This is a genomic window from Blautia sp. AM29-29 (assembly GCF_003480555.1).
Taxonomy (GTDB): Bacteria; Bacillota; Clostridia; order Lachnospirales; family Lachnospiraceae; genus Fusicatenibacter; species Fusicatenibacter saccharivorans.
On sequence record NZ_QUJD01000019.1, the window covers coordinates 1 to 57,671 of the forward strand.

General features: G+C 48.2%; 44 protein-coding genes (1 of these 44 running past the window's edge). 36 read left to right on the plus strand and 8 right to left on the minus strand.

Annotated features, from left to right (window positions below):
- Nucleotides 1–124 precede the first annotated feature (124 nt).
- Nucleotides 125–1,486 (minus strand): MATE family efflux transporter, encoded by a 1,362-nt coding sequence (locus DW769_RS13200; protein ID WP_118750472.1) that lies wholly within the window; start codon nucleotides 1,484–1,486, stop codon nucleotides 125–127.
- A 295-nt stretch (nucleotides 1,487–1,781) separates the two neighbouring features.
- Between DW769_RS13200 and DW769_RS13205 the strand changes: the two genes are divergently transcribed.
- From DW769_RS13205 to pulA, 9 genes are all read left to right on the plus strand, one after another.
- Nucleotides 1,782–3,356: a carboxylesterase/lipase family protein gene (locus tag DW769_RS13205; protein ID WP_118750473.1), complete on the plus strand. Its 1,575-nt coding sequence runs from the start codon at nucleotides 1,782–1,784 to the stop codon at nucleotides 3,354–3,356.
- 148 nt (nucleotides 3,357–3,504) lie between these two features.
- Complete coding sequence (locus DW769_RS13210; RefSeq protein ID WP_117801639.1) at nucleotides 3,505–5,076, plus strand: AAA family ATPase; 1,572 nt, start codon at nucleotides 3,505–3,507, stop codon at nucleotides 5,074–5,076.
- A 220-nt stretch (nucleotides 5,077–5,296) separates the two neighbouring features.
- On the plus strand, nucleotides 5,297–6,820 hold the full coding sequence (locus DW769_RS17080; RefSeq protein ID WP_118750474.1) for a response regulator: 1,524 nt from the start codon (nucleotides 5,297–5,299) through the stop codon (nucleotides 6,818–6,820).
- Nucleotide 6,821: 1 nt separating this feature from the next.
- Nucleotides 6,822–8,552, plus strand: coding sequence for a sensor histidine kinase (locus DW769_RS13220; RefSeq protein ID WP_158579825.1), 1,731 nt, complete (start codon nucleotides 6,822–6,824; stop codon nucleotides 8,550–8,552).
- A complete protein-coding gene (locus tag DW769_RS13225) occupies nucleotides 8,549–10,294 on the plus strand; it encodes an extracellular solute-binding protein (RefSeq protein WP_118750476.1) in 1,746 nt (581 codons plus the stop codon). Before DW769_RS13220 ends, DW769_RS13225 begins: the two co-directional genes overlap by 4 nt.
- 277 nt (nucleotides 10,295–10,571) lie before the next feature.
- Nucleotides 10,572–11,885, plus strand: coding sequence for an extracellular solute-binding protein (locus DW769_RS13230; protein ID WP_117510163.1), 1,314 nt, complete (start codon nucleotides 10,572–10,574; stop codon nucleotides 11,883–11,885).
- A 101-nt stretch (nucleotides 11,886–11,986) separates the two neighbouring features.
- Nucleotides 11,987–13,360 carry a carbohydrate ABC transporter permease gene (locus DW769_RS13235; RefSeq protein WP_117761299.1) on the plus strand — a complete coding sequence of 458 codons (1,374 nt, stop codon included), beginning with the start codon at nucleotides 11,987–11,989 and terminating at the stop codon, nucleotides 13,358–13,360.
- Nucleotides 13,360–14,238 carry a sugar ABC transporter permease gene (locus DW769_RS13240; RefSeq protein WP_227094136.1) on the plus strand — a complete coding sequence of 293 codons (879 nt, stop codon included), beginning with the start codon at nucleotides 13,360–13,362 and terminating at the stop codon, nucleotides 14,236–14,238. Before DW769_RS13235 ends, DW769_RS13240 begins: the two co-directional genes overlap by 1 nt.
- A gap of 301 nt (nucleotides 14,239–14,539) precedes the next feature.
- Entirely contained in the window at nucleotides 14,540–18,505 is a 3,966-nt protein-coding gene (gene pulA / locus DW769_RS16465; RefSeq protein WP_158579826.1) for a type I pullulanase, read from the plus strand.
- 221 nt (nucleotides 18,506–18,726) lie between these two features.
- Here pulA and DW769_RS13255 read toward each other — a convergent pair whose 3' ends face one another.
- Entirely contained in the window at nucleotides 18,727–19,107 is a 381-nt protein-coding gene (locus tag DW769_RS13255; RefSeq protein ID WP_022463049.1) for a 4Fe-4S binding protein, read from the minus strand.
- 314 nt (nucleotides 19,108–19,421) lie between these two features.
- On the opposite strand from DW769_RS13255, the gene DW769_RS13260 reads away from it, so the two are divergent.
- The 6 genes from DW769_RS13260 to DW769_RS13285 all read left to right on the plus strand — a co-directional run bounded on the left by DW769_RS13260 (nucleotide 19,422) and on the right by DW769_RS13285 (nucleotide 24,658).
- Nucleotides 19,422–20,261 carry a C39 family peptidase gene (locus DW769_RS13260; protein WP_055225735.1) on the plus strand — a complete coding sequence of 280 codons (840 nt, stop codon included), beginning with the start codon at nucleotides 19,422–19,424 and terminating at the stop codon, nucleotides 20,259–20,261.
- Between the two features lie 68 nt (nucleotides 20,262–20,329).
- The gene (gene spoIIID / locus DW769_RS13265; RefSeq protein ID WP_055220903.1) at nucleotides 20,330–20,587 is read left to right on the plus strand and encodes a sporulation transcriptional regulator SpoIIID; all 258 of its coding nucleotides are present in this window, start codon (nucleotides 20,330–20,332) and stop codon (nucleotides 20,585–20,587) included.
- Nucleotides 20,588–20,673: 86 nt separating this feature from the next.
- Complete coding sequence (locus DW769_RS13270) at nucleotides 20,674–21,420, plus strand: copper homeostasis protein CutC (RefSeq protein ID WP_118750497.1); 747 nt, start codon at nucleotides 20,674–20,676, stop codon at nucleotides 21,418–21,420.
- A gap of 209 nt (nucleotides 21,421–21,629) precedes the next feature.
- Complete coding sequence (locus DW769_RS13275) at nucleotides 21,630–22,889, plus strand: M20/M25/M40 family metallo-hydrolase (RefSeq protein WP_118750478.1); 1,260 nt, start codon at nucleotides 21,630–21,632, stop codon at nucleotides 22,887–22,889.
- A 15-nt stretch (nucleotides 22,890–22,904) separates the two neighbouring features.
- Nucleotides 22,905–23,834 (plus strand): nucleotidyltransferase family protein, encoded by a 930-nt coding sequence (locus tag DW769_RS13280; protein WP_055220899.1) that lies wholly within the window; start codon nucleotides 22,905–22,907, stop codon nucleotides 23,832–23,834.
- A gap of 98 nt (nucleotides 23,835–23,932) precedes the next feature.
- On the plus strand, nucleotides 23,933–24,658 hold the full coding sequence (locus DW769_RS13285; protein WP_117801630.1) for a glycosyltransferase family 2 protein: 726 nt from the start codon (nucleotides 23,933–23,935) through the stop codon (nucleotides 24,656–24,658).
- Between the two features lie 89 nt (nucleotides 24,659–24,747).
- On the opposite strand, the gene DW769_RS13290 is transcribed toward DW769_RS13285, so the two are convergent.
- Entirely contained in the window at nucleotides 24,748–25,875 is a 1,128-nt protein-coding gene (locus tag DW769_RS13290; protein WP_118750479.1) for a hypothetical protein, read from the minus strand.
- Nucleotides 25,876–26,437: 562 nt separating this feature from the next.
- On the opposite strand from DW769_RS13290, the gene DW769_RS13295 reads away from it, so the two are divergent.
- Nucleotides 26,438–27,412 (plus strand): cell wall hydrolase, encoded by a 975-nt coding sequence (locus tag DW769_RS13295; RefSeq protein WP_117805260.1) that lies wholly within the window; start codon nucleotides 26,438–26,440, stop codon nucleotides 27,410–27,412.
- 236 nt (nucleotides 27,413–27,648) lie between these two features.
- Here DW769_RS13295 and DW769_RS13300 read toward each other — a convergent pair whose 3' ends face one another.
- Nucleotides 27,649–28,845 carry a nucleotidyltransferase domain-containing protein gene (locus tag DW769_RS13300; protein ID WP_118750480.1) on the minus strand — a complete coding sequence of 399 codons (1,197 nt, stop codon included), beginning with the start codon at nucleotides 28,843–28,845 and terminating at the stop codon, nucleotides 27,649–27,651.
- Between the two features lie 288 nt (nucleotides 28,846–29,133).
- Here DW769_RS13300 and DW769_RS13305 point away from each other — a divergent pair, with 288 nt between their 5' ends.
- The 11 genes from DW769_RS13305 (at nucleotide 29,134) to DW769_RS13355 (ending at nucleotide 43,599) form a co-directional block, all read left to right on the plus strand.
- Nucleotides 29,134–29,403: a PqqD family protein gene (locus DW769_RS13305; protein WP_158555018.1), complete on the plus strand. Its 270-nt coding sequence runs from the start codon at nucleotides 29,134–29,136 to the stop codon at nucleotides 29,401–29,403.
- Nucleotides 29,404–29,451: 48 nt separating this feature from the next.
- Nucleotides 29,452–31,629 carry an NAD-dependent epimerase/dehydratase family protein gene (locus DW769_RS13310; protein ID WP_117801627.1) on the plus strand — a complete coding sequence of 726 codons (2,178 nt, stop codon included), beginning with the start codon at nucleotides 29,452–29,454 and terminating at the stop codon, nucleotides 31,627–31,629.
- Nucleotides 31,629–32,582 carry a hypothetical protein gene (locus DW769_RS13315; protein ID WP_117801626.1) on the plus strand — a complete coding sequence of 318 codons (954 nt, stop codon included), beginning with the start codon at nucleotides 31,629–31,631 and terminating at the stop codon, nucleotides 32,580–32,582. Before DW769_RS13310 ends, DW769_RS13315 begins: the two co-directional genes overlap by 1 nt.
- A 43-nt stretch (nucleotides 32,583–32,625) precedes the next feature.
- Entirely contained in the window at nucleotides 32,626–34,932 is a 2,307-nt protein-coding gene (locus DW769_RS13320) for a hypothetical protein (RefSeq protein ID WP_117801625.1), read from the plus strand.
- Between the two features lie 89 nt (nucleotides 34,933–35,021).
- On the plus strand, nucleotides 35,022–36,890 hold the full coding sequence (locus DW769_RS13325) for a DUF2194 domain-containing protein (RefSeq protein WP_118750481.1): 1,869 nt from the start codon (nucleotides 35,022–35,024) through the stop codon (nucleotides 36,888–36,890).
- A complete protein-coding gene (pelF, locus tag DW769_RS13330) occupies nucleotides 36,887–38,350 on the plus strand; it encodes a GT4 family glycosyltransferase PelF (RefSeq protein WP_117801623.1) in 1,464 nt (487 codons plus the stop codon). The genes DW769_RS13325 and pelF overlap by 4 nt, the downstream gene beginning before the upstream one ends.
- Nucleotides 38,351–38,385: 35 nt before the next feature.
- Nucleotides 38,386–39,858 (plus strand): exopolysaccharide Pel transporter PelG, encoded by a 1,473-nt coding sequence (gene pelG, locus DW769_RS13335; RefSeq protein WP_118595564.1) that lies wholly within the window; start codon nucleotides 38,386–38,388, stop codon nucleotides 39,856–39,858.
- A complete protein-coding gene (locus DW769_RS13340; RefSeq protein WP_117510144.1) occupies nucleotides 39,855–40,238 on the plus strand; it encodes a DUF2304 domain-containing protein in 384 nt (127 codons plus the stop codon). The genes pelG and DW769_RS13340 overlap by 4 nt, the downstream gene beginning before the upstream one ends.
- Nucleotides 40,235–41,437 (plus strand): glycosyltransferase, encoded by a 1,203-nt coding sequence (locus DW769_RS13345; protein WP_118750482.1) that lies wholly within the window; start codon nucleotides 40,235–40,237, stop codon nucleotides 41,435–41,437. The genes DW769_RS13340 and DW769_RS13345 overlap by 4 nt, the downstream gene beginning before the upstream one ends.
- 10 nt (nucleotides 41,438–41,447) lie before the next feature.
- On the plus strand, nucleotides 41,448–42,278 hold the full coding sequence (locus DW769_RS13350; RefSeq protein WP_118660393.1) for a glycosyltransferase family 2 protein: 831 nt from the start codon (nucleotides 41,448–41,450) through the stop codon (nucleotides 42,276–42,278).
- Entirely contained in the window at nucleotides 42,211–43,599 is a 1,389-nt protein-coding gene (locus tag DW769_RS13355; protein WP_158579827.1) for a DUF4832 domain-containing protein, read from the plus strand. Before DW769_RS13350 ends, DW769_RS13355 begins: the two co-directional genes overlap by 68 nt.
- Here the strand turns inward: DW769_RS13355 and DW769_RS13360 are convergent.
- Nucleotides 43,554–44,957 (minus strand): DUF4832 domain-containing protein, encoded by a 1,404-nt coding sequence (locus DW769_RS13360; protein ID WP_118750484.1) that lies wholly within the window; start codon nucleotides 44,955–44,957, stop codon nucleotides 43,554–43,556. The genes DW769_RS13355 and DW769_RS13360 overlap by 46 nt on opposite strands.
- 229 nt (nucleotides 44,958–45,186) lie before the next feature.
- Here DW769_RS13360 and DW769_RS13365 point away from each other — a divergent pair, with 229 nt between their 5' ends.
- The gene (locus DW769_RS13365) at nucleotides 45,187–46,719 is read left to right on the plus strand and encodes a lipopolysaccharide biosynthesis protein (RefSeq protein ID WP_199688484.1); all 1,533 of its coding nucleotides are present in this window, start codon (nucleotides 45,187–45,189) and stop codon (nucleotides 46,717–46,719) included.
- Nucleotides 46,720–46,748: 29 nt separating this feature from the next.
- On the opposite strand, the gene DW769_RS13370 is transcribed toward DW769_RS13365, so the two are convergent.
- Nucleotides 46,749–47,186: a S24/S26 family peptidase gene (locus tag DW769_RS13370; RefSeq protein ID WP_118601158.1), complete on the minus strand. Its 438-nt coding sequence runs from the start codon at nucleotides 47,184–47,186 to the stop codon at nucleotides 46,749–46,751.
- 80 nt (nucleotides 47,187–47,266) lie between these two features.
- Between DW769_RS13370 and DW769_RS13375 the strand changes: the two genes are divergently transcribed.
- A complete protein-coding gene (locus tag DW769_RS13375; RefSeq protein WP_118750486.1) occupies nucleotides 47,267–48,514 on the plus strand; it encodes a PqqD family protein in 1,248 nt (415 codons plus the stop codon).
- Nucleotides 48,511–50,280, plus strand: a complete 1,770-nt coding sequence (locus DW769_RS13380; protein ID WP_117801616.1) for a peptidase domain-containing ABC transporter — start codon at nucleotides 48,511–48,513, stop codon at nucleotides 50,278–50,280. The genes DW769_RS13375 and DW769_RS13380 overlap by 4 nt, the downstream gene beginning before the upstream one ends.
- Before the next feature lie 145 nt (nucleotides 50,281–50,425).
- Here the strand turns inward: DW769_RS13380 and DW769_RS13385 are convergent, their stop codons facing one another.
- Nucleotides 50,426–50,806, minus strand: a complete 381-nt coding sequence (locus DW769_RS13385) for a hypothetical protein (RefSeq protein ID WP_118595567.1) — start codon at nucleotides 50,804–50,806, stop codon at nucleotides 50,426–50,428.
- Nucleotides 50,807–50,968: 162 nt separating this feature from the next.
- Nucleotides 50,969–51,991 carry a stealth family protein gene (locus DW769_RS13390; RefSeq protein ID WP_118750487.1) on the minus strand — a complete coding sequence of 341 codons (1,023 nt, stop codon included), beginning with the start codon at nucleotides 51,989–51,991 and terminating at the stop codon, nucleotides 50,969–50,971.
- Nucleotides 51,992–52,543: 552 nt separating this feature from the next.
- On the opposite strand from DW769_RS13390, the gene DW769_RS13400 reads away from it, so the two are divergent.
- From DW769_RS13400 to dusB, 6 genes are all read left to right on the plus strand, one after another.
- On the plus strand, nucleotides 52,544–53,011 hold the full coding sequence (locus tag DW769_RS13400; protein ID WP_117805259.1) for an NfeD family protein: 468 nt from the start codon (nucleotides 52,544–52,546) through the stop codon (nucleotides 53,009–53,011).
- Nucleotides 53,008–53,976: an SPFH domain-containing protein gene (locus DW769_RS13405; protein WP_117761275.1), complete on the plus strand. Its 969-nt coding sequence runs from the start codon at nucleotides 53,008–53,010 to the stop codon at nucleotides 53,974–53,976. Before DW769_RS13400 ends, DW769_RS13405 begins: the two co-directional genes overlap by 4 nt.
- A gap of 355 nt (nucleotides 53,977–54,331) precedes the next feature.
- Complete coding sequence (argF, locus tag DW769_RS13410) at nucleotides 54,332–55,321, plus strand: ornithine carbamoyltransferase (protein ID WP_117761273.1); 990 nt, start codon at nucleotides 54,332–54,334, stop codon at nucleotides 55,319–55,321.
- Nucleotides 55,322–55,487: 166 nt separating this feature from the next.
- Nucleotides 55,488–56,480 (plus strand): biotin--[acetyl-CoA-carboxylase] ligase, encoded by a 993-nt coding sequence (locus DW769_RS13415; RefSeq protein WP_118750488.1) that lies wholly within the window; start codon nucleotides 55,488–55,490, stop codon nucleotides 56,478–56,480.
- Nucleotides 56,481–56,513: 33 nt separating this feature from the next.
- Nucleotides 56,514–56,897: a DUF6145 family protein gene (locus tag DW769_RS13420; RefSeq protein ID WP_117510128.1), complete on the plus strand. Its 384-nt coding sequence runs from the start codon at nucleotides 56,514–56,516 to the stop codon at nucleotides 56,895–56,897.
- A protein-coding gene (dusB, locus tag DW769_RS13425; RefSeq protein ID WP_242991169.1) for a tRNA dihydrouridine synthase DusB crosses the window boundary here: on the plus strand, nucleotides 56,887–57,671 show its 5' portion. It continues 214 nt past the right edge of the window; 785 of the gene's 999 nt are visible here — the first part of the coding sequence; its start codon is at nucleotides 56,887–56,889; the stop codon falls past the right edge of the window. The genes DW769_RS13420 and dusB overlap by 11 nt, the downstream gene beginning before the upstream one ends.

The window sequence follows — 57,671 nt, forward strand, 5'->3', positions numbered from 1 at the left end:
TTGGACATAAAATATGCTCCCTCCTAAGTGACAAGTTTTTATTATTTCACTTGCCTACCTAGAAGGGAGCATATCATTTTCTTAGTGCAACAGCCCCTTTTGCTTATGTCAGGAAAGGAATCCTTCAGTTTTTCCGCATTCCTTTATCCCACCGGAATTTCCGATAGCAGGCATAGATCAGAACACTGCATACCAGCCATCCCGCCGGATAACCAAGTGCAATCGGAATGATGGAATCAAATATATGAGACATCACAAACAGATAAATCTGGCGGAACACGACGAAGCTTCCGAGCATCACGATCATCGGTGTTCTGGTGTCTCCTGCGCCGCGCAGGACGTTGGAGTAAACCTGGTTGACGCAGCAGAGAATGTAGAACGGGGAGAGCAGATACAGGAACAGAGTTCCATAACGAATCACAGCTGTCTCCTGGTTAAACAGATAGACCATTTGCGGGGCGAAAATCAGCAGAGGAATCATCATCACAATGGTTACAAGCTCAGCAAGCAGGAATGCGGTTGTAGCACCCTTCTTTGCACGGTCAATGTAGCTGGCACCGACGTTCTGTCCGGTGAAGGTGGTCGAAGCAAGACCAACACTCATCATCGGCAGCATCATAAACTGGTCGATTTTCATGCAGGCACTCCAGCCTGCCATAACATCCGAGCCGAATACATTGATATAGGACTGCACGAAAACGTTGGAAACGGAAGTCACCATCTGCTGGATCGCTGCCGGCAGTCCGACGCAGACGATGCGGTACAGCAAAGACCAGTCCATGCAGAGCTTTTTCCAACAGATGCGGTATGGGCCGTCTGTTGTGGTCAGCACATACAGCGTCAGAACCGCCGAAAGGCACTGTGCAATAACGGTTGCAAGCGCCACACCCTCGATTCCCATGCCGAAGGAAACGACAAACAAAAGATCGAGCACGGTATTGACAACAGCGGAAAAAATCAGGAAATACAGCGGATGGCGGGAATCGCCGACAGCGCGGAGAACGCCGGAGCCCATGTTGTAGAACATCAGACCGGCAACACCGCCAAAGTAAATTTTAAGATACGTTGCTGACTCGCGGATGACGTCGTTCGGCGTACTCATCATGCGGAGCATGTACGGTGTAATGAAGATGCCGAGAATAGTAAAGACAATAGAGAGAAAAAATGTCATCACCAGTGTCGTGCTGACGGTGCGGCTGACCTTTTCATCCGCCTTTGCGCCATAATACTGAGAGATAATGACACCGGCACCGGTGGAAAGTCCCATGAAAAAGCCGATCAGAGAATTGATGATCGGACCGACGGAGCCGACGGCGGCGAGTGCTTCCTTGCCGACAAAGTTGCCGACAACGATGCTGTCAACGGTGTTGTAAAGCTGCTGGAAGAGATTTCCGGCCATCAGCGGAAGCGAGAAGAGAAGAAGCTGTTTCCAGATAGAGCCCTGGGTCATATCGCGGGCTTTGCTCTTTTGTACTGTTTTCGTCATAGTAGTCCCCTTTTTTACGTTGATTTTACCTTCTTTTTTATTGTAGCACTTTGAAGTTGTGATGGAAATATCCATTTTTGACGTGATTTTCGGACTTTGTTGATATAAACAGCCGAAAACGGAAGTGAAAAGAATTGTTTCCGAATAAATTGTCTGGTATAATAAGAAACAGATGCGTAAATGCAAAAACGACAGTTGTTTCGAAGCCTGATGAAACGGAAGGATCGTGAAGATTTTGCAGCAGTTTTTGGAAACTGCGCGTCACAGAACAGGATAGAAAGAAGGTAGCTGAAATATGGGAGATTATTTTGTATGCAGTAAAACAGATCCGGTAGTAGAGACAAAGGCGGGAAAGGTACGCGGCTTCCGCCTGAATACGACATACGCGTTTCATGGAATCCATTACGCTGAGGCGGACCGTTTCCAGATGCCGCAGCCGGTGAAACCATGGAAAGGAATCAAAAATGCGCTGGCGTACGGCTATGTATGTCCGCTTTTAAAGCAGGATGAGCCGAACATGGAGGTGCTGGTACCGCATCGTTACTGGCCGCAGGACGAGCATTGCCAGAACCTGAATGTCTGGACACAGAGTCTTGATCCGGGTGCGAAAAAGCCGGTCATGGTATGGCTCCACGGCGGCGGCTTCAGCGCCGGCTCTGCGATTGAGCATGTGGCATATGAGGGGGATCACTTAAGCGAGTTCGGTGATGTCGTTGTTGTTTCCGTGAACCATCGGCTGAATATCCTCGGTTATCTCGATCTCTCGCCGTTTGGCGAAAAATACAAAAATTCTGCGAATGCAGGAAACGCAGATATGGTAGCTGCATTGCAGTGGGTACATGACAATATCGCGGCATTCGGCGGAGACCCGGAGAATGTTACGATTTTCGGTCAGTCCGGCGGCGGTATGAAGGTGGCAACGCTGATGAATACGCCGGCAGCAGACGGCCTGTTCCAGAAGGGTATCATCGAGAGCGGTGTTTATGAGGCAAAGGTTTATCAGAAAGAGGATGGAGACGGCACCGCGATTGTGAAGGCTCTGTTAAAAGAACTGAATCTGGACGAGTCCGAGGTGGAGAAGCTTGAGACGATCCCGTATTATGAGCTGTCAAATGCGTACAATAAAGTTGAGGCAGAGGTTGCTGCGAAAGGCTGCTATATCGGACAGGGACCGATGGAGAACGGCTGGTTCCGCGGAAATCCGATCAAGTGCGGATTTACGGATCACGCTAAAACGATTCCTGTGCTGGCAGGAACCAACATCGGTGAGTTTGATTTTGGACCGGTTGTGCCGGGAAAACATGAGATGAACCGTGAGGAACAGATTGCGTTCCTGACGAGAAAATATGGCGATGCAACGCCGGAGCTGATTTCTCTTTTTGAAAAAGCATATCCGGACAAAACAATTGCCGATTTGTGGTCTGTGGATACGTTCTTCCGTCCGGACACGATCGAATTCATTCGTCAGAAATCGGAGTTTACAGAAGCGCCGACTTATTCCTATCAGTTTACCTATGAATTCCCGATCGATGGCGGAAAAGCCGCATGGCATTGTGCCGAGATTCCGTTCGTATTCCATAACATCGACCGCATCGCCGTATGCAATGTCCCGGGCGAAACAGACCGTCTGCAGGAGCGTATGGCCACCGCCTGGATCAACTTTGCCCGCTACGGAAGTCCGGAAACCCCATCCCTCCCGAACTGGCCGGCATGCACCCCAGGGGATGAAGCAACCATGATTTTCGACAGAACCTGTGAAATCCGCCGCAACTTCGATCACGAGCTGGTGAAAAAATTGGTGGAAACCGAGTATAACCCGATGACACCGGTTGTGGAAGACGAGGAAGAGGACGCGTTCTTTATTCATTAATTAATTGACTCATAGCAATCCCAGAAAAAACAGCCAGAATGTTTTGCCTCAGTTAAAAACATTCTGGCATTTTTCAACTTATGCTAAATTGAACTTAAGGCAAGAATATCGTATGATAGAGGTAGAAAGAGAAAGGCGCAGGTGGAATATGGGAGTTTATCTGAATCCGGGAAATGAAAAATTTGCAAAAGCGGTTCAGTCCGAAATTTATGTGGATAAAACAGGGCTGATCGAGTATACCAATCAGGTGATTAATACTGTGCAGAGATATGTCTGTGTCAGCCGTCCGCGGCGCTTTGGAAAATCTATGACGGCGGATATGCTGACGGCTTATTATGGGAAGGAATGCGATTCCAGAGAACTTTTTTCTGGATTGAAAATTTCTCAAAATGCTGTATTTGCACAGCACTTAAATCAATATCCTACGATTTTTTTGAATATGCAGGAATTTCTGAGCCGGAGCAAGGAAATTGGCCAGGTGATTGACCGTGTTCGAAGAATGCTGCTGCGGGAACTGAAAAACAGTTATCCGGACGTGGACTACTTTGACGATACGGATCTGGTAGAATCGCTGCAGGATATTTATGCGGCAACAAAACAGTCGTTTATCATTATCATTGATGAATGGGACTGTGTTTTCCGGGAATATCAGCAGGATAAAAAAGCACAGGAAGAGTATCTTGATTTCCTGCGGGATTTTCTGAAAGATAAGGTTTACGTAGCACTTGCCTATCTGACGGGTATTCTGCCGATCAAAAAATATGGAACCCATTCTGCACTGAATATGTTTGATGAATTTACAATGCTTGATCCAGGGCCGCTCGCAGAATATGTAGGATTTACGGAGCAGGAAGTAGAAGAACTCTGCGGCCGGTATCAGATGGATCTGGCAGAAATTAAAAACTGGTATGACGGCTATTCGTTCCCGGGAGAAAGTTCGGTTTACAGCCCGCGTTCGGTTGTCAATGCCATGCGATTCCGGAAAATCGGCAATTACTGGAATCAGACAGAAACATTTGAAGCACTACAGTGGTATATTGATCTGAATTTTGACGGCCTGCGGGATGACGTACTGCAGATGATGGCAGGGAAAAAGATTCCGGTGAACACGGGCAGTTTTACGAATGATATGACAACTTTCCGGACAGAGGATGATGTGCTGACACTGCTGATTCATCTTGGATATCTTGGTTATGAGGAACAGAATAAATATGTTTTTATTCCGAATGCCGAGGTACAGTCAGAATATGCCAGTGCGGTAACCGTTTCCCAATGGGGAGATATTTCAAAGGCACTGAAAAATTCCGCAGATCTTCTGCAGGCTGTGTGGGAAAAACAGGAAACACAGGTAGCAGAGGGAATTCGGCTGGCACATTTTGAAACGTCACAGCTTCAGTACAATGATGAAAATGCGTTGAGCTATACGATTTCACTGGCACTGTATGCAGCACGGAATTTTTACACGGTTTACCGTGAACTGCCTGGGGGAAAAGGGTTTGCGGATCTTGTTTTCGTACCAAGAAAAAGATACCAGGACAAACCGGCGCTGGTTGTAGAACTGAAATGGGACAAAACAGCAGAGGGTGCGCTTGCGCAGATTAAGGACAAAGAATATTGCAGAAGTCTGGAAGAATATCAGGGAAACTTGCTTCTGGTAGGAATTAATTATAATAAAAAGACAAAAGAACATGTTTGCAGAATTGAGGAATATCAGAAGTAAAAGGGAGAGGACGAAGGCCTGATTCGGGACAGGATGAGTGGCGTCCTGAAATCATGTAATAGAAAAACCAGAGTCGGATGAGAATGTTTTCACCGGCTCTGTTTTTGCGTTTCCGGTAACGGTTTTGAGCGGTAAATGCTATGCAATTCTGCCGCGGGAATGGTATAATAAAACCAGTATGCGCCGCTTTAGGCAGGCTGCTTAGAAAGAGGATCGATGCATGTACACATATCTGATTGTAGATGATGAAATGATAGAGCGAAAGGGCATTCGAATGCTGCTTTCGCGGATGAATATCCGGGAGAATATTCTGGAGGCCTCCAATGGAGAGGAAGCGCTGGAGGTGTTCGAAAAAGAGAAAATTGACGTGCTTCTGACCGACATCAATATGCCGTTCATGGATGGAATTGAGCTTCTTTCCCGGATTCATGAGGAGTATCCGGGGACGGAAACGGTGATTTTCAGTGGGTATGATGAGTTTTCCTACGCGAAAAAGGCGATTTCTTACGGTGTTTTCGCCTATATTTTAAAACCGGTCAACCCGGAAGAATTTGAAAAGGTGGTTGGTGAAATCAACGAAAAGCTTGCAAAGAGTGAGCGTGAGGAAAAACGGAAGGACGAAAGTATGGAGTTTCTGCGGGAACATTTGCTGTATCTGATGGTCAATGGGCAGAGCCGCAGCGCAATGCAGGAGAAAACACAGACGCTTCTCGATATGAGCTTTGTCCGGGATTTTTGCCGTATGGTACTGCTGGAGTGTGCCAACAACTATTTTGAACAGGTAAACAGCGAACAGATTGAAAAGATGCAGAGCGATTTGCAGATGCCCTTTCACTATCTGAACCTGAACCCACAGCAGTCCATCCTGTTTTTTAGCGAGGAGCCGGATGGCGGCTGGGAAGCGTTCGGACGGAAGCTGTACCATTATATTCGTGAAATGTGGGACCAGGAATGCTTTCTGGCCGTGTCGGGTGAGATCACGCCGGACGTTGAGCTTTACGATGCATTTGCACAGACGGAGCAGCTCATGGAGCGTCGCTTTTATCACACGGGAAACCATGTTTTTCTTCCCTTTCAGGAGGAGCAGTCCGAGGTGCTGGTGCAGATTGATGCTGAAATCCTGATCCGCCAGATCCAGCAGGACATTCGCATGAAGGATCTGGAGAGCCTGCGTGAACACTTTGACCAGTTCTGCGAGAAGTATGAGCATCAGACGATTTTTTCTCAGATTTATATCAAATTTATGTTTTCCAACTTATTGAAAGAGATTTACGACAATCTCGAGAGAAAAGATGAGCGGGAGCTGGACCGTGAGATTGACGCCCTGTATCACAGCAGCAACATGGTCGGTGTGATTCAGGCAGTCCGTATGGGTATTGAACGGCTTGAAACGGTCTTCCGCGCAGACGGTGGTGTTGCGAAACGCAGAGAAGTCGAGCAGATCAAACAGTATATCCGTGAGAACTATTCTGACAGCGGCATGGGCGTCGACCAGCTTGCGCGCGAGGTCGGCATGACACCGAATTACCTGAGCAGCATTTTCAAGAAAAATACAGGAGAAAACCTGAGCCGCTACTTAAAAGGTTTCCGCATGGAGCGTGCGCGGGAGATGCTTGAAAATACGAATGAGAAAATCGGTATAATCTGTGAAAAATGCGGTTTTGTGAATGTGTCCTATTTCTGTCAGAGCTTCCGCGAGTATTTTGGAATCAGCCCGCAGAAATACCGGGATCAGGGGGAGTAAGATGACATCATTTGCCGCTAGAATAAAAAAAGCATTTTCAGATATGAAGGTACACCGGAAGCTTATCGTGGCTTACGTTCTCACAGGACTTTTCCCAATGTGCCTGATGTTCACAATGTTTTACACCCAGATGCGTCGTGTACTTGTCGAGCGTGAGATCAAAAATCTGCAGACCACCTTTGATCAGGCAGTGGACGATGTGAATACGGAGCTTGCGCTGCACCAGAGTATGTCGGACTATCTGGCATTCGACCAGACAATTGTTCAGATTGTAAAGGCAGAAGACAAAAACAGCTTCGAAGCATACGAGCGCATGGTGAAAGAGTTTGATCCGATGATGGATTCCTTAAGTTATTTTTACCCGGAAATCCGACGGTCTACGGTCTATGTGCGTGATTTCGTCATTCCGCACGGCACGTATCTGCGTCCGGCGCAGGAAATTGAAAATGATGAATGGACAGCACCGGCGGACAATGACGTTCACTGGTATGCCGATATGGATCAGGGAACGGTGACGATGGTGCGGTCTATGCCGCTGATTGATGACGGAAAAGGCGGTTTTTTATACATTTCCATGGACTACAGTAAGATTTTTGGCTCCATGGAGCTTGCAGTCAATGAGGATTACGGTGTTTTCGTCTACAATGAGGACAAAGAAGTGCTGTATGAAAATCAGAAGATGACCAGGAATGCGAAATACCAGATGGAATTTTCAGACTTTCAGAAGATACAAAAAAAAGAGAAGCAGAATACAGCGAACTACATTCTCCTGGAAAAGGAGATTGAGCAGAATGGATGGCATGCCGCGTGCTATCTGCCGAAAAAAGGCATCATCAGTCCGATGCAGCCGATTCTTCTGATAGTTCTTCTGATGTGGGCGGGCTGCGTCCTTTTCTCTGCGGTCGTGATTATGAGATTCTCCGGAAATATGGCGCACCGCCTTGAAAAGCTGAAAAAGACGATGGCCGAGGTAGAGGAAGGAAACCTGGAAGTGGAAATGGTTTCTACGGAAAGAGATGAAATCGGTGATCTGACGCGTGGCTTTAATCAGATGCTGTCGCGTATCCGTCAGCTGATTCAGGAAGTCTATGAGAGCCGCATCCGCCAGAAGCAGTATGAAATGACGGCGCTCCGTGCGCAGATTAACCCGCATTTTCTGTATAATTCGTTGTCGCTGATCAACTGGAAAGCATTGGAAATCGGTTCGGATGATATCAGCAAGGCTACGCTGGCGCTTTCGCGGTACTACCGGACTTCTCTGAACAAAGGCAAAAATACGATGTCCATCCGCGAGGAGATCGACAATGTGCGTTCGTATCTGCAGATTCAGGAAATGTTTCACGACTACAGTTTTACGGTCAAAATGGATGTGGCGGAGGATATTCTGGATTACCGTACACTGAACCTGATTCTGCAGCCGCTTGCCGAAAATGCGATTGCACATGGAATTGACCGGCGGCGCGGCAGTGAGCCAGGCGTGATCACAATCAGCGGACGGCGCGACGGAGACTGTGTGGTGCTTTCCGTGGCGGATAATGGCGTTGGCATGGAACAGGAAAAAGCACAGACCATTCTGACGGAGAAGAGCAGCGGCTACGGTGTGCGGAATGTCAATTCCAGGATTCAGCTCGAATACGGAGAAGCGTATGGTCTTTCGATTGAGAGTGAGCCGGGAAAGGGAACGAAAGTGACGGTACGGATTCCGGGTGTGGAAAGGGAGGTACAGGCATGATGCAAAAAAAAATTGCGGCAGGCCTCGCTGTATTGCTGGCAGCGGGAACGATTCTGGGTGGCTGCGGAGAAAGTGGCGCAGCAGGGAATGATTCTGTTTCCGATGCTGCCGGAAATGAGGCTGCGGCTCTTACGGAAGCGAAAACAACGCCGTACGGACGTTACCCGGAAACCATCACGTACACGCTGGCAAAAATGACGGGTGTGAATAATTCCAATCTCCCGGAGGGAGAAACCTATGAGGACAATGCCTATACACGCCTGATCCGCGAAATCATTAATGTACAGAACGAGGATGTTTATGAAAACAACGGTGATACCTATAACGTTGGCATTTCCACCATGATCGCAACAGGAAACATTGCCGATATCATGGTTGTAGACCAGAAAACGATGAATTCTATGCAGAAAAACGATCAGCTTGCCGATCTTACAGAGGTTTATGCAAATTGTGCCAGCGACCGTATCAAGGATATTTATGCAAGCTACGGTGAGGAGATTCTGCAGGGCTGTACCTTTGACGGAAAGCTGATGGCATTCCCGGAAACCAACATTTCGGACGGTCCGAATCTTCTATGGGTGCGGAAGGACTGGATGGAAAAACTGGGACTTTCCGTACCGGAAACGATCGATGATGTGAAACATATTGCGTTGACGTTTGCAGAGGAGAATCCGGCAAACCAGGAGATGGGTAACATCGGTCTTGCAGTCAGCACAACTCTGTACGGCGGCACGGGCATTTCTTCGGAATACGGCATGAATCTTATTTTTGCCTCATTTGGTGCATATCCGGGAAGATGGCTGACGGATGCGGAAGGAATGCCGGTTTATGGTTCCGTTCAGCCCAATGTAAAAGACGCACTTGGCATGTTGGCAGACTGGTACCAGGAGGGCGTCCTTGACCGGGACTTTTTGATCCGCACACAGGATGACATTGCCGATCTCATTGCCCAGGGACGCTGCGGCATTTTCTTCGCACCGTGGTGGGCACCGAACAACCCGCTCTGGCGCTGTCATGAGACGGATCCGGAGGCCGACTGGCAGCCGTTTCTGATTCGGACCGGGAAGGATGGAAGTGTGCGGTACTGCAACGAAAAGCTGACCGGAAATTATGTGGTAGTGCGAAAAGGGTATGAATATCCGGAGATTGTGCCGAAGATCCTGTCGGTGATGTTTGATTATATGCGCTATTCCTACGATGATCCAAGAGGAGAATTTCAGCAATATTATACGGGAAATATCGATCCGACGGCACGCCCCTTAGCAATCAATCTCGACTATAATCAGGCACTGACGATCTGTTACGAAAATCTGCAGGCGGCACTGAACGGGGAAAAATCGGAGGATGAGCTGGAGATTCTGGAAAGATCGTTCGAAAAGGTATGCCGCGCCTATCTGGAGAACCCGAAAACAGCGAGTGCGGAGGAGTGGAGCGCGTATTTATCCCGTATCACAGCCTGCTCGCTTTTAAGCGACGAAAAGATTCAAAGAGTGAATACGATTTATCCGACCCGGACGAAGACCACAGAAGCATATCGTTACACCTTAAAAGAACTGGAATCGGAGACCTTTTTAAAAATTATCCGGGGCGAGTCTGAGCTTTCTTCTTTTGATGATTTTGTAAAAGAGTGGCAGGAGGAAGGCGGAGATGAAATCATTCAGGAGATGATTCAGGAAAGGAAAAGCCTGAGTTCACAGGAAGATCAGAAGACAGAAGAAAAAGCCGAGCAGAAGGCGGAATAAAAAACAGAAGAGGAGGCAGGACGCACCGGAAAAACGGTGCGCGGCCTCTTTTTTTGTTGCGGAAAAGAATTCTGCAGATTGCGGAAATGATTTTTCGGATACGCTCCGGTGTAGAAATGTAACGTAGAAATCCAACATAGATCATAGATTCTTGATATTTCAGAAAAATCCGCCAACTGCTATAATAAAATCAACAAGAACGAGAGATACCAAGCAGCAAATGCGATATGACAGCAGACGTTCCAGAAAGAAAAATCATATAAGGAGGATTTTCAATATGAAAAAGAAAGTAGTATCTATTATGATGACCGCAGCACTTGCAGTTGGCATGCTGGCAGGATGCGGAAACAGCGACAGCGGTTCTTCAAATGCCGCTTCCGGAAACGATTCCAAGAGCACATCCGAGGCAGGAAGCACAAGCGCATCTGCTTCCAACGCAGCAGAGGAAGAGGAAATTACCACAACCCTTACCGTATGGTCTCCGTCAGAGGATCAGGCAAGCGACAGCGGTGAGTGGCTGCAGACCATGTGCAATCAGTTTGCAGAGGAGCATCCATCCTGGCACATTACCTTTGATTACGGTGTATGCGCAGAGAGCGATGCAAAAGATACCGTAACACAGGACGTTGAAGGAGCAGCAGATGTTTACATGTTTGCAAACGACAACCTGACATCCCTGATCGCTGCAAACGGAATTTCAAAACTCGGCGGACAGACAGTTGAGGAGGTAAAAGAGAACAACTCTCAGGCAATTGTAGATTCCGTATCCGTTGACGGCGATATCTATGGTGTACCATTCACCACAAACACCTGGTTTATGTACTATGATAAATCTGCATTCACTGAGGATGAAGTGAAAAACCTGGATACCATGATCGCAAAAGACAAGATTTCCTTCCCGATTACAAACTCCTGGTACATTGCTTCCTTCTACGTAGCAAACGGCTGTACGCTGTTCGGTGAGGACGGAACAGACGAGGCAGCAGGCGTTGACTTCGAAGGCGATAAAGCAAAAGCAGTAACCGATTACCTGGTTGACCTGGTAAACAATCCGAACTTCGTATCTGATGCAGACGGATCCGGTCTTTCCGGTCTGCGTGACGGTTCTGTAAAAGCAATGTTCTCCGGTTCCTGGGATGCATCCGCAGTTAAAGAGGCACTCGGTGATAATTACGGTGTTGTACAGCTTCCGACCATCACCATCAACGGCGAGGAGAAACAGATGAAATCCTTCTCCGGCTCTAAAGCAATCGGTGTGAATCCGAACTGTGAATATCCGCAGGTTGCAGTTGCTCTTGCAAGATATCTCGGAAGCGCAGATGCTCAGAAAGCACACTATGAAATGAGAAACGTAGTTCCGTGTAACGAAGAGCTGCTTTCCCAGATCACAGACGATGCACTGGTAACTGCTCAGAACGATACCTTCAACAATACTTCTATCATCCAGCCGTTCGTTAAGAATATGAGCAACTACTGGACTCCGGCAGAGAATTTTGGTAAATCTCTGGTCAACGGTGAAGTTACCCATGATAACGCTGCAGAAATGACAGAGAAACTGAACACAAGCATGAATACTTCTGCAGTCGAGTAAGCAAGACAGGCACTGAAGTGTTCGGAAATCAACAGGATTGAAACCACAGGCATTGTCAGACACCAGGATTGACAATGCCTGTCTTTCGGAAAGGATAGATTATGGCATCATTGAAAAAACGCGCCAAAGAGTTTGAGACTCCCTATCCGGTGACAAAAGCCATCACAAAGGGCGATGCGGTCACGAAACTTTCCATGTTTGTCATGGGACTGGGAAATCTGGCTCACAAACAGATCGTAAAGGGTATTTTATTTCTGGCAGTAGAAATTGCGTATCTCCTGTTTATGATCGAAGGCGGTATCAACAATCTCTATCATCTCATCACCCTGGGCGGCCGTGCGCAGGAAGAGGTGTGGAACGAGGCCAAGGGTATTTATGAATATACCGGCGGCGATATGACAATTCTGTTCCTGCTCTACGGAGTAGCAACGATTTTTATTACGGTTCTCTTCTTTATGATCTGGCGTGTCAATATGAAGAGCGCTTATGAGGTAGAGTGTCGTGCAAAGGAAGGGAAACATATCAACACCATCAAAGAGGATCTGGAAGCACTCGTTGACAAGAGACTGCACTGGACCCTGCTGACACTTCCGATTCTCGGTATTGTGATTTTCACAATCCTTCCACTGGTCTTTATGATCTGTATGGCTTTCACCAGCTACAGTAAAGTCGGCGACCATCTGACGATTTTTCACTGGGTTGGACTGAAAAATTTCAGTACGGTTCTTGGCATGGGCAACTCGATCGGCAAGACATTCTGGTCTGTTCTTGGATGGACCCTGATCTGGGCTGTGCTCGCTACCTTCCTGAACTATATTCTTGGTATGATTCTTGCGATTGTCATCAATCGTAAAACAACCCGCATCAAGGGATTCTGGAGATTCTGTTTTATGCTCTCCGCTGCAATTCCGCAGTTCGTTTCTCTTCTTCTGATGCGTACGATGTTAAAGGACAACGGCCTGATCAACAACCTCTTGGTTCAGGCCGGTCTGATCAGCAGTCCGCTTCCGTTCCTGACAAATGCGACCTGGGCGAGAGCAACGGTTGTTATCATCAACCTCTGGGTTGGTATTCCGTTTACCATGATGCAGGTTACCGGTATCTTACAGAACATTCCGGGTGAGCTTTACGAGGCAGCCCGTGTTGATGGCGCAGGTCCTGTGACAATTTTCTTTAAGATTACGCTGCCGTATATGCTGTTTGTCACGACTCCGTATCTGATTACGACGTTTACGGGTAATATCAACAACTTCAACGTTATCTATCTGCTGACTGCAGGAGCACCGGTTCCGGTCGGAGCAACCGCCGGAAAGACGGACCTTCTGGTTACCTGGCTGTACAAGCTGACAGTTGACTTACAGTACTTTAACGTTGGTGCGGTTGTCGGTATTCTTACCTTTGTCATTCTGGCTGTGGTTTCACTGATCACGTACCGGAATACTGGTTCTTACAAGAACGAGGAGGGATTCCAATAATGAATAACAAAGAGAAAAAAACACACTCCATGAAAGCGCGTGGAATGATTTCCGATGTGATTGTACATGTGGTTCTGGCACTGCTTGCGATTGTGTGGGTGATTCCGGTTCTGTGGATTGCACTCTTAAGCTTCAGTACACAGAAGGGATCTTATGTTACCAGCTTTTTCCCAAAGGGATATACGCTTCATAATTATGTGCGTCTGTTTACAGATACGCAGGTGTTAGACTTTCCGCAGATGTTTAAGAACACATTTATCATTGCGGTGTTCAGTTGTCTGATTTCTACAATATTTGTGCTTTCGGTTTCTTACTGCATGTCGAGAATGCGGTTTAAAATCCGTAAGACTTACATGAACATCGCGATGATCTTAGGTCTGTTCCCGGCATTTATGTCGATGGTTGCTGTCTACTATATTTTAAAGGCAGTTGGCCTTTCGGAGGGATCGATGATCCGTGTGGCATTGATTCTGGTGTACTCGGGCGGTTCCGGAGCGGGATTCCTGCTTGCAAAGGGATTTTTTGATACGGTTCCGAAGGCACTGGATGAGGCGGCTTATCTGGATGGAGCAACGAGATTCCAGGTATTTACGAAGGTGACAATTCCACTGAGTAAGCCGATTATTGTGTACACGACTTTGAGTGCATTTCTGGGACCGTGGCTGGACTTTATTTTCGCAAAGGTTATCTGCAGAGCGAATGCGAAGTATTATACGGTTGCACTGGGTCTGTGGAAGATGCTGGAGAAGGAGTATATCGACAGCTGGTATACTTGCTTTGCGGCGGGAGCGGTTTGCATTTCGGTGCCGATTGCGATTTTGTTTGTTGTAATGCAGAGATATTATACAGATGGGCTTTCAGGAGCCGTCAAAGGATGATTTGTGGAGCAGCCGATGAGGGGTCGGCTGCTCTATTTGTGTGTGGGGGACGGGAGGAGTGGTCTGGATCTGCCCGGAGGGCAGATCGGCGTGAGATTGTTGTGTGTGGAAGGGGAGAGTGTGTTGGAGGACGGGGAGAGGGGCTGGATTCGCCCAGAGGGCGAATCGGCGTGAGTTTGTTGACTGGTGCGAAGTTTGGAGATAGAATGAAAAAAAATATTTTCGGAGTTTTTTGTGCTTGATTTTATGAAAACAGAAAAGTTTCGGGAAGATATTGTGTGAAATTTGGAGGTTTTTGGGTATGGATAGGATTCGACTGAATGCTTCGGAGTGGATGGATTTCCGGAGTGGAGAAAAGAAGTGTTTTTTGCTGACAAACGGACTGGGAGGTTATTGTTCGCTGACGGTGATGGGGAATGCGGCGAGGAATGATCAGGCGCTGTTAATGGGAGCATTGAAGGCGCCTACGGTGCGGGAGCATCTGATTTCGAATGTCTGGGAGACGTTGGAGGTGGATGGAGAGGAAACGGAGCTGTTTTCACAGGAGTTTGTGAATCGGACGCAGAATGTGGAGGGGTTTCGGTTTCTGGAAGGATTTGAGATGGGGAGTCTGCCGGTATGGTTTTACCGGGTGAAGGGGATTGAAATTGAGAAGACGATTGGGATGGTTCAGGGGGAGAATACGGTTCTTGTCCGGTATCGGGTGAGAAGTGGGAAGAAGGGGAGTTTTTCGGTTCGGCCGGTGATGCGGTTTGCGGCGAAGGGAGAGCAGCTGCAGGAGGGGCAGAATTTTGCGGTGGACCGGAAGTGCATTGCGAGTAATGGTGTGATTCTTTCTTATGGAACGAATGGGGAGCTTCAGATGGAGAAGGAGAGGATCTGGAGGGATTTGTTTTTTGAGCAGGATGCGCGGGATGGAAGAGATGGCATCGGAAGTGCTGTCGTGAATCATCGGATTCGGTTTGAGATGACGGGAGACGGCAGGGAGCAGGTCTTTTTTGTTGTGTATAGTCTCGCGGATGATGTGGATAAGTGGGATGAGGAAAGGATTGCGCTGTGGATAGAAGAGGAAGAGAAGCGGCAGGAGATGATTGCGGAAAAGTCCGGGATTTCTGATCCGGTGGGAAAGCGGCTGGCGGTGAGTGCGAGTCAGTATATTACGGAACGTGCATCGACAGGTGGGAAGAGTATTATGGCTGGTTTTCCTTATTTTGCGGACTGGGGGCGGGATACGATGATTTCGCTGCCGGGGTGCACGCTGGCAATTGGGGAGTATGAGGAGTGTAAGAGCATTCTTCGGACTTTTATGGCATATACAAAAGAAGGACTGATGCCGAACCTGTTTCCGGAGGGGGATGCGCTTCCGATGTATAATACGGTGGATGCGGCCCTTTTGTTTTTGGATGTGGTGTATGAGTATTACCTTGAAACAGGAGATCTGGAGTTTGTGTGCGAGGCGTTTCCGGTGATGGAGGATATTGTGTTCTGGTATCAGAAGGGAACGGATTTCCATATTAAAATGGACAGTGACGGGCTGATTATGGCCGGGGGCGGTCTGGAACAGGTGACGTGGATGGATGTGCGGATTGACAAGGAGCTGCCGACACCGCGTCACGGGAAGCCGGTGGAGATTAATGCGTACTGGTATAATGGTCTGAGGATTCTGGAAGAGCTGGCGCCGTTTGTCGGAAAGGATGGATCGGCGTATGGGAAGCTTGCGGAGCAGGTGAAGAAGAGTTTCCTCGAAAAGTTCTGGATGGAAGAGGAAGGATATCTGAAGGATGTGCTGAACGGCACGTATGAAGAGAAGCAGTTCCGATGCAATCAGGTCTTTGTGCTGGCACTTCCGTTTCAGATGGTGAGTCAGAAGCAGGGGCAGCGGATCTTACAGGCGGTCAAAGAAAAGCTGTATACGACAGCAGGAATGCGGTCATTGGAGATGGAGGATCCGGCGTTTCATCCATGGATCGGCGGAAGCCAGCCGGAGCGTGACAGGGCATATCATCAGGGGACAGTCTGGGGATTTCCGCTTGGGGCGTATTTCCGTGCGGTGCTGAACTATTTTCCGAAGGAGGGAAAACAGGAAGTGCATCGCGGACTGGAGCGTCTTGCGAGCTGGATGCAGGAAGGATGCCTGTTTCATCTGGCGGAGATTTATGATGGTGCGGCGCCGGTGATGTCGAAGGGCTGCTATGCGCAGGCGTGGAGTGTCGGAGAGATTCTGCGAGTTTACAAAGAAATAGAGGGAAAGAAGATGAATGCGGTGGTGAAAAGAACGCCGGCGGAGTGGAAAAGCTTTTTTGAATCGGAAGAATTTGTGGAAAACTTTACGTACGAAGGAGATGACCTCGGTGTCTCGGTGAGAAAGAGCAGGGAATGTGATGAAAACTGGCAGATGCCGAAAAAGGATGAGCAGTTTGTGACAGAGTGGAAGCTCTGGGCGCCGACAGTAATGGAGGTTTCACTGGAGCTGTTTTCCTGCGGCAGCAGCCGTGAGCGCGGGGACCGAAAAATAGCCTCGATTGCGATGACGCGCGGCGAAAAGGGTGTCTGGAGCTGTGCAATGCAGGGAGCCTGGTATGGAACGTATTATACGTATCATATCCTGCACTCGGATGGTGTCTTTGATACGACAGATCCGTACGGCGTGGCTTCCGGTATTGATTCGGAGCGGAGCATGGTGGTGAATCTTGCAGAGACGGACCCGGCAGGCTGGGAGCAGGATGAAAGACCGGAAATCCGGCCGGAGGATCGTTGTGTGTATGAGCTTCATGTGAAAGATTTTTCGAGTGATCCGCATTCCGGTATTTCGGATAAACACCGTGGAAAGTTTCTGGCGTTTACGGAAGAAGGCACGACGCTGAACGGCGACGGGATTCATGCGACGGGGTTCGATTACCTGAAATCGCTTGGCATTTCTCATGTGCATCTGCTTCCTGTTTTCGATTTTGGCAGTGTGCCGGAAGATGATGCGGAAGCGTTCAACTGGGGATATGACCCGGTGCAGTACAATGTGCCGGAGGGATCCTATGCAACCGATCCGTTCCACGGGGAGGTACGTATCCGGGAAATGAAGGAAATGGTTCAGGCGCTGCATAAGGCCGGCATCGGTGTGATTATGGATGTGGTATACAATCATACGTACAATCTCGATTCGCCGTTTCAGAAAACAGTTCCTTACTATTATTATCGTGAATGGGAGGACGGCACGATTTCCAATGGTTCCGACTGCGGAAACGAGACAGCGAGTGAGCGGGAGATGTTCCGCCGCTTTATGGTGCGCTCGGTTTGCTACTGGGCGAAGGAGTATCACATCGACGGATTCCGCTTCGATCTGATGGCACTGCACGATACGGAGACAATGAATGCGATCCGCACAGCTCTGAACCGGATGCCGCGCGGCGAGGAGATTCTGGTTTACGGTGAACCGTGGAAAGCAGCGGCAAGCGCAATGCAGGAGGGATATTTCCCTTCGGATAAACAGAATATCGGAAAGCTGATGGATGGCATTTCCATGTTCTGTGACGATACGAGAGATTCCATCAAGGGAAGTGTTTTCATTGCCGCAGAGGGAGGCTATGTCAATGGAAAAGAGCGTCTTTCAGCAGGAATACTTTCCGCGACAGACGGCTGGCTGGACGGAAAAGGAGCCTATGAGCCGCGCAATGCGAGCCAGCTGATTCCGTATGTGTCGGCACATGATAATTATACACTGTGGGATAAATTAAAACTGTCCGATCCGAAGCGGAAGGAGGATGCGGAGCCGGATTTTGACAAGATGGATGAGCGGACGCTTTCGATGAACCGTCTGGCGGCGGGCATTGTGATGACCTGCAAGGGAATGCCGTTTTTCCAGGCGGGTGAGGAATTTGCGCGCACGAAGCATGGCGAAGGAAACAGCTTCAAATCGTCGTGGCAGCTCAACAAAATTGACTGGACACGCGCCTTAGAGCAGGAAGAGCTGGTGGACTATTACCGTGGTCTTCTCGCTCTGCGCCGAAAATTTCAGGCATACGGAACGTGCGAGCCGGACTGTAAAAAGACATTTTTCCGTGAAAACCAGATCGCAGGTTACGAACTGGAATACCCGAATGGCCGCGCAGTCTGCGTCTTCTACAATCCATGGGAAAAAGAAGCTTTGCAGAAACTCCCGGAAGGAAACTGGAAACTGCTCTGCGATGGAAAACGCTGTGCAGAGGATGGAGCAGAGATGAAAGAAAGCATGATGCTTCCGGCAAAATCGATGGTTCTGCTGGCGCGGGAGTAAAATTGTAAATTTTGTCCCTTTTTGTCGGAATGCTGTCTGCGGAAACGGGCATCGATCATTCTGCCAGGCGGCGAGCGGGAATCAATTGTTTTTCGTTTAACAGAAAAATGCACTGTGGAATTGTCCGACGACGTTCCACAGTGCATTTTTATGTTTATGTGAGCAATGAGTCAGGATCTGTGCTTACATGAGATCCTGGCGGTATCTAAGAGTTCGGATCATTATTCGTCCACAACTTCCAGTACATCCATCGGGCAGGCTTTCGCGCAGATACCGCAGGCGATACATTTGGAAGCCGGATTTCCCTCGGTTTTTACGATCAGGCCAAATGGACAGGCCTTCGCACAGGCTCCGCATCCCGTACATTTTTTCTTGTTGATCATGTAAACGCCCTTCGGGTTCTGGGTGATGGCGCCTTCCGGACAGGCCTCGGCACATTTACCGCACTGCGGACAGGCGATCGGGCGAACAGCCTTTTTCTCTACGATCTGCAGACATGCCTTGTCCGGATCAAATACCTTATAAAATGCCTCAGAACATGCTCCCACACAGGCAAGACAAGCCATACAGGTGCTGCCTTTTTTTACTTTCAGTTTTTTCATTTTGTTTTATCCTCCGCTTAAAGATGTTGTTTTTCCTATTTTACCATTTTTGAACTTTTTTCTCAATGATATTTCCGGAATTTGCCATCTTTTTCCTGCTTGCGGTTTTGCTTCCGTTTCGCATGGCTTTGCACAGATACAAAAAATCTTAAGAAAGCAGACGGAAAAAAAGTAGTTTTTCTTCGGAAAATATACAAAAAGAAAAATCGGAAATTTGTTATGATGAAAAGGAAGAATGTACTCTCAATCATCTCACAAAATCAGGCACAGAAAGATTTTTGGAGTACACCATAAGATCGGGAGGGGGATTTTTCATGATCCGTGAAAACAATACACTGGAATGGCAAGAGACAGCAGAACAAAAAAGAATGACACAAAGAAGGATAATACAAAGAAGAGAAAGAGCACGGAGACGAAAAAGAAAGGTATGGCGGATCCGCGGGCTGCTATTGCTGTTCGGCTGTCTTCTGCTTTTGGGCGGTGTGCGGCGCTTCCGGCAGAATCCGATCCAACGGTATGCAAAAGCAAACGGCATTTCAATGGATCAGTACCCGGAGGAGCTGTTGTCGCTTTACGAGAGAAACAATGAGACGGAGACGTTCGTCGAAGAATATCCGTTGAAAAAAGAGGAGGAGCCGGAGATTGACCTGAGCGACCTGTCATCCGCATCGGAGGTTCCGCTTCTCTTGCAGTGGGATCAGAGATGGGGCTATCACCGATATGCCGGTGAAGTGATGGGATTAAGCGGCTGCGGACCGACAGCACTTTCCATGGTTGCCATTTTCATGACTGGCGATATCACAAAAAATCCGCGCTGGGTCGCCGATTTTGCCTCACAGAACGGCTATGCCGTAGACGGCAGCGGAACCGCCTGGTCTCTGATGCTGGAAGGAGCCCGGCAGATCGGCCTTTCCAGCAAAGAAATCCCTGTGGAACGGGAACGGGTGGAAAACAACCTGCAGGCCGGAAACCCCATCATTGCCCTGATGGGACCCGGGGAGTTTACCAGCAACGGTCATTTTATCGTTCTTACCGGATTGCAGAATGGCAGACTGAAAATCAACGACCCAAACAGCAGAAAAAATTCCGAAAAAACCTGGGATATCGATCAGGTGCTGGAACAGACAAAAGCGGTATGGGTATATTACAAATAATAAAATAGAAGACATACCCATCAAAGCCTCCGAATACACTGTAAAAACAGCGTCTTCGGAGGCTTTTTGTGAGGGACTATATCGAAGAGCGTGCTGTGGAGACAGCAATTTACATGATTGAGACGAAAGCGACCGTACGGCAGACGGCGAAAAAATTCGGAGTGAGCAAAAGTACCGTGCATAAGGATCTGACATCACGTCTGGTACAAGTGAATCCGGGTCTGGCGGCAGAGGCAAGGAAAATTCTGGATGTGAACAAGTCTGAACGCCACATTCGCGGCGGCATGGCAACGAGAGAAAAATATCTGCATCAGAAGCAGAAGTGAACGAAAGTGAACCAAAGAAGCTCTTTCCTAATTGCCTCAAATAGGGTATGATAGAGAAAGAAAATTACGAAAACAGAGGGAATTTTATGAACGATTATATCCTGGAAGTCTGTGTGGACTCGGCGGAGTCGGCGCTTGCGGCGGCAAAAGGCGGGGCAAGCCGGCTGGAGCTGTGTCAGAATCTGGTGATCGGCGGAACAACGCCGGGTCCGAAGCTGTTTGAGGTGATCCGCAGACAGACAACCATTCCGATTCATGCATTGATCCGCCCGCGGTTCGGGGATTTCTGCTACACCCCATATGAATTAGAAGAAATCCGCGAGGAAGTCGCGATGTACCGCGAACTTGGTGCAGAGGGCGTTGTGGTCGGTGTGCTGAAAGAGGATGGAACGATGAATATGGCGGCAATGGAACAGCTGATGGAGGCAGCCGACGGCATGTCCGTGACGCTGCACCGCGCGTTTGATGTCTGCCGCGATCCCAAAGAAGCGCTTGAGCAGGCGGTATTGCTTGGTATGAACACCATTCTTACCTCCGGTCAGCAGAACAGTGCGGTAAAAGGAGCAGAGCTTCTCGCCGAACTGCAGCGCCAGGCGGCGGGACGCATCCGTATTCAGGCGGGCGGCGGTATCTGCGCGGATGCGATCCGCGAGCTGTATCCGAAAACCGGTGTGACCGCCTACCACATGTCCGGAAAAATCGAACTGGCGAGCCCGATGCAGTACCGGAAAGAAAATGTGAACATGGGACTTCCATCCTTAAGCGAATACACCCTCTACCGCACGGACGTCAAAGCGGTACGCAGCGCGAAAGCGGTACTGGAAGAACTTTAATACCAGTAGACAAGAAGTCCCCCGTTTCTGAAGCAGTGGGATGAATTGCTAAAAGAAACATAACGGCAGTGGCGGGCGGAGAGAAATCGGTATCCTCCACTGACATGAGACAAGTCACAGTCGAACTATTTTCGACATGTCAGACTCCGTGAAATACCGACTGTGAGTTGAAACAAGAAAATAAAAAAAGAAAAGGACATAACATTATTATGAAAGCAAATACCATCAGCGGCCAGCGGCAGTATGCGTTCGTCAGCCAGTTTAACTACATCCGCGAAGCCGGAACGAAAGGCGAAGAAAAAGCAGCCTGCCGGATCGAAAAAGAACTTTCTGAAATCGCAGAAAAATGGGGGCAGGGCGAATTGCAGATCCGCCGCGAGCCGTTCGAGATTGAGACATGGCAGGTTGACGAAGCTGTCTTTACGGTCACAGAGCCATATGAGAAAACATACACCGTCCGCGGCTGCTTCGCGGCAGCCAATACCGCTCCGGAAGGCGTGGAGGCACCATTCCTCTACGTAGAAAACGGCGACCCGGTCAGCCTTTCCCATGCAGAAGGGAAAATCGTCCTGATCAACGGCGGTGCCAATGCAGAAAACTATGAAAAACTGGAAAAAGCAGGAGCCGTCGGATTTCTGATCCTGACCGGAACGCCGCTGGACAAAGACGAGGACCGTCTGCCGGACTACCGCACCCTGCGCGGCGTAAAAAATCCGAAACTGCCGTGCGCCGTCATTCATTATCTTGATGCGATGGAACTGGTAGAACGGGGAGCGAGCCGTGCACGCCTCGTTTTACAGCAGAAAAAAATCAGGAGAACGTCGAAAAATATCATCCTGCGCATCCCGGGAACCGAGCAGCCAGAGGAAATCCTGACGCTGACGGCTCATTACGATTCCGTTCCGCAGGGACCTGGTGCATACGACAACATGGCGGGCGCAGCGATCATCATGGAGCTGGCACACTACTTCGCCGAAAACCGCCCGAAACGGACACTGGAATGCATCTGGTTCGGCGCGGAGGAGCTGGGTCTCTGCGGAAGCCGGGCGTATGTGAAAACGCATGAAGCCGAGCTGGCGCAGCACCGCTTCAACATGAACGTCGACCTCGCCGGACAGGCCATCGGCGGAACCGTGCTTGGCGTGGCAGCAACGAAAGAGGCATGCGACGCGATCATGGAGCACTTAAAACAGGCGGACAAAGGCGTATCGCTCATCAACAACATCTGGAGCAGCGATTCCAACACCTTCGCATGGAAGGGCATCCCGGCGATGACGCTGAACCGCGATGGTTTCGGCATGCACACCTGCCACGATACGATCGACTGGATCTCCGCCTGGTCACTGAACCGGAGCGCCGGTGTCCTGGGCGAAATTGCCGAGTATCTGGCGGATGCAGAACCATTTCCATTTGAAAGAGAAATCCCGGCAGACTTTGCGGAGAGATTAAAAGCTTATTTTGGAGAATAAAAAGGAGAGAACATCATGAGCAAAAAACCAGTATTAGTCATCATGGCAGCAGGAATGGGAAGCCGTTACGGCGGATTAAAACAGATTGATCCAGTTGACCCGTACGGAAATATGATTATCGACTTTTCCATTTATGATGCAAAACAGGCAGGTTTTGAGAAAGTCATCTTTATCATCAAAAAAGCCATCGACGAGGCATTCCGCGAGGGCATCGGCAAGCGAATTGAGAAATACATGGATGTAGAGTATGTTTACCAGGAACTCGACGTTCTCCCGAAAGGCTACGAAGTGCCGGAAGGCCGCGTCAAACCGTGGGGAACCGGTCATGCGATTCTCTGTGCGGCAGAAGCCATCGACGGCGCACCGTTCGCAGTCATCAATTCCGATGATTATTATGGAAGAACGGCATTCGAGGAGATCTACCGTCAGCTGACAACCGAGCAGGACGGCGCGACCTATCAGTACGCGATGGTTGCCTACGACCTGTACAAAACCCTGACCGACAATGGCCACGTAGCCCGCGGCATCTGCACCGCAGACGACCAGAACCACCTTGTCGGCATTCATGAGCGCACAAGAATCGAAAACCACGGCGGACAGGCCGAATACACCGAGGATGACGGCGCAACCTGGACCGGATTGCCGCAGGGAACCATCGTTTCCATGAACCTCTGGGGCTTCACACCGAGCATTCTGATCGAGCTGAAACGCCGCTTCCTGCCGTTCCTCGAGAATGTATACAAAACCAACCCGTTAAAAGGCGAATACTTCCTGCCGTTCGTTGTCGATGAACTGCTGCAGGAGAAAAAAGCGGAAGTCACCGTACTCCGCTCCTATGATAACTGGTACGGCGTAACGTACAAAGAAGACAAAGAAAATGTCATGGCAGCACTGCAGAAATTAAAAGACGAGGGCCGTTATCCGCAGAAACTGTGGGAAGAATAACAAACGAACGGTACTGGGAAATTTTCTCCATGAGTGCATCTTTCGCAATGAAAAGAAATCCTGTATAATGGATGGAAGGAAATGCAAGGAGAATACCAATGGATACCTTATATATTGTAATACCAGCCTATAATGAGTCGGAAAATATCAAAAGAACGATCGAGGAATGGTGTCCCGTCGTGGAGAAGCATAACGGCGGCGGTGCGTCCCGTCTTGTGATCATCAACGACGGAAGCCGCGACGATACGTATGAAATTGCTTCAGCAGAGTGCGAAACCCACCCGTTGCTCACCGTGCTGACGAAGCCAAACGGCGGCCACGGTTCCACCGTTCTGTACGGCTACCGCTATGCACTTGAAAACGGTGCGGACTATATCTTCCAGACCGATTCCGACGGTCAGACCGATCCGGAGGAGTTCGAAAAGTTCTGGCAGATCCGCGAGGGCTACGACGCCATTTTCGGAAACCGCACAAGCCGCGGCGACGGCTTTTCCCGCGCTGTCGTGGAAAAAGTGCTGTGCGCGGTGCTCTGGACCTATTTCCACGTATCCGTGCCGGATGCAAATGCCCCGTTCCGTCTGATGAAAACAGACTACGTGGCCGAGTATCTGCCGCTGATGCCGGAAAACTACAATCTGCCGAACGCACTGATGACTGCCTTCGGAGCGTATTTTCACCGGAAAATCCGTTTCATCCCGATCAGCTTCAAGCCGCGTCAGGGCGGAACAAATTCCATCAACATCCGTAAAATCGTAAAAATCGGCCGTCAGGCGCTGCACGATTTCTGTGAGATTCAGAAAGCGGCTGCGAAAAAAAGAGGATAAAAAATAATATAAGAGAAGGAACGTATCCCATGTTTCATGAGATACGTTCCTTCTTTTTGTATGCTTATTTTTTATTATGGACCTTATTTTTAATAGAAGCGATGCGATCTTTCCTGATTCATGGAATCCTTTAGTGCCAGAAGTGATTCGATCAGGATCAGAAGCAGGATCACAGCAATCATGACTGCGAGGATCTGATTTGTTCGCTGATGGAACCAGGAGCCGATTCCTGTGTGTGCAGTCTGTGTATTCTCGGCCTGTGCGGCATTTTCAAGAGCTGCAGTTTCCGAAGTAAGAATCTGTGCATCCGGGTCTGTTGTTCTGCCAGATGGTACAATCTGCGTTGCAGCTGGAAGCTGGCTGGAAGAAGTAACAGCGGATGCGGTAACTTCCGGGTGGATGGTGGAAAGATCAACTTCTTCGTCTTCTGTAACAACTGCGCTGGCAATCGGTTCTGCTGAGATCGGTTCGGATGCAGGAACCTGTTCCGGTGCGGTTTTGGATGCAGGAGCTGCGGTTTCCGGAAGAATATTTTCCTGTGCCGGCTGTTCCGAAGCAGATGGCTGTACCACGGTCGGGGTTTCTGCCGGTGCGGATGGCTGTTCCGGAACGGATGGTTCTGGAGCGGCCGGTTCTTCCGGAACTTCCGGTGCAGATGGCTCTTCTGGAAGAGATGGCTCCGGGTCAGTTGCCGGTGTTTCCGGGATTGCGGTACAGTAAACAAGAGAAGTCATCGCCGCCGAAGAATCCGTAATCACAACGGAACCGCCATTGGAAACGGCCTGTCCATTAACATAGAAGGAAATCTGATCCATATCCAGTGTGTAGCCAGGTTCCGTAACCATCGATACGGAGAACGTTCCGTTTACTTCCTCGACCGGTTCGCTGTTCTGATACAGGACATAGGAACCATCATCGGAAAGATATGACATGGTGACCGGCGCATCCATTGTGGAATCCTGAAATGTCAGGGCAGCATCGGTAAAAGCAAGAGCCGCCTGATCGGTGTTCAGATAGAATTCCAGGTCCTGTGCATCGTAATGGGTGAAGTGAATGGTAATTTCACCGGCGTCTGTATTTTCTGCACTTGGAACTGTCTCGGCTGCTGCCGAATACGGAGCGGAAAAAAATAATCCGGCCGCCAGGAGGCCTGCCATTCCGAATCTCAGAATCAAATTTCCTGTGTGTTTTTTCGTTGTCTGTGTGCTGTGTAACATATGACATCCTCCTTTCACCTGATCGGTTTCTAATGTCGGTCTGTTTTATTTTCCTGCGGTAAGTTTCACGTATAAATTGAAAGAAAAATAATTGATAAAATATAAATTTTCTTTCTTTTTAAAGATTATACCATATGTAGAAAGAAATATCATGTAAAAATAAAAAGTTAAAAGAAAATTTGAAAATGCGTCAAAAGTGGAAAAGGTTTGTAATGCATGTCGAAAAATAGAAAAAGAACTGTCACAATTTCTTAAAAAATATTTGCGGAAAAAGAGGGCAGAAAGGGCAGAATGTGAAACAAAAGCAAAATAAAAAGAAGGAAACAAGACACGGAAAAGTATTCCAGGCAGGTCGCATGCAGAAGAAAAAGTGGGAATAAAAACCGATCCAATTCGTCAAAAAAGCGGAAAAGTGGTGAAAAATTGTGGGTTCTATGAAAAAAACGATGGGAAAAGACAGGAATGTTGTCGAAATGTTCCAGTTGACAAAAAGATGTAACACTGGTAGAATCGGTTTGTAACAAGATGTAACAAAAACGTAATAATTGTTCAGGAGGTAAGTATGACATTCAAAAAAAGTTATGTGCCGGGCATCCTGGGGAGCGTGCTCACACTGACTGTCATCATGGCTGCACCCGTAAAAGCAGAGACAAAGGAAGAAACCATTTTAAATAAAACAGACTGGAGCACAATGGCTGCAGCAAACGTAGAAGGATATGTCAACATCCGCAGCGAGGCAAACGCAGATTCCGAGATCGTCGGAGTTCTGATGCCGGGCTATGCGGTTACTGTAACAGAAAAAGGAGACGAGTGGAGCAAGATCTCTTCCAATGGTGTAGAAGGCTACATAAAGAATGAATATCTGGTATTTGGGGAAGAGGCAAAAGCACATTACCGCAATATGTGCGGTATCACCGGAGTTGTTCAGGCGGACAGCCTTCGTGTCCGTGAGGCAGCATCCACAGATTCCGCGCAGATCGGAACACTGACACAGAATGGTGAGGTCAGCGTATTCGGCGAAGAGGCAGACTGGTATCAGATCCAGTACAGCGGAAGCAGCGCATACGTTCATGGAGACTATGTGACACTTTCAGAGGAGTTAAAAGGTGCTGTTTCCATGGAGGAATACCAGGCATCACAGGCCTGTGCGGCAAGCAGCGCAGCAGCAGCCTCCACAGCAGGCAGTGCATCGGTAATTTCCGCAGACAGCAATGATGTGGCAATGCTTGCAGCACTGATCGAGTGCGAGGCAGGCGGCGAGAGCTACACAGGAATGGTGGCAGTCGGAGCGGTTGTAGTAAACCGTGTCAACAGCGGTTCCTTCCCGAACAGTGTTTCCGGCGTTATTTATCAGGGTGGACAGTTTACACCGGTTGCGACCGGAACATTCCAGAGCGTGCTTTCCCGCGGAGCAAGAAGTGACTGTTATGCAGCTGCACAGGCAGCACTTTCCGGCGAGAGCCCGGTTGGCGGATGCCTGTATTTCAACAGCGGATACGGCAGCGGAATTCAGATCGGATATCAGCATTTTTATTAAAAACAGGCGTGGAACCTTTGCAAGGGGATAGGCGGAGGGAGCATGCATTTCCATAGATTGTGATCGGTTCAAAGTCATGAAAAATGAGATGGAATCGACGGTATAGAAAAAAGAGTAAGTGAACAAGGGGAGACGTTCACTTACTCTTTTTTTACTCTGAAACAAATACTACCGGATAGTCAAAAAGTGCAGACCATCCTTATGGAGTTTTACAGGAAATGTTGTTGGATTTCCAGTTACGGGATATCGTTATTTTCAAAAATTTTCAACAGCTTGGTTTTCTGGTTATCGGCGCGGAAGTCTGCTAATGTCTGACGCAGTGTTGTATGGCGGACGCGGTAGGTATTGGAGAGAAAACAGAAAAAAGTGATTCCCCAAAATACCGGCCAGAGCAACACACATTTATGAAGCTTGGAAAATCGAAGCTTCATCTGAACATGCCCTTCGTGGAACCAGGCACGGACACCGGCGTGCCGGTAAGAGCCGCGGCTTACGATTTTCCGCTCCGTGTCAATGCCAAAGTCGCCGTCTGCGAGAATTTGTTCCAGAAAGGCAGCACAGTCAGCGGCAGAAGAACGAATCTGCGGGTCAATCGAAGCGGAAAGACCGAAATAAAGATGGCAGGATCCGAGAATCAGCTCATAAAGATGAAAAATTTTTGATTCCCGGCACCAGGAGTGGATTTTCTCAAAATCAATCTCAGATGCATACTGCTTCAGATACAAGGTAAAATCGCAGAGCAGACGGCTGCCGAAACCACTGTAGAGATAGTGTTTGAGCATATGGTGCAGCATATAAAATACATTTTCCGTGGGCGGAAGAACAGGATAGGTCTGACCGTAAAGTTCCACGAAAGACGGCTTCAGATGATCCGGGGAGAAGATCTCATCTATCAGCTCGTTGGCACGGGCAAACTGATAGATGCCAACGATACGGTAATGGAGTTCCAGGGTAAAGGAACGGCCGGTTTCCGGAAAGGTAAAGCGGTAGGTAACATGATGATCACTGTCTTCCGGCTCCTCTGTGTATCCATTCGTCTCGAGAATACGACAGGCACGGGAAAAAGCCTCTTTTTCGGGAATATAAAGGTCCAGATCTCCCAATTTTCGGTATTCGGGAACAGGATAATTGGCAGCGAGGCTCATACCCTTTAAGAGGAAACAGGGAATCTTCTCTGCAAGGAGGAGCGAAAAAGTAAGGCGTGTGAAATGTTCCAGCTGATAATAGGAGAGCAGCATCTGTTTTGTCTGCTGTTTTATCCCGGAAAACGATGGCTGCTGTTCAAAATAAGGCAGAAGAAAAGGAAGTGAACAATGTTTTTCTGCCAGACGGTACAAAGCAGCGGTATCCACCCCATCGAGTGGGATCGGTTCAGACGAATCGGTGCATAAATTTTTCAGAATCTGTAGATAAACGGTATCAAGCGGCTGCATGAGAGACTCCTTTGAAGATTTTTTGTGAAAAGAGAGATATGGTTCAGTATACCACAAAAATGCCGAAATTTGAGCGATAAAATAAAAAAATATTACAGATAACGATAAAAAATAAAATAAAGTTTACAATGAAATAAGTTGGGGCTATAATAAATCTGTTAGTACAGCATTTCATAAACAGCTGTATCAAACACTCAGACAAGTGTAGGGTATAGTCATTTTGAAATGTTCTGGAATGATGGCTTTTCCCACCATCGGGAAGAAAAACGTAAGTGAATGGAGAGAAAGATGACCAGAAAAGGTGAGTTTGTACTCAGACAACTCGCAGATGAATATATTCTGATTCCTTATGGGACAACGACAGAAAAAATGAATCGGGTACTTACCCTAAGTGAAACTGCGGCTTTTATTTATGAACAGACAGGTGATGCCGCGTCTGAGGAGGAGATTGCCAGACGGCTTGGAGAAGCTTATGATGTGCCGGCGGAGGACGTGCAGGAGGATGTAAACGCCGTGCTGCAGACATTGCAAAATTGTGGGGTTCTGGAGTGTGCCTGAAAAACGAAAAATCATTTTCGTAATCTGCAAAAACGAAGAGGATAGTATATGATAATATTTTTGGTCGGTGGCGAGAGCAGACTGATGGATGATCTGATTACCAAGATGGAAAAAGAAGGACATAAGACGTATCTGTTAACGGGAAAACGGGACAGAAGAGGAAAATACCGCCGTGTCTTTGAACGCTACGATTTTCCTTATGACAGTGTGAGTGTGCAGGAAATATTCTCGAATGTCAATCCGGATCTCGTGCTTTTTCTCGGCGCCTATGATACAAATTATGACTGGAGTGATGCGAGAAAAGAGTCTGTCCGCTATACGGCGGATCTGACCAATATTCTGTCGGCGTATGCATTTAAGCAGGATGGCCGGTTTATTTATTTGTCGTCCGAAGCAGTTTATGGCCGTTCCTACAGCAGTGATATCCACGAAACGGAACCGGCATCCGCGAAAAGCTTTCAGGCAATGGCGCTTCTGCAGGGAGAAAACATCTGCAGAAGCTACCGTGATACCAGAGGGATGGACACGCGGATTCTTCGTTTTGACCATATGTACGGCATTCCGCGAAAAGGAAAAACAGACAGAAATCCGTGTTTTTGGATGACACTGGAAATGCTAAAGACGAATCAGATCGCAGCCAACAGCAGAACTGTTTTTTCCATGATTTACCAGGATGATGCCGTTGCGTTTGCCTATCGCGCAATGATGGAGGAGAGTCCCAAATATCCACTGTACCATATCACATCCGGTGAAGCGATCACACAGATGGATCTGGCGGAGCTGATCCGGCAGAACGCAGACGGCGTGGAGATCCGTGACGATACAGTCGGTGAAGGTTTCCGTCTTGTGCTGGATGGCAGCCGGTATCAGGAAGAGTTTGACGGAAGGATTTTTGTCCCATATGAGAAGGGCGTGAAAGCCGTTGTCACATATATGCAAAAACACAGCAGCTCATTTCTGCAGCGTGATGATGCGGGGGCGGGTTGGGGAAACCGGGTATGGAGTCTGTTGTGCCGGATTTTCCGTATGCTGGTTCCGTACATCGAAAATCTGATTTGTTTTATCCCATTTTTTATGATCAACAACCGTGTAGTCGGCAGCCAGTATTTTTCAAAGCTGGATGCGTACCTTCTCTATGTGTTGCTGTTTGCCATCGTATATGGTCAGCAGCAGGCGATTTTCTCGGCCCTGCTGGCGACTGTGGGCTACTGTTTCCGCCAGATGTACCATCAGAGCGGACTGGAGGTGCTGATGGACTACAGTACCTACATCTGGATGGCACAGCTTTTTATCCTGGGAATGGTTGTCGGTTATATGCGGGATCAGATTCTCCAGATTAAAAAGGATGATGAAGAGGAGATCGGGTATCTGCGCGGACAGCTTGGCGATATGACGGAGATCAATGACAGCAACGTGCGCATGAAACAGCTTTTTGAGCTGCAGCTTGTCAACCAGAAGGACAGTCTTGGAAAAATCTATGAAATCACATCGTCGCTGGAACGCTACGGCGCCTATGAGGTGCTTTTCTATGCGGCGCAGACGATTTCGAAGCTGATGAATACAGAGGATGTGGCAATTTATACCGTCGCCAACCGCGTCTATGCGCGTCTCTTTTCGTTCACATCACCGACAGCGCGGAAAATGGGAAATTCCATCCGCTATCCTGAGATGGAGGCAATGTATGAAGACCTCAAAGAGCATCGCGTTTACATCAACAAAACGATGGATGAGCGCTATCCGCTGATGGCGCAGGCTATTTATGCAGAAGATGAGATGCAGATCATCCTGATGCTGTGGGGACTTCCGTGGGACCGCATGAATCTTGCGGAATCCAACCGTCTGGCGGTCATCAGCTATCTGATCCAGAATGCAGTGGTGCGGGCAAACCGCTATCTGGAAGCGCTGCACGAACACAGGTATCTGGAAAACAGCAAAATTCTCGAAAAGGATGCCTTTACGCAGCTGGTAGCGGCATTTTTCGAGGCAAAGCGAAACGGTCTGACAGAATGCTCACTGGTTCGGATTGTGTGCAGCAGCGAAGATTATAAAAAAGCAGGTGAGATTCTGGAACAGAAGCTGCGTCAGACGGATTATATCGGGATCCTGGATGGCGGGCTGCATGTATTGCTTTCCAATACCGATGAAGAAAATGCGAAAGGTGTGATCTTACGCTTCGGGGAAGAGGGTCTGAAAAGTATCCTTGTGAACAGGGAGGTGGCAGCGTGATGAGCCATGAAACCCTGACTTTTGTGGTTCTGTGGATCGTCAATGCCCTGATCGCCCTGATCTATCTGCTGATCGGAGCTCTGGTTTATGTTCCGGCGTGTGATTTGAAACAAGAGCAGGGAGAAGAGGTGCAATACGATAACCGGAGAGCCTTTTTGATCCGTTTTATCGTCATGGTGCTCTGCCCGGTCGTCGGTCCGGCGTTTTTTCTGTGCAGTTATCTTCTTTTCAAAACCGTATTCCGTCAGGCAGTCGATCTGGAGGATGTTGTGTTTGGTAAGGAACGTGTGCGGACACATCTGAAGGCGGATGAGGAGCGGGAGCGCAACATAGCACCGCTCGAGGAAGCACTTGCCGTCAGCGATAAACGGAATCTGCGTATGCTGATGCTGAATGTGATCCGCGGCGATCTGCAAAAATCGCTGGAATCGATTACTATGGCACTGAACAGCGAGGATTCCGAGACATCGCATTACGCCGCATCGGTGCTCTGCGATGAATTGAACAAGTTCCGCTCACAGGTACAGAAAATGTATACCGGGATGCAGCAGGAAGGCGAAGAAGAGACGGATTACGAGAAGATGATGCTCGACTATATGAACAGAGTTTTAAGCCAGAAAGTCTTTACAACTCTGGAGCAGACGAAGTACGTCAAGATGCTGGAGGAGGCCACAGAATCGCTGTATCGGAAAAACAGAGAGCGGATCTTCGTAAAACAGTATGAGGGGCTCTGCCTCAGACTTCTGGAACTGAAAAAATTTCCGGAAACTGAAAAATGGTGCCGGCGTCTGGTACAGCAGCATGGAAATACACTGGAGGCGTATACGTGTCAGTTAAAGCTGTATTTTACCATGGGTGAAAGAGAAAAGTTTTTTCAGGTGATGCAGGAACTGAAACAATCGGACGTTATTATCGATAATGAAACGCTGGAGCTGATCCGCATTTTCAGTTAGAGCGTGTTTGAAAAATCATTTCCGCGAAAGGAGGGACGAAGAGATGTCCATGAGATGGCTGACAATTTTACAATTTCTGGAAATTTTTGCTGCCTATGGCATCGTAACCCTGTTTCTTCCATGGCGGATCCTTGGGAAGAGGTTTCATCGGTTTTCCGTTGCAGAACAACTGATCGCTTATTTCTTCGCAGGGAATTTTTATATCATTTATCTCGTTTATCTGCTGCAGTTTCTTCGGATCAGCAGCCGTGTGACGCTGCTCCTCGGAACTGCAGGGCCATTCCTTTTTATCTGGATCTGGAAAAGAAAAAAACAGATCCCGGGAGCAATGGAGAGCCTGCTGGTGCGGATCGAACGATTGCTTGATGGAGAGCGGGGCAAAAAGACATCTCTGGCGCAGCTTCGGAGAACCGTTTACGAGCGGTGTTTTCGGGGAAAACGAAAGCAATGGCTGCATGCGCTGCCGGAAATAGCAGTGCTGCTGGCGGCAATTGCAGCGATCACGTATGTGTATGGACCGAATATGGTGGAAACGTTCGGCTACAAAGCAAGTGATATTCCGGTGCACAATTACTGGATCAATGAGCTTGAGCGGAATAATATCTGGGTTGCGGGCGTGTATCCGTATGGATTCCATATTGTGATTTATTATCTTCATATGGTATTTGGAATTCCTACCTATGTGCTGCTTCGGATTTTCGGCGTAGTGCAGACGTATTTTGTGTATCTGGCACTGGTCGCGGCGCTGAAAATGGTGTGCAGGGGAAGGTTTACGCCGTATTTTGGGATACTGTTTTATGTGATGGATATCTTCAACCGGAGTACGTACGCCCGTTTTGAAAGTGCACTGCCGCAGGAGTTCAGTATGATTTTTGTCCTGACCTCTGTCTGTATGGCGATCCGTTTTTTTCAGGAATTTGCAAAAGAACGGAACGGAAACTGCCGCTGGTATCTGGTACAGTTTGCGATTGGATTTTCGCTGACGCTGACCGTTCATTTTTACGGTACGATGGCTGCAGGCCTGTTTTGTATTGGCGTTGCTGTTGGCTTCTGCTTTCGTTTTTTCCGGTGGAACTATTTCAGAAGAATCCTGATTACGGGAATATTAAGCGTCCTTCTCTCAGTCCTGCCGATGGCGGCGGGCGTTGCGATGGGAAAGGGGCTGCAGGGATCGCTGTACTGGGGAATGAACGTCATTACCGGTGATAAAAAGCAGGAGGATGCGGATACAGCAGGTACTTTATCACAGGACGGTGTATCCGACAGTCTGACGGCCGGCGAAGCAGAAAGCAGCGGCAACACAACCAAGAACGGTGAAACCGGTTCTGTGCTCAGCCAGTCCCGGATAGAAGAGCTGCGAAAAGCGGCAGAAGAAAGAATACAAAAGCAGCAGAAACCGCTGTCGGAGAGGCTCAAAGAAAAAGGATCGGCAGTGCGGGAAAGCATCCGCGTTAATGTCATGAATGTAAAACCATATATCGCAGAAATTACGCTGGGAAGTATTGCAATTTTGCTGCTTCTTGGCATCCTCCTGGCAGTGCTGCGTGAAAACGATTTTGCGGGAGCTGTTTTGTCTGCGGCTGTTTATCTGCTATGCATGTGTTCTTTGCAGTGTGCATCGCTGCTGCATCTTCCGGCGCTGATGGATGCCAATCGCTGCGGCATTTTCCTGTGCTATGCCATCTGCTTTGCCTGGGCGCTTGGCGTAGATACAGTGGTGTATCTGGCGATACGCCGGTGGAAGCGAAGATGGCTTGGCGGGATTGCTTCCCTCCTGACACTTGTGACGGCTGTAACAGCCGTTTTATCGCAGGGTCTTATAAGAGAGCCGGTAAAGGTCGGAGCACTGGAAGATAACGGAGCCATGGTATGCGTTACCAATATCTTGCGGGAAAATAAAGATTTTACATGGACAATCTGTTCAGCGAATGATGAGCTTCGCATGACAGAATTTTATGGATATCACTATGAGACCATTACCTTATTAAATCAATTGAAAGATCTGGGGCAGAATCCGGAGATTATAATACCAACGAAATACGTGTATTTTTTTATTGAAAAGATACCAGTTGATTATGGGGAAAGTACGAAACACGAAGAAGTCACAGCCAAGGGAGCGGAAACGCCACTTCCGTTTACCGGTGGACTTCATCCCTACACAGGAGAGAATCGCTGGATCACGATGAGCCATATGTATGAGTGGGCACAGAGGTTCCAAGAGCTTTACCCGAATGAAATGGAAGTTTACTATGAATCCGACAGCTTTATCTGCTATTGCCTTCAGCAGAACGTTAACAGTCCATACAACCTTGCGATTGATTATGGCTACAACAATCCAATGCCAAAGTAGAGAAGACGGGAAAAAACAAAGAGACAGACAGGGCTGAAAAAACTGAAATTTCAACAAAAAAGACTTGATGACAGAAGGAGGAAGAAAAAATGGTTTCCCGCAGAAATTTTGCAGCGATCACAATGCTTATGGCAATCATCCTCTTTTTGTTTCAGGGTCTGAATCTGGCAAAGGAAAAACTGAACCACTATGAAAAAAATGCGTATGCGGCAGAGAAAGAAGATCTGGAAGATGGCAGCGGCGCATTTGGAACAGAAGACGCATCCGGCGAGAAAAACATAACAGGAAGCCGGGGAACGATCGTCTATATCGGAGAAGCCGAGGAGCATTCTGTGGGGGCGGTTGTCTGTGAATGGTGCCGGTATATGAAGTACGAAGCTGCAGTTTATCCATCCATGCGCAAATATGAGCAGGCAATGGAGAAGAAAGGTGCAAAGCAGCCGGAGATGATTGTAGTGAATTCAGAAAGCATCGACTGGACCGCCTTAAAGGATGTCGTAGATCTGCAGAACAGTGTGAATGAGGGGATCCATGTTGTGTTTGCAAATCTCCCGGAGGTGTCTGTGATCCGGAAAAATCAGAAGCTGCGGGAGCTGGTTGGAATTGCAGAAGTAAAAGAGGATTCTACAACCGTAACGGGGTTGGATCTGTATGACAATCTGATGCTCGGCGGAGAAAATATTTACCGGGCCGAAAATAAGGAAGAAGAAAACAGGCAGGATCTTAAGCTTACGTTTCCATGGTTTAAGCTTGGAGATGGAACCAAAACTTATATGAAAGGCTTTCCGGAGGATCAGACGCTGAAAACCCAGGATTATCCGGTTGTGATCTGGCGGAAAAATTTCGGGACAGCCAGTGTATTTGCCGTAAATGGAGATTATATGGGGGATGAAACCGGGCTGGGACTGCTGACGGGAATGGTGTATGAAACCAGAAATTATCTGATTTATCCGGTTGTAAATGCGCAGAATCTTGTTGTGCAGAACTTTCCGTCACTTGCAGAGGAAAATACGGACAAAATGCAGGAGATTTACGGAAACGGAACAAAAGGTGTTAACCGCGATATTGTCTGGCCGTCGATTGCAGCAATCTACAGAAAAAATCATTTCGGTCTTACCTGTATGGTGGCACCAAAACTGGATTATGATGCTCCGGCAGAAGCAGATGGCGAGCTGCTGCATTATTATGCGAAGCTGCTCAACGAAGAAAAAGGCGAGATGGGACTTTCCGGTTTTACAGAATCCGAAACATCCGTAAAGGAAAAATTAGACGAAGATCAGAGCTTCATGCAGAAAAATCTTTCGGATTTTTACTTTTCCTCCTTTTTCAGTGGAAACCTGAGTGAACAGGAGATGGAAACAGCTTTACAGCAGTCTGCTCTTGGGAGTGTCCGCACCGTAGTTAAGAGCAAAGATACGGCTGGCGATCTGGTCAGCTACCTGGATGCACAGACGACACAGCAGAAAATTGTCACGGAAGATACCGGACGTTTTACCTATCGTTCCTGGATGAAAATGAAGAGTATTGAAAGTGCGCTCGGCTATGCCAGTGTAGAGCTGGATTTAAGCAGAGTGATTTATCCGAAAACAGAGGAGGACCGCTGGGAAAAAATCGTCAAAGAATTTGCCTCCAACCTCGGAACCTACTGGCAGCCATTTTCCGGATTTGACGGTACCACGGTTTCCACCTGCGATTCCAGAATCCGCACCTTCCTGAACTTACGCTACGAGGACGAAAGAGAGGGCGACACCATCACCTTAAAGACCACGGGAACAGAGAAAACTGCGTACTATGTGATTCGGACACACAATGAAAGCGTTGAAAAGGTCACGGGCGGAACGGCAGAAAAGCTGGAGGATTCTGCATGGCTGATCCGCGCGGAAAAGAGTGAAGTAACGATTACACTTCGTGCATCCGACCGGCGGTATTACTATGAAGAGGGGGTGAAAAACGAATGAAAGTCTGTATGGTAGCGGAGGGCTGCTATCCCTTTGTGGTAGGCGGTGTTTCCAGCTGGGTACACAGTCTGATCCAGCTTTTCCCAAAAACAGAATTTATCATCCTCGCCATTGCGGCAAACCGTTCCCAGCGCGGAAAGTATGCGTATGAGCTGCCCCAAAATGTCTCCGCCGTCTATGAACTCTATCTGGACGATGTGGACTGGGGCGGAAGTAAAAAACGACATAAACATCGGCTGAAGAAAGAGCAGTATCAGGCACTTCGAAGTCTGCTTCTTGATCAGGATATCGAGTGGAATGTCCTGTTTGATCTGTTCCGGAAAGAAGATGTTTCCCTGAATGCGCTCCTGATGGGAGAGGATTTTCTGAATGCCGTGAAAGAGTGCTACAACCTGAAATACAGCCAGATCGTTTTCTCTGACTTTTTATGGACTATGCGCTCCATCTATCTGCCGCTGTTTCTCACAATGCAGACCGAGCTCCCGAAGGCGGATCTTTATCACTGCGTTGCAACCGGCTATGCCGGCGTGCTTGGCGCCATGGCAAAGCATTTCTATGGAAGCCGTCTCCTGATTTCGGAACACGGTATTTACACCCGGGAACGCGAGGAGGAGCTGATTAAAGCGAAGTGGGTTGCGGGAATCTACAAAAATATCTGGATTGACCAGTTCCGGAAAATGTCAAAGCTGGCGTACAACGAGGGAACTCTGATTACCTCCCTGTTTGAGCACGCGCGGGAGCTGCAGGTTGAGCTTGGCTGTCCGGTGGAAAAGACGATGGTCACACCGAATGGAATCCGTGTGGAAAATCTTCAGAATATCCCGGGAAAGACCGAAGAGGATACGGGAATGGTGAACATCGGTGCAGTTCTTCGTGTCACACCCATCAAGGATGTGAAAACGATGATCCAGGCATTTGCCTTTGCAAAAGAGCGCGACAGAAGACTGAAGCTCTGGATCATGGGACCATGGGAGGAGGACCGGGAGTATGCCGAGGAATGCTTCCAGCTCGTATCGGATCTGGAAGTTCCGGACGTGGTATTTACCGGAAGAATCAATATCCGGGATTATCTGGGAAGAATGGATGTGACGATTTTGACCAGCATCAGCGAAGGCCAGCCGCTGACGATTCTGGAGAGCTATGCGGCACACAAGCCGGTTATTGCGACAGATGTCGGAAACTGCTATGGTCTGATCTACGGTGAGAGCGATGATTTCGGCGCAGCCGGAATAGTTACGCATATCATGAATATAGAAGAAATCGCACAGGCAATGCTGGATATGGCGGCCGGTGAGAAAAAACGCCTCGAAATGGGAGAAACCGGATACCGCCGTGTTATGCAGAAATACCGTGTGGAATATATGCAGAAAACATACTGGGAGATTTACCGCGATTTTGCGGAGCAGATGGGCCAGAAATGGCAGGAGGAACCGGTAAAGCTGCCGGAAAAACAGAAATAAAATAAACACCGCAAGGTGGAAAGGGGATAGATGGCATGGCAGGAATCGGCGTTCGCCTGAATCGGATTTTTGAAAAAAATACCATTACGACAAACCTGATTGGATTCTCCTACAGTACCGTTGTAACGATTGCGCCGATGATGGTTGTCATTCTCAATCTGATCTTAATGGAAGAGCTGCTTGAATTTTCCAGTGTCGGCTATGCCACGCGTGAGCTGTTTTCCTGTACGATTCTCTATATCTTTATTTTTGCGTTACTGACGGCATCACCGTTTAATGCGGTGCTGTCCCGTTATATGTCCGACGTGATCTACGAGGAACGGTATCAGGACATCCTGCCGTGCTATCAGATCGGAATGCTTCTGAATATCGGATTGAGCTGTCTGGTCGGCATTCCGTTCTGTCTGTGGGAGCATTTTGTCGGGAAGGTGTCAACGGCGTATGTATTTTGCAGTTTCTGTGGCTATATCAGCCTGGTGCTGGTTTTCTATTCCATGATTTATCTTTCCATCTGTAAGGATTATCAGAGGATTTCACAGTATTTCTTCTTTGGAATGCTGGTTGCATTTGTCCTGGCACTGATTCTGCATTTCCTCATGAAATGGGAGACGACGCGCAGCATGCTATTTTCCCTGACGGTTGGATTTTTTGTGACGGCAACACTGGAAAACGCCCTGATCCGGCGGTATTTTGTCAAAAACAGTAACCGCTACCGGCCGGTGCTGCAGTATTTCAGAAAATACTGGAAACTGATTTTTTCGAATTTTCTGTATATTCTGGGGCTGTATATCCATAACTTTGTGTTCTGGACAACCGATATGCGGATGGAGCTGGTAAAGAGCTTTGTCTGCAATCAGCCATATGACATGGCTTCCTGCCTTGCCATGTTTACCAATCTCTCGGCATCGATTATTTTCATTGCACGCGTCGAAATGCGTTTCCATGAGAAATACAAGCTGTATTCCGAGGCGGTGATTGGCGGAAAGGGAGCCGATATTGAAAATGCAAAAAAGCGGATGTTCCGCCAGCTTTCCAGTGAGTTGATGACGCTTGCACGCCTTCAGTTTATGATTTCCGTTGTGATATATCTGATTTGCGTGATTTTCCTGCCGCAAGAAGGCTTTTCCGGCATGACCATGAAAATTTATCCGTCCCTTGCAGTTGGATATTTTATTCTGTTCCTTATGTATGCGGAAATCATTTTTCTGTATTATTTCGATGACCTGACCGGCGCAATCCTGACGGCGATTGTGTTCTGTCTTGTTACCTGGATCGGCAGCCTGATTGCTACCCATCTGCCGGCCGTCTGGTATGGGGCTGGGGTCATAGCAGGATCGTTTGCAGGATGGAGCGTGGCGTTTGCGAGACTGCGATGGGTGGAAAAAAATATGGATGCGCACGTTTTCTGCCGCGGAAATCTGATCAGGCACGGGAAAGGAAAGCGCCCATCCGGTCTGGTATTTCAGAGGGCAGAAGAGCAGAAACAGAAGGATGAGATGAAACGATGAGTACAGCGACAATTATAAAGGTTTGTGTGATCCTGGCAGGGCTTGGGATTATGGCAGTGACGTTTGTGCTGCATGCGAAAAAGAAACTGACGATAAATCTGGCGGTTACCTGGGAGCTGCTCGGCCTTGCGGCAATCTTAAGCGGTGCGGTTCCGAAGTTCTCCGGCTGGAGCAGCCGCTTAAGTCTGGGAAGTCTGGCGGTGCTGCTGCTTACCGGGTTCCTTGTCGTGTGGGGCATGTATCAGATGACAATACAGATTTCTTCTCTGCTGATGAAAAATCAGGAACTGGCAATGCAGGTTTCTCTGCTGAACCAGGAGAATGAGAGAATCATAAAAGAGCTGGAACGTCTGACAGGAAAGCAGGCAAGAGACTTATGAAAAAAATACTGTTTGTAATCAATACGCTTGGCCGTGCAGGAGCAGAAACGGCTTTGCTGGAGCTTCTGAACCATCTGGATACAGAGAAATATGAAATTTCGCTGTATGTACTGCTGGGACAGGGGGAAATGATTTCAAGGGTGCCGCCGGAAGTTCATATAAAAAACAAAAGGATCTGTGAGGATTCCGTACTCTCCGGTGCAGGAAGGCGAAAACTGCTGCAGACATCGGTGATGGCATTGTTCCGGCACGGACACACCATGGAAAAAATCAGGTATCTGATGAAGAATCTGCGCGTGATGAAGAAGGCGGGGAAAATTCAGCCGGATAAACTGCTCTGGAGAGTCCTTTCGGACGGGGCAGACCGGTTGGATGAAACCTTTGATCTTGCGGTTGCTTATCTGGAAGACGGCTCTGCTTATTACGTTGCGGATCACGTGAATGCAAAGAAAAAAGCTGCATTTGTCCATATTGCTTACGGCGATTCCGGATATACACGGGAAATGGACCGCGACTGCTACGAGAAAATGGATGTTATCTATACGGTTTCCAGGGAGACACGCCGCCATTTCCTGGAGTTTTACCCGGAGTATGAAGAAAAAATGCAGGTTTTTCACAATATCATAGACAGAGAGCGGATCGAGAGAGAGGCTAAAAAGCCGGGTGGCTTTTCGGATTCTTATGACGGTGTCCGTATTTTAACGGTTGGAAGGCTGGCACACCAGAAAGCATATGATATCGCTATTTTGGCAATGAAACAGATCAGAGATGCCGGATACAAGGCGCGGTGGTATGTTGTGGGCGAAGGTCCAGAACGGAAGGCTCTTGAAAAACAGATTGCAGAGCTCAGACTGCAGAAGGACTTTATTCTGCTTGGCATAAAGGAAAATCCGTTTCCCTACTATGCACAGTGTGATCTCTATGTACATGCGACACGGTTTGAGGGGAAAAGCATTGCCATTCAGGAGGCCCAGGCGCTTGGCTGTGCCGTGATTGCGTCAGACTGTGCAGGAAACCGTGAGCAGATAGAGGATGGAGTCGATGGTCTGCTCTGCTTGCTGACCCCGGAGGGCATTGCCCGGAAAATAGAAGAACTGATCGATGATACCGAAAAAAAAGAGCGGATTGTGGCGGCAGCAAAACAGAAAGGGAACGGACAGACAGAGGAAATTCAGCGGATGCTGGATCTGATGAAGTGAGGCGGGAATTATGGAGCAGAAAGAAGTATTACTGATTATTCCGGCATACAACGAAGAAAAAAACATAGGAAAAGTGATGGATCAGCTGGCACAGCCGGAGATCGCGGAGCTGGTAGATGTACTGGTTATGAACGATGCGTCCTCCGATAACACAAACTGGATGGTAAAACAGCGCGGCTATGCGGTAGTAACGCATGTTTTCAATCTCGGTTACGGAAGCGGTCTGCAGCTTGGCTATAAATATGCGATCCGCAGGGGCTACCGGTACGTGATCCAGATGGATGCGGACGGTCAGCATGATGTATGCAACATTCGAAAAATTTATGAAAAACTGAAAGAAAAAGATACAGACGGAAGAACACCGGATATTGTGCTGGGATCCCGCTTTATGGATGGAAGCGCAGAGTTTTCGGTAGGCTTTGCAAAAAAGCTGGCATTCCGCCTGTTCCGGCGCATGCTGCACATCGCGACGGGAAGATGGATTGCAGATCCGACGACAGGACTGCAGGGGCTCAGCCGCAAGGCAGTGCTTTATTATTCAAAATACAATCATTTTGATGACAAATATCCGGATACCAACATGATCACACAGATGATGCTGCTTGATTTTAAAGTGGTTGAAATTCCGGCAGTCATGCATATCCGGACCTCGGGAACAAGCATGCATTCCGGGCTGAAACCCATCTGGTATATGACGCGGATGTTCTACAGCGTACTGGCCGTGATTTTCCGGTGTAAGGTTTTAAAGATGGATGCGGGAGCAGGGCGAAAAGATGTGGAAAGAAAAATGGAACCGTTTTCTGAAAAAGCAGAAAACAGCACAGAGCGAACCGGCGAGTGATCCCGCGTTCTCTCGGGCAGATTTTGCAGAGTGTAAAGGTGCGGTACAGAATCCGGGCTGCGGCTGGTACCATTTGTATACGTTTGATGCGGCAAAAACAGACGAACCCCTGTATCTTGCCTGTAAGGAAGAAGAGCTTGTACTTCTGCGGATTGGGATCGGAGCATTTCGAACCGGCAGGATCCCACAGGAGTCGATGGCGTGGGTGCGGAAAATTCTTGCATTTTTCCGGGATCAAAAGAAGGGAATGATCCTTCGGTTTGCCTATGATCTGGAAGGAAAAGGATTGGAACGCGAGCCGGGCAGCATCAAAACCGTACAGGAACATATGCGGCAGCTTGGCGCGGCAATCCGGGAATTTTCGGAAGATATCTATGTTGTGCAGGGAATCCTGATCGGAAACTGGGGAGAAATGCATGGATCCCGGTATCTGACACCGGACGGGTTCCGGACGCTGGTTCGGACTATGCAAGATGCGCTGGAAGGCGCCTGTCCGCTTGCGGTGCGCAGACCCTCCCAGTGGCGGGAGCTGGCAAGAAACTTTACAGAAGAAGAGAAAAAATATCTGACTCTGTATAACGATGGGATGTTCGGATCGGAAACCGATCTTGGTACATACGGTACTCTGGCGATGGAAACGCCGGGGCAGGAACCACAGAGCCGCGAAGCAGAGCTTGTCTGGCAGAGCGTGGCGATGCGCGGCCATTTCTGCGGCGGAGAGGCAGTACATCGTGCAGCGGGAAAAGAGAATGTTTCTGCCGCGGAAGCGATCAGGGATCTGGAAAAGATGCACATTTCCTATCTGAACAGCACGTATGACCTGCAGCTGCTGGAACAATGGAAAAAGGAAACCATAAACGGTGTGTCCGGCTTCGAAGCTGTGGGGAAACGTCTTGGTTACCGGTTTGTAGTGGAAAATGTGGAAATTCTTTCAGAAAAAGAGAATCGCATGTGGAAAATGGGGGAAGATTCTTCCGGTCAGATGATTTGGATGCGGATTACCCTGGAAAACCACGGATTTGCCGGGCTGACGGAAGAAGCCGACTGCTTTCTGGAGATAGAAGAGGAGAACAAAAAGAAGGAAACATATCGGATCCATACCGATGCCAGAACCTGGAACAGCGGAGAAACCACCGTGCTTTGCCGGCAAATCAAGCTGCCTGCGGTGGCAGAATCAAAAAAAATGTTTCTGGCATTATACCGCAGGCGGGATGGGCGTCCGCTCCTGTTCGCCAATCAGAATGCGGAAAGCGGGCGTGTGTTTCTGGGCACGTATCAGAGCAGCTTTTCCAGCTTCAGTGTTCCGAGCCGGAATCCGTAAGAATCATGGGAAAACGTGTTGGCAGGCTGGATTTCCCGCCAAAGTGACGGATCGGTCATCCGAAAATATACCGTATAGGTTCCCTTTTCCAGTTCACGGAACGGAAGTGAAACCGAAAGCTCTGAGGTATTTTTGGGGAGCCAGAATCTGGAATCCCCGGAAAGCGGGAAGGAGAAAAGCTTTCCTTCATCGGAAACCAGGGTGATTTCCAGATCCAGTCTGCGGTAGCTGACGGAAAAACCGACATTTTCGAGCTCGATATTCAGCCGGGACTGATGCAGGGCAGTGTTACGCACCACATAGCGGTAACCCATGTGGCGTGCAATGTAGTCGTAGCCGGAGATACCGTCAAAAACCGAAGCTTCATCGTGGTAAACCGAATTTTTCCACTTATCCAGAACTGCCGGATCATGCTCCGAATTCAAATAAGAAACATGCATCCGGGAGAGATCTGAAAGGGCATGGGCAAGGTCATTGAAGGGATTGTCGAGAATCACCTCGCCGCCGTTTGGGACGAAATTGCAGAGCCTGTTCTGAAAGTCCAGCTCATCCTCGCGCACCCAGGCAGAGCGGTAAGCATCCGCAGAGGCAGGCGTATCTCCGTATGTGCCGGTGTCGTTTGCTGTTCCGAGCATTCCGTCATTGAAAAGCCCGAGGCGGGAGGAAAGCGAGCCGTCAAAAGCAGTTTCTGCGGAAGGCAGTTCTGCCGAGTTCAGAATCTTCCGTCGCTGTACCGGTGTGCGGACGGACAGAAAAATCGAAGGATTGATCACGTCTGCCAGATGCTGCATCAGAATGGAACAGTCTTCATCGGACAGATGGTCGGAGCCATTCATCTCTCCGCAGTTACCGACAAAAATGCCCTGGATCAGAAAAACACTGTCCGTGTAGCGGTTTACGATTGCAGCAGTCTGATCCATGTGGCGCAGAATCTGGTTGAGGCTTTGCGGTTCCGATTCTTTCGCTTTGCCGTCCCAGTCGTACAGAAAGCGCAGAATCATCGAATTTCCGTGCTTTTGCCAGGAGGACAAAATCGTGTCAAGCTGTGCAAGTGCCGGATCGGAAAGATCCTGATCGGCAAACCGGCGCAGATTCAGTTCCAGCATCACAAGTCCGGGTGTCTCTTCGGGATTGGAATCCGGGTCGGGAAGATTGGAGAGTGTATCGTTTCCGAGAACATAGCCGTACATCGAATAAAATCCGATATACGGATTGGACAATTCATCTGCGGATTCCGTACACGCTTCCGGTGTATAACTGACATGATAAAAAGCGCAGATGCAAAGAAAAGCAAACAGGATGAGAAACAACAGGAGCAGAAGCGAGAATAAAATACGGGAAAAAGCTCTTTTTTTCATAAAAATCCTTTCTGATCAGGCAGATATAAACCAGAGCGCGTCTGAAAAATCATTTCCGCAATCTGCAAACTTTTTTCAGACACACTCTAATGGCAAAAACATTTTTGATCGCCTGGTTTTCTGTAAAAACGGTGCCGTATCATTCCATCATACCATTTCGAAACAGTAAAAACCAGAAAAACAGCAGAAAAAAGTAATGAGAGTACATAACAAAGAAAAGGAGGACATCATGCGGATTAAAAATCTATTTCGAAACAGCTTTTTCAGTATGTTTTCGCAGTTTGCACTCCTGATTCTTGGATTTTTCAGCCAGCGGGCGATGAATCTGTATATGGGTGCGGAACTTGTCGGCATGAACGGAGTCATTTCCAATGTTATCAACATCCTGTCCGTGACAGAGCTCGGCATTTCGACAGCCATTGTTTATCATCTGTACGGAGCGCTTGCAAGGAAGGATGAGCATGAGATTGCAGCGCTGATGAACCTGTACCGGAAGGCGTACCGTATTTTTGCGGTGATTGTATTCACGGCGGGAATGCTGCTGCTTCCGCTGATTCATCTGTTTATGAAAAACAACAGCTACTCCTTAGCGTATATTCGGATACTGTACGCTATGTGGCTGATTCGCACGGTACTTTCCTATCTGCTCACCGATCGAAAATCGCTTTTAATTGCAGACCAGAAGGAATACATTGCGAGTATCGCCGGCCTGATTTTAAATGTTGTAAGCTATCTGGCGATTATTCTTCTTGTGACATATCAACAGAATTATCTTCTGGCACTTGGCATTGGGATTGTGACAGAGGTGATGCTGAACATCTGGATTAACTGGTATGTGGAACGGAAATATCCGTTTCTTCATCAGCTGCGGAAAGAAAAAGGTTCCTCTTTCTTTAAGGAGCTGATCTTAAAGGATCTGAAAAACGTGTTTATCTCCAGGGTTTCGGACAAAATGCTGAATTGTACCGATAACCTGATTATTTCCGGGTTCATCGGTGTCGGTACAGTAGGACGGTATGCGAACTACAGCATGATTACGCAGGCGATTATCAATATTCTTACGATTCTGGCCAACACGATTCAGCCGACTATCGGGGATTACTTTACCGAAAAGAATTATCGGCGGAATTATGAAATTCTGCGGCAGCTGACCTTTGTGTTCTTCTGCATTTCTTCCGTCGTGGCAGCCGGACTTTTTTCACTGATTACTCCGTTTATCTGCGATATCTGGCTGAGTCCCGCGTATGAGCTTGGATGGGAAACAGCAGTGCTTTGTATTGTGGTGCTGCTGATCAAAATCATGGGACTGCCGCTCAGTCTTATGATGGGGGTAACAGGACTGTTTGAAAAAGAAAAAAATGCAGGCGCATCAAGTGCGGTTCTGAATCTGGTCGTATCGCTTGCACTTGTAAGACCATATGGCATGACAGGAGTCCTTCTTGGAACCTTACTTTCCTATTTGCTGCAGATCTCCTATCGCTACGTTATCTTTTTCCGGGATTTTCTGGGAATGAAAGAGGAAGCGATACGCTATGCGAGGGATCTGGGCGAATACACTGCGGTGATGATCCTGGAAGTCGCAGTGACGCGAAGGATCATACCGCTGATCTATGGAAACGGTGGAATGACGCCATTTATCTTCTGTTTTGTCCTCTGTATTCTGGTGCCGCTGGCACTAAATGGTGTGTTCTTTGGAAGAGGCTGGAGACTCCAGAGTATTGTGAAAATGGTGCGGGGAATGAAAAGAAGCGGAAGCAGATGATTTTTTGCGGCAGCCTGTCATTTGCAGGCTTACCGCCCGGAAGAAATTTTGCGAAAAAGTGCCATGATACGCCAGAAAAACGGGCGGATGGGGCGCAGGAACAGCCAGAGAGAGGAAAGCATGCGGTAGACCGGATGAGAGACAGAAAACGATTTCCCGTTGCGCACAACACCTGTCAGCTTCCCACGGATCTGATCCGGGCGGAGCGGCCCTTCGATTTCGGTCTGATTGTCCCCGACCAGATAAAAGCCATCCGAAGTAATGCGGCAGATCCGGTGAAGCACAAGAATGCTCTGTTCACGGCGGTAAAGAATGACATCGCCGCGGCGGAGAAGATGAATCGGATACGCCTCAATGACGGCCTCATCCCGTCCGGGATGAAAAAGCGGATACATGCTGTAGCCCTGCGGCTTCAGCCGGATCGCGGAGCCGTCTTTTAAGAGCTGTTCAATGTCGTAGGTATACATATGGAAACTCCGTTCTGAAAAAAAGATAGATTTATTATAGCATCTCTTTTCCGGAGCGAAAAGACAGAAAGGAACAAAAAATGAGAATCAGAAGACAGGAAGGATATCTGCTGCAGAAAATCGGAAAAACCGTTTATCTTTTGCCCTATGGACAGAAAATTGCAGACCAGAAGCGTGGAATGGAACTGAATGAAACGGCTCTGAGGTTATGGGAGATGCTGGAACAGCCGCAGACGGTGGAAGCACTGACAGACAAGATGGCCGCATATTATGAGATCCCAAAAGAGGAGCAGGGAGAACTGGCGAAGGATATAGAGGCATTTGTACAGGAACTGCTTGTATTTGGCGCTGTGCGCCGGGAACTGGGCTGTCCGAAGGGAAGCTGTGAGGGGCGGCTGCATATTGCGGGAATAAAAATCGAAGTCTATGGAGAAAAAGGATGCATTCCGAAGCAGTTTGATGCATTTCGCATGACAGATGGCGGAAATCCGGAGAAAGCAATCCCGGATCTTATCCTGGAACTGGCAGAACGTCTGCCAGGGAGCCGTCAGAACGGAACCATTCTGATCCGCAACAGGGATCTGACGGTTGCCATCTGGGAGGAGGGCTATGTTTTCCGGTTCGATACACTGAAGAATATTTACGAAATCTGGATGAAAGAAGACGGCAGTTATGCGCGGATTTATTATCGCTGCCCTATCAACGAGGAAGAGCAGGATTCCCTCTTCCTTGCAATCCGCCCGGTATTTCTGTTTCTGGCGCAGCGAAGGGGAATGTTTGCACTGCATTCGGCATCCCTTTTGTATCTTGAAAAAGCCTGGCTGTTTTCCGGTCCGTCGGGGATGGGAAAATCAACCCACACGGCACTCTGGAAAAAATTGTTTGCGACACCGTTTCTGAACGGGGATCTGAACCTGATCGGAAAAGAGGGAGAGAAATTCGTTGTCTATGGCATCCCGTGGTGCGGAACATCAAAAATCTTTACGGCGGAGAAAAAAGAGCTGGGTGGAATTGTACTGTTAGAAAAGGCGCCATCGGAAGAACTGGTTTCTCTGACAGAAGAACAGAAAACCCTCCGCGTGATGCAGCGCATGATTTCCCCACCCTGGACCGCAGAGCTGATGGTAAAAAATTTAAAATTCGCAGAAGCGGTTGCAAAGGAAAAGCCGGTTTACTTTCTGCGATGCACAAAGAATGACATAGCGGTAGAAACGATACGGCGGCAGATCGAGGAGGATGAAAAAAGGCAGAAAGCAGGATCGGACGATTGTATGAAAAATATGAAAAAAAGGATTCCAAAGGAACAGGCGCAGGAGGATGAATCATGAAGGAGCTTCGGCAGAAGATAGGGAAATACCTTCAGGCAGAAATGCTGCAGAAGATGTGGAAGGAATTTCGCTGGATTTTTCAGTACGCTAGAAGGTACTGGAAAGCCATGCTTTTTTATACGGCGCTTGGCATTTTCGGAACCGGTGTTTCACTGGCATCGAGTGTGATCTCAAAGGATCTTGTCGATATCATCACAGGCCACCAGACAGGAAAGCTGATTCAGACCTTTGCGCTGATGATAGGATTTTCCTTTGGAAATACCCTGATTTCCCAGGCGACCAGTTATGCCTCGACGATGATTAACCTGAAAGTAGACCGGGAAATCCAGAATGACATTTTTGAAAAAATTCTGGTGACGGACTGGGAATCCTTAACCACTTATCACACGGGCGATCTGGTTACACGCTGGAGCTCGGACGCATCGAACATTTCCGGAGGTATTCTGAACTGGCTGCCGAATCTTGTGATTTACACGGTAAAATTTATCAGTGCACTGGCAGTTGTTGTTCATTACGATCCGACATTTGCAGTCTTTGCACTGCTCGGAATCCCGTTCAGTGCCCTGCTGTCGCGCCCGCTGCTGCGGCGTATGACAAACAACAATCAGCGGAGCGCACAGATGAGCGCGAAGCTGTACGGCTTCAACCAGGAGGCATTTTCCAACATTCAGACGATTAAGGCATTCGATATGATCCGTTTTTATGTAAATCGTTTGAAAAATCTGCAGCAGGACTATATCAAAATGCGGCTCGATTTCCAGAAAATGTCCATTGCAACATCACTTCTGATGACGCTGATCAGCTACGTTGTTTCCTACAGCTGCTATGGCTGGGGAATTTACCGTGTCTGGAGCGGAGCAATTTCCTATGGAACGATGACCATGTTTCTGTCCCTTTCCGGTACGCTGACCGGTGCGGTCAACTCTTTGGTGAGTCTTGTGCCGTCGGCGATATCACTCGGCATTTCAGCCGGCCGTTTGATGGATATCGTAGAGATGCCGCAGGAGGATTACAGTGCGGATGGCGAAGTAGAATGGTTTGCGGAGAAATATCAGTCGGGAGGCATCGGACTTAAGATGCAGGATCTTTGCTATACGTATCACACAGGGACGGAAGTGTTTTCGAATGCTTCGATGGAAGCGTGGCCGCATGAGATTATTGCACTGGTTGGCCCGTCGGGAGGGGGGAAAACAACCATGCTCCGCCTGATTTTGTCCCTGCTGCGTGCGCAGGAGGGGGAAGCCTGGATCGGTGCAGGAGAGGAACCATCGCAGAGGCTTGCCCTGTCGCCGTCTACGCGAAAGCTGTTTTCCTACGTGCCGCAGGGAAACACGATGTTTTCGGGAACAATAGCGGAAAATATGCGGAATGTGAAGCCGGAAGCAACGGAGGAAGAGATTATGGAGGCATTAAAGCTGGCATGTGCCTGGGATTTTGTGGAAAAACTGCCAGACGGTATTGAGAGTATGGTGAAAGAACGCGGTGGCGGATTTTCAGAAGGGCAGGCACAGCGGCTTTCGATTGCGCGCGCACTGCTTCGGAAATCACCGATTCTGCTGCTGGATGAAGCAACCTCAGCACTTGATGTGGCGACAGAGCGGAAGGTGCTGAACAATATTATGACGGATACGTATCCGCGAACCTGCATTGTAACGACACATCGGCCTACGGTACTCGGGATCTGTACGAGAGTGTATGCGATTCGGGATAAGAAGTGCGAAGTGGTGGGTGAAACGGAGATCGCGGAGATGGAGAAGGATTTTTAAAGATAAAAAAAGAAAAAGCAATGGGGACGCACCTCATTGCTTTTTCTTTTGATAACTTGCTGAAGATGAATCGGTAATTTTAGCACTAACAACCGCAAGACCTGGCTCTGAACAGTTATCAAAGTTTTTAGAGCAGGTTTGCTTTTTAGCTTACCGAGTAGGTGAAGCCGGTCATCTTCAGATCGTCGATGCTGGTTCCGTGATTTAAATGGATACCAATCGTCAGCGGATTTGATGCTGTGCTGGCAAAGGTAAACGTAGCAGTCTTTCCGGAGCAGGATGCCTGTACAGATGCATCATCCGTTTCCGCCTGATCAACCGTGTCGTTGAACGTAATGTTCAATGTGATCGTTCCGTTAATACCTGACCAGTCTGCCATTGCAAGACCTTTACCGCCATTTGTGCCCCAGCGATCCCACACGCCGTGGTAAGTAACATTCAGAGTTCCTTGGCCGCTTGCCGCATAAACGCCTTCTGCCATTCCGGTGTCGATAGAGACAACAGGTTTTTTATAAGTTTTAGTCATAGGTCAGTAATTTCCTTTCTTGTGAAAATTCTTTTTATTACAAAATTATTATAGAAATAAAATCACACACATGTCAATAGATCTGAGGTAAAAAATTACAATTTTAATTAAAATACATGTTGCTTTATAATCTGTCACGTGAACGAACAGAAAAACAGTTTTTTATTTCTCAAACTGTGATTTTTCCGGAAACAGGATAGAAAATGCATGGTTTAATTCCTGTTTTACTTTTTCATATGGGATTTCAAAGTTGCTGTCGTTGATACAAATACATTTTGACTTCTGCTTCGTAATCGTCTTCACCAGCTCCGGGTTTTCCGGCTGCAGATTAAAGTATCGGCAGAATTTATGAATATTCTTTGGAACAAAATTTCCGCTCAGCTTCTGATATTCCCGTAGAACATACTGACTGATATCTTCTTTGTGACGGAAGGGATGGCAACAGACACGATGCAAAAGCTCTTCTTCGTTTTTCCAGAAGAAACGGTAGGACTCTTTTTTTAGCGGGGATGGCCCGTGTACGGTATAAAAACCGGTAAACCGCGGAAATGCCATTTCCAGAAGATTATATCCGAAATACATCAACGGATAGCCGGGATGAAAATATGCGCCCGGCTGTTTCTTCATATTTTCCTGTTTATCGAAATATTTGGCGAGAACCATCGCATTGTTCAGATAGATATACGGCATAATCTGGTCATCTGCATTTGCAACATCTGGCTGAAGCGCAAGCATGTCAACAGGTCTTTCGTCTCTAAAAAAATCTTCCGGAGAAACTTTTTTTATGAGAAACATATCATCATTGAAATAAACAAAATTTTCTGTCAGCCATTCAATGCGATGAAAATTCCACTCAATCGGATGGGAACTAAAGGTAGGAAGAAATTCCGCAGGAATAAAATCCTCGTGCCGCACAATATGCAGTTTGGGATGCTCTTTCTTTAACCATTTCGGCAGATGCCCATAGGTTATAAAATGAATTTGGTTGACCCATGGTGCAAATGTTTCAACACCACGGAACCAGTATTTCAAAATATCCCAGTCGCGATATCTTGCGGTACTGTTATCCAGAGATTCATCCACAAAGATTCCCTGCTTTCTTAAGGTTTCCTGCCGCTGCATGTCCCAGACAGGATCTGACCCGTCTACCCATGTAATCACAAAATCAATTTTAGGAGTTTTCATTTGCTGTGATCCTTTCGTACAGTGTTATGTGTGGCTTGTTTGTATTATATTAAAAAAATTACAAAAACTGATATTTGTATAATTTTATCACAACATGTACTGGCGTACAATGAAAGAAGGTTGACGTTCTGTATATTATGGTGACCTGATGCTGTTTCACCTGGTGATTGGTGCAATGTATCTGGCGAAGGAAGAGATGACATATGAAGGAAAAAATGTTTCTGCGGTCAGAAAGCTGCTGAAACAATATGGGTCAGATCCGTTTGTTCGAAAAACTCTGACGATATGGAATTGCCTGCATTACGTAGTTCAAATCAAATCGGTATTCTGGAAACTATTAAGCTTCACCCTCGTATTATTTTTACGTATTCACGCATATGGTTTTTTGTCAGCCATCCTCGTTTTCATGTCCCGGCTTGGAATTGACAGTCTGTAGACGATTCCTGACAAATCTTTCTTTTTTCTGAATGTTTTTAACTTTGCTTGTTATTTTTTCATCATTATAGTATGATGAATACAACAGCCAATTTTTTCAGAAAGGGGGAAAAACGCATGGGTATTACAGCTTACCTGCCGGTTTACTGGCTGATCGCACTCGTCGTTTTTTTAGTGATTGAAGCAGCAACACTTGGTCTTGCGACGATCTGGTTTGCAGGTGGGGCGCTTGTTGCTTTGATCGCTGCCATGTGCGGAGCAGGGATTGTGATTCAGATCGTACTGTTTCTTGTTGTATCGCTGGTACTTCTGTTTTTTACACGTCCGTTCGCCGTTCGCTTTCTGAATAAGGATACACTGAAGACGAACGTGGACCGTGTGGTTGGCATGGAAGGAGTCGTGACGGAAGAAATCTCCAATCTTGCGGGAACCGGAAAGGTTTCGCTTGGCGGAAATATCTGGACCGCGCGGACAGAAAACGAAGGAGGCACGATTCCCGTGGACACTGTTGTTGCAGTGCTCCGTGTGGAAGGCGTCAAGCTGATTGTAAAGGTCAAAGAAAAAGAAGGAGGAAATGAAACATGAGTGGTGGAGGAGTTGCAGGAATTTTATTGATTGTGCTTCTTGTGATTGTACTGTTTATTGCAGCATCGTGTGTGAAGATCGTGCCGCAGGCCAGTGCTTACGTTGTTGAGAGCCTTGGAAAATACAAAGGCACCTGGGCAACCGGTCTTCATTTTAAAGTTCCGTTTATCGAGCGCGTGGCCATCCGCGTGAATTTAAAAGAGCAGGTGGTGGATTTCCCGCCGCAGCCGGTTATCACAAAAGATAATGTTACGATGCAGATTGATACCGTTGTATTCTTCCAGATTACCGATCCGAAGCTGTTTGCATACGGTGTTGTCAATCCGCTGATGGCAATTGAAAACCTGACGGCAACAACGCTTCGAAACATCATCGGAGATCTGGAGCTTGATGAAACGCTGACATCCCGTGAGATCATCAACACGAAGATGCAGGCTGCGCTTGATATCGCGACCGATCCGTGGGGAATTAAAGTAAACCGTGTCGAGCTGAAAAACATTATGCCTCCGGCAGCCATTCAGGAAGCAATGGAGAAACAGATGAAGGCAGAGCGTGAACGCCGTGAAGCAATCCTGATTGCAGAAGGAGAGAAAAAATCGACCATCCTTGTTGCCGAAGGTAAAAAACAGTCGGCCATCCTCGATGCAGAGGCTGAAAAACAGGCGGCTATTCTTCGCGCAGAGGCAGAAAAAGAGAAACGGATCCGTGAGGCAGAAGGCCAGGCAGAGGCAATCCTCAAAGTACAGCAGGCAAATGCCGATGGTATCCGCGCGATCAAAGAAGCCGGTGCAGACGATGCTGTTCTTACCTTAAAGAGCCTCGAGGCACTCGGTGTTCTGGCAAATGGAAAGGCAACAAAGATTGTTGTTCCGTCCGATCTGCAGGGACTGGCAAGTCTGGCCACCACATTCAAAGGTATTGTGGAGGAACAGAAAGTGCCGGCAGGAAAAGAAGTGCAGAAGTAAAATAGAGATAAATCGATAAGAAAAAGAGAATTCTCCCACAGAAAGCGCGATGCCGGATGTGGGAGATTTTTCATGGACAGCGAACAAAAGTCCGCAGTTACAAGAGCCCCCGGTGACAGCCGTGATAACGGGAAAAAGGGAAAGAGAGTGTTTTTAAAGTGCATAAAAATGCATATTATATGAATAATATAAAGAAAATACGTAAAAATATACATTTTACTCTTGACAGATGAACAGGTCTGTTTCATAATAGAGACTATTCAAGGAAACCAAGGGGCAAAAAACCTTTTGACCCAACATCACAGTATAGGAAATAATAAAATACACCATATGCAGATATAAGGAGGAACAAGCCATGGATTTAAAAGGACGCGATTTTCTGACATTGAAAGATTTTACACCGGAAGAGATTGCCTATCTGCTGGATCTGTCCGCAGAGCTGAAGGAGAAGAAAAAGAAAGGCATTCCGGTGGATACCCTGCGTGGTAAAAACGTTGCGCTGATCTTTGAGAAAACCAGCACCAGAACCCGCTGTTCCTTCGAGGTAGCTGCACACGATCTCGGTATGGGGACAACGTATCTGGATCCGACCGGTTCCCAGATCGGCAAAAAAGAGAGCATTAAAGATACTGCCCGCGTTCTTGCCGGTATGTATGAGGGAATTGAGTACCGTGGATTCGGCCAGGAGATTGTAGAAGAGCTGGCAAAATATTCGAAAGTTCCGGTATGGAACGGACTGACGAATGAGTATCATCCGACACAGATGCTCGCCGACATGCTGACGATCCAGGAAGAATTTGGCCATTTAAAAGGCATCAAATTCGTTTACATGGGCGACGCCCGTTACAATATGGGAAATTCCCTGATGATTGCATCTGCAAAGATGGGAATGGATTTTGTAGCCTGCGCACCGAAGAAATACTTCCCGAATGCAGAGCTTGTGGCTCAGTGTGAGGAGTATGCAAAGGAGAGCGGTGCAACCATCACCCTCACCGAGGACGTAAAAGAGGGAACAAAAGATGCCGATGTTATCTACACCGATGTCTGGGTATCTATGGGTGAGCCGGACAGCGTATGGGAGGAGAGAATCCACGATCTGACTCCGTACCGTGTCACAAAAGAAGCAATGGCAAATGCAAAAGATACCGCCGTATTCCTGCACTGCCTGCCGTCCTTCCACGATCTGAAAACAAAGATCGGAAAAGAGATCCACGACCGCTACGGCCTGAACGAGATGGAAGTAACCGATGAGGTGTTTGAATCTGCGCAGTCGAGAGTATTCGAAGAAGCAGAGAACCGTATGCATACGATCAAAGCAGTTATGGCAGCGACCCTCGGAGCATAAAGTTTTGGGTGGAAAAACCGGAATAGACTGTGTATAATAGAATAACGAAGAAACACGCACAGCAGCGCTGCGGAAAACTCTTCCGCAGCGCTGCTGTTGATTTTACGAAACGAAGAAAGCGTGCTTCTTATGTGAGAAAGCGACACGAGGAGTGTGAAGATACGATATGCTGGAAAATAAGAGAGCCGAGACGCTGCGTCTTCTGCGGGAATCCGGAAAAAATGTTTCCGGACAGGAGCTGTGTGAATATTTTGGGATTTCCCGCACCGCAGTATGGAAGATGATGAATCAGTTGAAAGAAGAAGGATACGAAATTGAGGCTGTTCAGAATAAGGGATACCGTCTGTTAAATGAGCCGGATCTCGTAACGAAGGATGAGCTGGAAAGCCGCACGCATACGAAATATGTCGGACAGACGGTTTATTACAGCCGCGAGGTGGATTCGACAAACACGTGGGCGAAGCGGCTGGCGGAAGAGGGTGCGCCGAACGGCACCCTGACAACAGCCGAGACGCAGACTGCCGGAAAAGGCCGCCGCGGCAGAGTCTGGAAATCACCGGAGGGAACCTCTGTTTCGATGTCGATTCTGCTGTACCCGGATCTTGAGCCGGCCAAAGCACCGATGCTGACGATTGTAATGGGACTTGCCGTAGTGCAGGGTGTGCAAAGAGCGCTCGGTGTCGATACGAAAATCAAATGGCCGAACGACGCAGTGCTGAATGGGAAAAAGCTCTGTGGTATCCTGACAGAGATGAGCGCACAGATTGATTATATCAATTATGTTGTCATCGGAACCGGAATCAATGTCAATCAGATGGAATTTCCGGAAGAAATCGCGGAGATTGCGACCTCACTGGCGATAGAAATGGGTCATCCCGTCAACCGGGCGAAAGTGGTCGCAGCAGTGCTGGAGGCATTTGAGGAGGACTATGAAAAATTCCTGGAAGCAGGGGATCTCTCTGAGCTGAAGGAAGCATATGAGGCTGTGCTTGCAAACAAAGATCAGCCGGTGCGTGTACTCGATCCGAAGGAACCGTTCGAGGGCGTTGCACTTGGCATCACGCCGACCGGTGAGCTGCGCGTGCAAAAAGAGGACGGAACGATCGTTGAGGTGCATTCCGGCGAGGTTTCGGTGCGCGGCTTATACAGTTACGTATAGAGAGATCGGAAAAAGGAAGAGAAAGGAAAAATCATGTATTCAGATAATGAAAAAGTAGTGCTCTGCGGAGCAAGTGCATACGAACAGAAATATTATTTTAACCAGGATTTTGCATCCCTGCCACAGTCTGTGCAGGATGAGCTTCATGTTATGTGTGTTATGTTTACGGTGGAAATCGGCGGTATTTTTACCATGTGGTTTGACAGCGACGGAAGTCTGCAGTTTGAGACAGAGGCTGTAGACGCAGATGCGATGTATGACGAGATCGGCGGCGCGCTTCGGATTAAGCAGTATCAGGAAGAAAAAAAGGAGCTGCTGGAATCCCTGGAGCTGTATTACCGTGTCTTCTTCCTCGGTGAGGAGGTGCCGGAGGAGGCGCTGATGGAAGAGGACGGAGAGAAGCCGAATGGAAAATAAGAAACGTACACTGCAAAAGATGCCGCCGCTGAAAATCGGAAACGTGGAGATGCCGAACCCACTCGTGCTTGCACCGATGGCGGGGGTGACGGATCTGCCGTTTCGTGTCCTGTGCAAGGAGCAGGGTGCGGGCCTGATCTGTATGGAAATGGTGAGTGCGAAGGCAATTTTATATAAGAATAAAAATACCGAGGATCTGATGACGATCGATCCGGGTGAGCATCCGGTGTCCCTGCAGCTTTTCGGCAGTGATCCGGAGATTTTGGGGCAGATTGCCGCTCAGATCGAAGAAAGGCCGTTTGATATTCTGGATTTTAACATGGGCTGTCCGGTGCCAAAGGTTGTCAATAACGGCGAAGGCTCGGCCCTTATGAAGGATCCGCATCTGGTGAGGGAAATCGTGACAAGCATGGTAAAGGCAGTGAAAAAGCCTGTAACCGTAAAGATTCGAAAGGGCTTTAACGAAGAATCGGCGAATGCTGTGGAAATTGCGAAGATCCTCGAGGACTGCGGAGTGGCCGCAATTGCGGTTCATGGAAGAACGAGAGCGCAGTTTTATTCCGGAAAAGCAGACTGGGATATCATCCGCCGGGTAAAAGAGGCAGTCTCGATTCCGGTTATCGGAAACGGCGATGTGACAGATGCGGCAAGTGCCGAGGCACTGGTGGAGCAGACCGGCTGTGACGGAATCATGATCGGACGCGGCGCGGAAGGAAATCCGTGGATTTTTAAACAGATTCTTCATTATATGGAAACAGGCGAAACGCTTGCAAG

Bases quoted from the DNA above. Each gene is read 5' to 3' on its own strand.
- DW769_RS13200 (WP_118750472.1), bottom strand. From the start codon at position 1,486: ATGACGAAAACAGTACAAAAGAGCAAAGCCCGCGATATGACCCAGGGC.
- DW769_RS13205 (WP_118750473.1), top strand. From the start codon at position 1,782: ATGGGAGATTATTTTGTATGCAGTAAAACAGATCCGGTAGTAGAGACA.
- DW769_RS13210 (WP_117801639.1), top strand. From the start codon at position 3,505: ATGGGAGTTTATCTGAATCCGGGAAATGAAAAATTTGCAAAAGCGGTT.
- DW769_RS17080 (WP_118750474.1), top strand. From the start codon at position 5,297: ATGTACACATATCTGATTGTAGATGATGAAATGATAGAGCGAAAGGGC.
- DW769_RS13220 (WP_158579825.1), top strand. From the start codon at position 6,822: ATGACATCATTTGCCGCTAGAATAAAAAAAGCATTTTCAGATATGAAG.
- DW769_RS13225 (WP_118750476.1), top strand. From the start codon at position 8,549: ATGATGCAAAAAAAAATTGCGGCAGGCCTCGCTGTATTGCTGGCAGCG.
- DW769_RS13230 (WP_117510163.1), top strand. From the start codon at position 10,572: ATGAAAAAGAAAGTAGTATCTATTATGATGACCGCAGCACTTGCAGTT.
- DW769_RS13235 (WP_117761299.1), top strand. From the start codon at position 11,987: ATGGCATCATTGAAAAAACGCGCCAAAGAGTTTGAGACTCCCTATCCG.
- DW769_RS13240 (WP_227094136.1), top strand. From the start codon at position 13,360: ATGAATAACAAAGAGAAAAAAACACACTCCATGAAAGCGCGTGGAATG.
- pulA (WP_158579826.1), top strand. From the start codon at position 14,540: ATGGATAGGATTCGACTGAATGCTTCGGAGTGGATGGATTTCCGGAGT.
- DW769_RS13255 (WP_022463049.1), bottom strand. From the start codon at position 19,107: ATGAAAAAACTGAAAGTAAAAAAAGGCAGCACCTGTATGGCTTGTCTT.
- DW769_RS13260 (WP_055225735.1), top strand. From the start codon at position 19,422: ATGATCCGTGAAAACAATACACTGGAATGGCAAGAGACAGCAGAACAA.
- DW769_RS13270 (WP_118750497.1), top strand. From the start codon at position 20,674: ATGAACGATTATATCCTGGAAGTCTGTGTGGACTCGGCGGAGTCGGCG.
- DW769_RS13275 (WP_118750478.1), top strand. From the start codon at position 21,630: ATGAAAGCAAATACCATCAGCGGCCAGCGGCAGTATGCGTTCGTCAGC.
- DW769_RS13280 (WP_055220899.1), top strand. From the start codon at position 22,905: ATGAGCAAAAAACCAGTATTAGTCATCATGGCAGCAGGAATGGGAAGC.
- DW769_RS13285 (WP_117801630.1), top strand. From the start codon at position 23,933: ATGGATACCTTATATATTGTAATACCAGCCTATAATGAGTCGGAAAAT.
- DW769_RS13290 (WP_118750479.1), bottom strand. From the start codon at position 25,875: ATGTTACACAGCACACAGACAACGAAAAAACACACAGGAAATTTGATT.
- DW769_RS13295 (WP_117805260.1), top strand. From the start codon at position 26,438: ATGACATTCAAAAAAAGTTATGTGCCGGGCATCCTGGGGAGCGTGCTC.
- DW769_RS13300 (WP_118750480.1), bottom strand. From the start codon at position 28,845: ATGCAGCCGCTTGATACCGTTTATCTACAGATTCTGAAAAATTTATGC.
- DW769_RS13305 (WP_158555018.1), top strand. From the start codon at position 29,134: ATGACCAGAAAAGGTGAGTTTGTACTCAGACAACTCGCAGATGAATAT.
- DW769_RS13310 (WP_117801627.1), top strand. From the start codon at position 29,452: ATGATAATATTTTTGGTCGGTGGCGAGAGCAGACTGATGGATGATCTG.
- DW769_RS13315 (WP_117801626.1), top strand. From the start codon at position 31,629: ATGAGCCATGAAACCCTGACTTTTGTGGTTCTGTGGATCGTCAATGCC.
- DW769_RS13320 (WP_117801625.1), top strand. From the start codon at position 32,626: ATGTCCATGAGATGGCTGACAATTTTACAATTTCTGGAAATTTTTGCT.
- DW769_RS13325 (WP_118750481.1), top strand. From the start codon at position 35,022: ATGGTTTCCCGCAGAAATTTTGCAGCGATCACAATGCTTATGGCAATC.
- pelF (WP_117801623.1), top strand. From the start codon at position 36,887: ATGAAAGTCTGTATGGTAGCGGAGGGCTGCTATCCCTTTGTGGTAGGC.
- pelG (WP_118595564.1), top strand. From the start codon at position 38,386: ATGGCAGGAATCGGCGTTCGCCTGAATCGGATTTTTGAAAAAAATACC.
- DW769_RS13340 (WP_117510144.1), top strand. From the start codon at position 39,855: ATGAGTACAGCGACAATTATAAAGGTTTGTGTGATCCTGGCAGGGCTT.
- DW769_RS13345 (WP_118750482.1), top strand. From the start codon at position 40,235: ATGAAAAAAATACTGTTTGTAATCAATACGCTTGGCCGTGCAGGAGCA.
- DW769_RS13350 (WP_118660393.1), top strand. From the start codon at position 41,448: ATGGAGCAGAAAGAAGTATTACTGATTATTCCGGCATACAACGAAGAA.
- DW769_RS13355 (WP_158579827.1), top strand. From the start codon at position 42,211: ATGTGGAAAGAAAAATGGAACCGTTTTCTGAAAAAGCAGAAAACAGCA.
- DW769_RS13360 (WP_118750484.1), bottom strand. From the start codon at position 44,957: ATGAAAAAAAGAGCTTTTTCCCGTATTTTATTCTCGCTTCTGCTCCTG.
- DW769_RS13365 (WP_199688484.1), top strand. From the start codon at position 45,187: ATGCGGATTAAAAATCTATTTCGAAACAGCTTTTTCAGTATGTTTTCG.
- DW769_RS13370 (WP_118601158.1), bottom strand. From the start codon at position 47,186: ATGTATACCTACGACATTGAACAGCTCTTAAAAGACGGCTCCGCGATC.
- DW769_RS13375 (WP_118750486.1), top strand. From the start codon at position 47,267: ATGAGAATCAGAAGACAGGAAGGATATCTGCTGCAGAAAATCGGAAAA.
- DW769_RS13380 (WP_117801616.1), top strand. From the start codon at position 48,511: ATGAAGGAGCTTCGGCAGAAGATAGGGAAATACCTTCAGGCAGAAATG.
- DW769_RS13385 (WP_118595567.1), bottom strand. From the start codon at position 50,806: ATGACTAAAACTTATAAAAAACCTGTTGTCTCTATCGACACCGGAATG.
- DW769_RS13390 (WP_118750487.1), bottom strand. From the start codon at position 51,991: ATGAAAACTCCTAAAATTGATTTTGTGATTACATGGGTAGACGGGTCA.
- DW769_RS13400 (WP_117805259.1), top strand. From the start codon at position 52,544: ATGGGTATTACAGCTTACCTGCCGGTTTACTGGCTGATCGCACTCGTC.
- DW769_RS13405 (WP_117761275.1), top strand. From the start codon at position 53,008: ATGAGTGGTGGAGGAGTTGCAGGAATTTTATTGATTGTGCTTCTTGTG.
- argF (WP_117761273.1), top strand. From the start codon at position 54,332: ATGGATTTAAAAGGACGCGATTTTCTGACATTGAAAGATTTTACACCG.
- DW769_RS13415 (WP_118750488.1), top strand. From the start codon at position 55,488: ATGCTGGAAAATAAGAGAGCCGAGACGCTGCGTCTTCTGCGGGAATCC.
- DW769_RS13420 (WP_117510128.1), top strand. From the start codon at position 56,514: ATGTATTCAGATAATGAAAAAGTAGTGCTCTGCGGAGCAAGTGCATAC.